The organism is Pseudoalteromonas sp. A601 (assembly GCF_002165575.1).
GTDB lineage: Bacteria > Pseudomonadota > Gammaproteobacteria > Enterobacterales > Alteromonadaceae > Pseudoalteromonas.
Genome location: NZ_MXQF01000003.1, coordinates 1 through 57,671, shown reverse-complemented (window position 1 = coordinate 57,671; position 57,671 = coordinate 1). Strand labels below are relative to the sequence as shown.

Sequence of the window (57,671 nt, the reverse complement as noted above, 5' to 3'; positions counted from 1 at the left end):
AACCATAAAGCAGCTAGCCATAACTTATCATTATTTTTGATTGTGTTTAAAGATGTGTCGTAAGCTTCGCCCCCAATAATTACATATAAGTAACCTTGCAACTTATCGTTATTAAATACAGGCGCTACGGAGAATATTTTTTGCTGCGCTTTATTTCTTGGGTTATCTCCATAAATTGGTGCTGCATCTGGGTTGTTAATCAGCTTTTTTAAAGGTGCTAAATTAATATTAGTGAGTTTAACTTTACCAGGCTCTGCTGAGTAAGTGAGGATTTTTCCGTTTTCATCTACAAAATAAAACTCAAATGCGGGGCCTAATAACATTAAGGTATGAAATAGGTTTTCTAGGGCTGCGTAATCGTATACACCTTCTTTTATTAATGGGTTATCTTGTACTAAATGCTCAGCAAGGGCTAAGTGCAGGTTTTGCTCGCCATGATGCTTTGAGGTGAGCTCCAGTTGTTTACTCCAGCTATAAACTAGTGCGCAAATAAAACAAAATATAACAACCAACGACACCGCTAATTTTTGATACAAAGATAGGTTCATAATAAGGCTCTTAAGTAAGTTGGCTTGGATTTAGTTTGTAGCCAACGCCCCAAACGGTTTCGATAATCGGCGCTTGATGGTGTAGCTCAAGCTTAGCGCGTAACCTATTTATGTGTGAGTTAACGGTATGCTCGTACCCGCTGTGTTGATACCCCCATACTTTGTCGAGCAATTGCTGGCGACTAAAAACATGGTTTGGATGGCGAGCAAAATAAACCAGTAAATCAAATTCAGTGGCGGTGAGGTTAAGTGCCTGTTCGTCTAAATAAACTTGGTGTGAGCTAAATTCAATATTGAGTGAGCCTATATTTAGCGTTTGTTCTTTGCATGGGCTGTCATTTTCGTTATTTTGAATAGCTAGAAGCTGTGAGCGATGGCGTAATTGTGTTTTAACGCGGGCTTGTAATTCGCGAGCAAAAAAGGGTTTGCAAATATAGTCATCAGCGCCCATTTCAAGTCCAATTACGCGGTCCATATCGCTACTGAGCGCGGTAAGTAAAATAACGGAGATGGTAGGGTAGTGCTCTTTAATTTTACGGCATAGGCTCAAGCCATCCATTTGTGGCAGGTTTATATCCAGTAAAATAAGCCCGTATGATTGTTTTGCTATTTTCTTAAGTGCGAGCTCAGCGCTTACAACATGATCAACATGCAAATTTAACGAAGCAAGTTGCGTTGTTATTAATTGTCCTATTTCTCTGTCGTCTTCTACTACCAGTATTTTTTCGTGCCGCATAGTTAACCTCGTAAAAAAGGGACATCCGTGTCGCCTCACTTCCCCATTACAAGCTGTTTTACTGTGTACGAGTGATCACGATTTTCGATACTGGGTTATCAAACTTTTGTTCGGCAGCTAGTGCAGAGGTTGATAAGCCATCTTGATTAGACACAATACCTGGGTGCATTGTGATTATATCTGCAATATCGTCGCGTATTTCATTAAACCCTTCGCCGCTAGCAGCGGGACCCGGCACAGTGTCAGCTGTTTCTGTATTCGCTTCCGTACCTGCATCGTAAGCTGGCGTTGTTCTTGATATTGAACTGCCTACTTCCAGTGTTGATATATCTACAGAACTAAGACCGGTAAAAGCGTCATTTGTATTCCCAAGCATTGCAGCAAAAGATAAATTAAGAACATCTTGTGCATCAACTAAGAGAGTTACAGAGGTTGTTTCGCCAGGGCCAATACCGCCTTCAGCCGAGACTGAAGCAAGTGCATTTTCGTCACTAAGGTACTCTTCATTAGCGCCGCTTTCAGCAATCATTTCTAAACCGACAGAAGCCGTCTCACCAAATTTCCATGGTGGGGTTTCATCAAATGCAATCACTGACAGGGGGGATAGCGGTTGGCCAGCCGTTAAGTTACTAAAAGTGATAGTAAACTCATAAACGACAGGTTCTGGTTCAACAACAACTACAGGTTCTTGATCTTCAATCGGGTCGCTATTGTCGTTGTCGCCACATGCGGCTAGTGAGCTGGCTAACATTAAAATAAGGGCACTTTTTTTAAAATTAGAAAGAGATGACATAATTAACTCTCCTATTTAACCGTCACAGTTAATTTTGCAACAGGGTTTAACCATCTGTGTACCGTGTTATTTAAATCACTATTACCACTTTCAAGGTCGTCATCGCCTAGGGCCCCCGGATGAATGTGAACCATAGTATTTGTGTCGCCAGTTGTAATACCGGTACCGTTAGTGCCTGCTTGGCCGCCCGGCGCTGCAGGGATACCTAATACACCTGGTGCACCTGAGCCGTCTACTACAAGCTCGTTATTTGCTTCGGTGCCTGCATCATAGCCATTTAGGTAAACAGTATAAGTGCCTGCTTCTGTTGGGACTTTCCAGCTATCGAGACCTACAAACCCATCATTTGTTGGAAGTAGCATAGCGGTTACAGATAGGTATTCGTTGCCATCGGTAGTTGTTAACCCTGCTGTTGCAGACGCCGCTGGTGCCAATAAACCAGCTGCTGGGTTTTCTGCAATATCGCTGCTCGACGCTGATGCTTGAGTAACAAGTGCTGAAATATCGCCGCCTTCTGCCATTGCTTGCAATGCAGAAGAGGCTTCGGTTGCTACTTCAAATAATTTGTCTTCGCTATCGTGGGCTGTTATTAGCACCGGAGTGAAGTAAAGGCCTTTGGTAAGGTTAGTAATTTCTACTTCTAGCTCTGCTGCCAGTGTTGATTGGCTAGCTACTACTAAAAGAGTTGCGACTGTAAATGCTGAAGCTTTCATTGTTATTTCCTGTAAGTGATGATTCAGGCTAAGTATTGAATAACCACCTCAAGAAACTTTCACAAAGTTATCACTTTTTTATCACAGCGCTACCAGAGCACATTTTGTAATATAAATTGTTGCAGTTGTTTGATTATTCGTTGTGAGTCTGAGCTAACAAGTAGCAAAAAGAATTGCTAGCTCTTTACTATTAATGACTTTTACCGTTCTTGTTTTCGATAGTTGTAAATGCATTCTGTTTAAAGTTTCGTAACCTGAGTATTCGTCAATGTTTTAATTAAATTTTTATTGTTGGTTGTTTTATAGACATCAAGCCTTAAAACCGTCAATATAGATAAAAAAGGAGGTTGTAATGGAAGAAAATCAACAGGTTGAACCAGTTGAAGTAGATAAAGAGCAGCGTACATGGGCAATGCTATGTCATTTAAGCGCATTGGCAGGGTTTATTGTGCCAATGGGCAGTATTATTGGCCCATTAATCGTTTGGTTAATCAAAAAAGATGAAATGCCGATTGTGAATGAGCATGGTAAAAAATCGTTAAACTTTCAAATCACTATGCTGATAGCTTACATTATCTGTTTTATTTTAATGTTTGTTGTGATTGGCGTTATTTTACTTCCTATCGTAGCTGTATTTTCATTCGTTATGGTGGTGATTGGAGCTATAAAAGCTAATGATGGTAAAGAGTTTAACTACCCAATTACGTTAAATTTGATAAAATAATTTATCAAATTAATTATAAAAACCCAGCAACATTGCTGGGTTTTTATTTGCTTAACCAATAGAGAAATATGGCGTATTTAAGCTTATTTTTAACGGCATTCATCTCGGCAACCTTATTACCCAGCTCTTCAGAGGTTGTGTTAATGGCCATGATAACGCAGGGAGACTACCTGCTTTGGCTATTGTGGTTGGCAGCCACTGTGGGTAATGTTTTAGGTAGTTGTATTAATTACTGGCTGGGTACACAAGTAATGCGGTTTAAAGATCGTAAATGGTTTCCGGTTTCGCAAACAAATATAGACAAAGCCCAAGTGCGTTTTGAAAAATACGGTGTGTATAGTTTATTGTTTGCGTGGCTACCCATAGTAGGTGATCCGCTCACTGTTGTTGGGGGGATTTTTAAGGTGCACTGGTGGACATTTATATGCTTGGTCGCACTTGGCAAAGGGACACGCTATTTGATGGTGCTGGCCTTTGCCGTAGGCTTAGATAAAGTGATTTAAGGCTTCACCCAATCAAGTGTGAGGGATACTGAATCAGCGAAGCGTAACGCATGTGGTTTATCTACACGTGCTTTTGCATAATGTACACTGTTGTGACTATGGCAAGCAGCTAAAATCTCTGCTACGAGTTTTTCTAAAAGCAAAAAATGCCCGTTTTCTACTATGTTTATCACCTTTTTGGTGATCACTTTGTAGTTTAAAGCTTGATCAACCTCATCGGTTTCACACGCTTGCTCAGCAGGGTAATGGATTTCTAGATTAATCACTACATCTTGCTTTTTTTCACGTTCTTCAGGGTTAAAGCCGATAAAGGTGCGCAGCCGCAAGTTAGTAACATTAATTATCGCATTGGCCATAGGTTAACCTTTTATCAATTGTAAAAACTCATTGCGGGTTTTAGGATCAGCCCTAAAGTTACCTAGCATAACCGATGTACGCATGCTTGAGTTTTGCTTTTCAACACCGCGCATCATCATACACATGTGTTTTGCTTCCACTATAACGCCAACACCTTTCGCGCCCGTAACTTCTTCAACGGCTTTGGCTATTTGATGGGTTAATTGTTCTTGAATTTGAAAACGTCGTGCGTACATATCTACAATACGTGCAAACTTAGATAAGCCTAATACTTTACCATTTGGAATGTAGGCAATGTGGCAACGTCCAACAAAAGGCAATAGGTGGTGCTCACACATTGAATAAAGCTCAATATCTTGTATTAATACCATATCATCGGCATCTGATGTGAATACTGCATTATTGGTAATTTCATCGAGTGTTTCGCGATAGCCTTTAGTTAAATACTCCATCGCTTTAGCTGCGCGCTTAGGTGTATCAAGCAAGCCTTCACGTTGTGGATCTTCACCCACAGCACTGATTATTTCTTGGTAGCTATTCTTTAATTCATTGTGCATAAAGTTCTCAATTTTTAAATACGTTATTTTAAATGTCTACCACCATCCACTGGAATTGAACGCCCAGTGATGTAATGGCTATTTAGTAATAGTTCGACGCTGTTAATAATTTCTTGGCAACCAGGCTCAATACCCATCAGGGATTTTTTTAGCGTTTTTTTGCGATAAGCTTCGTCGTCGTCCTGATTAAATATAATCAACGAGGGAGCAACAGAGTTCACTTTAATTTGCGGTGCAAACTTAGCTGAAAAAGATCGTGTTAGGTTATCTAGTGCAGCTTTACTTGCTGCATAGGCGAGATGTTTTGGGCTACCTGTTTCAACAACATAGTCAGTTAGATGAATAATATCAGCTGGGGTATGTTCATTGTTTTGATGCGCTATTAAAAGATCAGCACAATTTAAATTAATTAAATAAGGTGCTTTGGCATGGATGCGCATCATATTATCAAATAAGTCAGCACTGTCTGGATTATTGGCTTCGCAATCCCAGCTTGAGGCATTGTGAATAATAGCTTTTAGTGACTGAGTGTGGCTTTTTAATGTTGCGATGAAATCAAATATTGTTTCATTACTTTTAAAATCAGCGGGCAAACATGTTATTCCCAATGATTCTAATTCATCGATTGAGCTGTGGCGTGTGCGGTAAGTAATAATTACTTTTTGCCCTGCGCTGCGCAGGTGTTTTGCGAGCGCTAAACCTATACGTTGGCCTGCGCCAGTTATCAAAATCGGCGATGTCATAAATGTGGCAGCTCTCTACTAAACGCGATGTTTTAATTCTAGTCACTATAAACTAAATTACAGTAGCATTTCACCTATAGTCTCATTGGCTTATTAAACTTTTTACGAATTAACGAGTTTATTCGATCAATGTGTTGAGTATTATCACTATAACCATACTTTATTATGCTCGATATTTATGTGCCAAAATGAAAAGTGGGCAATTAATTGCATTTTTGTTGCTATTAATTGCCCTTGAGGTGGTGTTTACTTTGTACGAATTAACTCACAACTACTCTTCGTCATAAACAGTTGGAATAGCTTGGCGTTTGTGCTGAGTACGTAGGTATATAGCAATAAGCTTATCACTTACTTCATCGGTCACTGGCTTGCCTTCTAAAAAATCATCTATTTGCTCATAGCTAAGACCTAGCGCTTCTTCATCAGTTAAGCCTGGGCGGTCGCATTCTAAGTCAGCAGTTGGCGCTTTAGTTACCAGTAGCTCTGGAGCACCTAGCTCCTTCGCTAGCGCTCTAACTTGACGTTTTGATAAACCAAATAGTGGCGCCAAATCGCATGCTCCATCACCAAACTTGGTATAAAAACCCGTAATGTTTTCAGCGCTGTGATCAGTGCCAACCACTAAGCCTTGAGTAAAACCGGCGATCTCATATTGCGCTATCATACGCTGGCGCGCTTTAACATTACCTTTAATAAAGTCGACTTGGGCTTGTTCTGGCACGGTTTCACCACAGCCTACAATCGCCGCGAGAGCCTGTTCATGCATCCCATCCGCCGCGGGTTTGATATTGACGGTTAAGCGCTTACTCGGTTGAATAAAATCAACGGCTAGTTGGGCTTCGTCTTCATCTGCTTGTATTCCATAAGGTAAGCGTACAGCGATAAATTGGTATTTATCAGTATTTTGCTCTTCATTTAACTGGTTAACAGCAAGTTGGCACAAACGGCCACAGGTTGACGAGTCAACGCCGCCGCTAATCCCTAATACCAATGAGCGAGAATATGCCGCAACAAGGCGATTTTTGATAAAACTAACACGGCGGTTAATTTCATTACTTATATCTATATTTGGCTGAACTTTCATTTCCGCCACTATGTCGGCACGCATTAATAGCTCCTGATTATTTAAGGGGGTTGAGTATATTATGTTATTCATAGCGCTTAATTTAAAGCCCTAAATGTTGCTTAATTTTTTGTAATTCAGTTTTCAACGCATCTATTTCAGCAAGTAATTCGTCCATTTCTTGCGTTTTTAATTGTGTTGGCTCTGGCTCGTCTGACACCGCATACTCAACGTTTGGTGAATCAGTGAATAAATGACTGTAACGGCTTTCTCTTTTACCTGCTTCGCACGGGTGTTTGATTACATATTCTTGCGAGATAAGTGCATTAAGAGCAGCTTCAACTTCAGCTACATTAGAAAAATCGGCAAGGCGATTACTCCGGGTTCTCAATTCTCCCGGTGTTTGTGCTCCACGTAGTAACATTAAACATATAATTGCACGCTCATGCTCAGTAAACTTGAGGCTACCAAATTCAGTATTACAAAACCTGTGTGCATATTTAGTCACACGGCCTGATAAGCCCTCATCTTTGGTAACGAGACGTCGCGCTTCAAGTTCGTCTAAGGTGTTCTGCACTTGGTTTTGTGTTAAACAAAGCACAGGTTCTCTGCTAGATTTTTGGTTGCACGCATTTACAAGGCTGTTTAAAGACAGCGGGTAGTGTTCAGGGGTTGTACTTTGTTTTTCTAATAGGCAGCCGATTACACGCTGCTGAGTGGCTGTTAATTCCATTATCTTTCCTTATTGTTTTTATTGGCTAAGCCAATGCTCTAACTTGGGGTTTAAAGCATTAAAGTCGAGCGGCTTTGTAAGGTAGTCACTCATGCCTGCTGCTATGCATTTTTCTCTATCCCCCTGCATAGCGTTTGCAGTAAGCGCTATTATGGTAACATTTCTGTATTCTTCACCGGCTTCACCCATGCGTATGGCTTGAGTTGCTTGGTAGCCATCCATTTCGGGCATTTGGCAATCCATTAATAACAATTTATAGGGCGATGTAGTGTTATTTTTTAATGTCTCAATTGCTTCTAAACCATTTTCAGCGATATCAAAATTGATACCTGCTTGCTTTAAAAGTGCAGAGGCAACCACTTGGTTAACCTTGTTATCTTCAACTAGTAGAATTTTTATTTCACTTGAAGAACTAGGGCTTGGTGAATTGATTGCTGCTAGCGGGAGAATATTATTTTGTTGTTGTTCTACAAACTTATCATTCGCCAGTGAATCGAATAAATCAGAAGGGGTCAAAGGTTTGAAAATAATGCAGTCAGCTTCTATTGGTAAGTTCGCATTTTCTTGGGAAAAGCTCATCGGTGCCATTAATATTAGTTTTACTTTGTGGATTTTTAAGTAATTCTTAAGTTGATTTAAGTCGTCGTTACCGACGCTTGATAGGTAGCTATAGTCAACTATCATCGCGTCTATCACATCTGAAGCTGTGCCTAGGTGCTGGCTTAGTGCGTTATAATCACTAATTACAGTCGGCTGCGCCCCCCATACAGTGAGTTGTTTATATGCAATCGAACTGTTTAGTGGGCAGCTATCTATAATTAATATATGTTTGTCATTAATCAGATGGCTAGGCAAACTATTTTCTTGATTTAGAAGTGACTTCACTTTGATTGAGAAAGTAAACGTGCTGCCTTGTTCTGGCACACTAGTGACGTTGACCTCACCATTCATTAAATGACATAGCTGTTTAACAATCGCTAAGCCTAGTCCTGTGCCACCATATTGACGCGTAGTTGAGGTATCTGCTTGAGTAAATGAGTCAAATAAATGAGCTTGTTTATCTGCGTTAATGCCAATCCCCGTATCAACGATTGAACAATGTAAGAAGGTGCCATCAGTGGTGTCTTTTAAGTCAGCAATAACAATTATTTCGCCATTTTCAGTAAATTTTACGGCATTACCTAGTAAATTATTGATAATCTGACGTAATCTATTTGGATCACTGATAATTTCACTTACGTTGATTCTAGTTGCATCTAAAATGAGCTTTGTATTGTTTTGCTCAACCTTAAGCGCAAAAGATTCCACAACTTCCCCTAATAATTTAGGTAAATTAAAAGCAACATATTCAATATCTAGTTTGCCAGCTTCAATTTTGGAGAAGTCTAAAATATCGTTAATGATATTTAGTAATGAGTGACCAGAGGATTGCGCTAGTTGAATATGGTGTAATTGTTGTGGATCGAGTTGTGTTTGTTGCACAATATTAAGCATGCCTAATACACCGTTCATTGGTGTGCGAATCTCATGGCTCATACTCGCTAAAAACTCACCTTTTGCAGCTACTGCATACTCAGCGGCTTCTTTTGCTGCAACCAACTGTTGCTCGGTTTCAATGCGTTGTTCACTTGAGTGTAAGCTGCCAATGAGGGCTGCAACGGCAATTAAAAAGCTTTCTTCATTACGAGACCAATCTCGAGAGTTGTAACATTGCTCAGCACACACAATACCTATGGCTCCACTTCCTCCTACTATAGTAACAATTAACATGGATTCAATTTCTAATAAAGAAAGATAAGAGTCGCAAAGTGGGGCCGTCAGTTCATTTGAGCATGCATTCGACACTCTGATCACAGCCTGATTATCAATCGCAGTAAAGAAGGTGCTAATTTTATCCTTTTTCCACGCCTTAAAAGTTATTCCATCTGGTAAAGAATTGCCGTAATTAGCATATGGCTGCAAGATATCTCGATCGTCATTAAATAGCCAAATACTTGCTCGCTCAACCTTTAAAGCTTGGCATATAGCTTGAGTAATTACGTCTTTGGATTGCTTTAGATAACCTGTTAAAATTGCTTTATGTGATGTTAACGAAGCTAATGTCTCGTTGTGTAGAGCAATTTTATTATTCTCAAGCTCACTGCATTTACGAGAGTGTATATTTTGTAAAGAACCAAAAATACGTACGCAGTGACCATTACGCATTTCTGCTTCACCATGTACTAAAGCCCATATTGCCTGGCCATCCGAGTCGACTATTTCAATTTCAGCTTCATAATTTTCGCCAAATTTAATTGCTCGTTCTACCAGCTCTTTGATTGTGTCTCGGCTCTCTCCCTCTTTAAAATAATTTAAATTAGTTGGCCAATCAGGCTGCTGTTCAAGAGGGTATTTAAATATCTTTTTAGTTGTGTCTGACCAATAGACTTGTTTGCTATCAAGACTAAAAGACCAAGCGCCAATTTTGGCTAAGCTACTCATGGTGGTAAGCATTTTTTCACTTTGCTGCTGACGGCTGAGCATTTTTAAAAAGAATAAAAATGCCCAAATCAGTAGTCCAAGAATAGTAATAATCGCAAACCTAAGAGGCCAAATAGTTGATGCTGGAGGTGCCCAACCAGCTTTGGGGGCCACATATATTTCCCACTCACCGCCTTGAAACGTTAAATTTAACTGTAGTGGTGAACGTGTCAGGATATCAGCATTACCAAAGAAGAAGTCGCCATTACTTCCCAATCCATTTTGTCCTTGAATAGCTACATCAAAATCGTTTTTTAATTGGTTAAAGCCTGAGTTTTCGTAAATTTTCTCTATATCTAGCACAACTGATAGGAGCCCCCAAAATGAGTTGTCTTTGGTAAGATAAACGGGCACTCTGGCGATAAGAGCTTCTTCCCCTTGAATTAGTTTGAGAGGTCCTGCCATGACTATTTCATTACTATCTCGCGCACGAATTGCGTCAGCACGCTGGTTGTCATTTTCTAAAAAATTCAGACCAATAGCCTTTTCATTACCTTTTAATGGATATGTCATACGAATAACCATGTTGGGTGCTGCACCAATGTTACGTAATTCAGAAGATGTAGCGAATAAAGGTTTTGCAATTTGCGTAAAACGTTGTTGGTCTAAGTTTGGCTCTGCAGCTACTGCTACACCAAGGCCACGAACAAGTTGAATATTTGATACCAAGGTTGACTCAAGCTGCGCTCTATAATTACTCACTTCAGACAAAATAAGTAAGCGATGAGCTTCTTTAGCCCGATTATAGTTAATTCTATCGAGTACTACGCAGGTGATTAATATAAATAAAAGAGATAACCAAAACGCCAGCTTAAATTTTGATATTTGCATGTGGTCTTTAGTTGGTGACAATGGCATTGGCGTACGTACTTTTAAGATAAGGCACTTCAACTATAGCTAATTATTAGCGGAAATAAAAATCTCTACGAGAAATACCAACATCAATATCATCGAATTTTATTAGTGTTTTCAATAATATTGAAAATACGAATAAACATTTTTGGTTATATGGAAAGATTCATTCAAAATAACATTAATTTTTCATAAATCTGTGAGTATTATGGAGAAACTAAATAATTAAGGAATTTAGTTATGCTAAGGCTCATCAAGTGGTTGGTTTTAATTGTACTCATTTTAGGTTTGGCGGCAACAGCTATTGTTTATGGTATTTTGTCACTGAGCTTACCAGCTATTGATGGTAAAGGGCGCAGCCAAGCAATAACCAACGAGGTACGGCTTGGGCGAGATAACCTAGGGCAAGCTGTTATAAATGCAAGTAATCGTAACGATGCTGCTTATGGGCTAGGCTTTGCTCATGGCCAAGATCGTTTTTTCCAAATGGATTTATTACGTCGTAATGCTGCGGGTGAGCTGAGTGAATTATTCGGGGAGGCAGCGTTAGAGCTTGATAAAAAAATGCGTTTTCATCAACTACGTAAGCGCAGTGCGTCGATTGTTGAGCAATTACCATTAAAAGATCAAGCCTTATTGCAAAGTTATGCCGCTGGAGTAAATGAGGGCCTAGCACAAGTTGGGTTTGTAAGCTTTGAATACTTATTAACAGGGGCAAAGCAAAAGCCTTGGCGTAGCGAAGATAGCTTATTAGTTATATACAGTATGTACTTGGACTTACAAACGGCTACCTTTGAGCGAGATCAAGCGCTCATTCAAATTGCTGATATTTATGGTATTGATATGGTGAAGTTTATAACACAACCCAGCCCATATCAGGCTCCACTGGATGGCAGTCAACTACCAGCGTATGAGCAGGGTATACCAGAGCTACCTACTCAACATAGTTATGTTTATCATCGTATTGAGGCCAACCAAGAGCGAGGAAGTAATAACTGGGCAGTCACTAATCAGTTAACCGCTAATAATGCTGCATTACTATCAGATGATATGCACTTGTCGATGGGAGTACCCGTTATTTGGTATCGTGCGCAGCTTAATTATCAGTATGCCGATCATGCTTATCAGGTAACCGGGGTATCTCTTCCTGGCGCGCCAGCCATAGTTGTTGGAACTAATAATAATATTGCTTGGGGGTTCACTAATGGTTACTTAGATACCGCTGATTGGGTTGCTTTAACTAGCAGCAGTGAAACGTGGCAAGTAACTGAGCAAATAGCCCTACCTGATGGGCGCTTTGAGCCATATTTACTGACCATGAGTGAATATGGCCCTGTGCGGGACATAAATGGTAAGCAGTTTGCTCTTAGCTGGGTTGCTCATATGCCTTATGCAGTGGATATGAACTTGCTGCAATTAGAGCAAGCTAAAACGGTAGATGATGCCCTTGAACTTGCCAATGACGTCGGTATTCCTGTGCAAAACCTAATGGTTGTTGATAGCCAAGGGAATGCTGCCTGGAAGCATATGGGAGCTATTCCTGCGCGTAAAACACCGAGTGAGTTGGCTGTTAGTGAAGCTGATTATTCCTCATTATGGCAGCAAAATGAGTCAGCTAGACCAAGTGTCAAAAATCCAACTGATGCGCGCTTATGGACTGGGAATTCACGTGTTGTATCGGCTACGGATGATCTACGATTTGGTAACGGTGGTTATGCAATGGGAGCGCGTTCGGCGCAAATACGAGATAGGTTATTTGCACAAAATCACTTTGATGAAGCTGATTTTAATACACTTCAACATGACAACGAAGCGCGCTTTTTAAAATCTTGGCACACTTTGTTATTAAGCCAATTAAATAAACAAGTAGATACTAATCAGCAATACATAACGGTTCTTAATGATTGGCAAGCTTGTGCATGCTCAGATTCAATTGGCTATACTTTGGTAAGGGGCTTTCGTGATGAAATCATTAATATAGTATTTAGCCCATTGCAAACTCGGCTTAAGCAAGAAGCTGGCTCACTTAGGTATATAAAACGAGATTTAGAACCGGCTGTTTGGCAGTTAATTAAGCAACAACCAACAAGCTGGTTGAGTCCTGATTATACTAGTTGGGATGAGCAATTAGCAGGTGCGTTTACAAAAACGATAGCAAATTTAACCAATAAATTTGGTAGTAATATGCAAAACTGGCGCTGGGGAGTAGTTAATGAGCTTGCCATTGAACATCCTTTTGCCCAGCAGATCCCTCAATTAAGTAAGTTATTAAATATGCCTAAAGCTCCAGGTTTTGGTGATAGTTTTATGCCAGCAGTACAAGGCCCTAGTTTTGGTGCTTCACAGCGCTTTATTGCTCAACCAGGTCACTTAGAGAATGCAGTAATGGCTATACCAGGTGGGCAATCAGGCCATCCGCTTTCACCGTTTTATAGAGCTGGCTTTAATGATTACATTGAAGCGAAGTTAACACCTTTGTTACCACAAGCTGTTAATCACCAAATTGTTATTCAGCCTCAGTTGCGTGAGTTCTGAGGTTATTAAATTGATTAGCAGTGCTTATATAATGACGGCCATTGTTTTGTGTTCCACAGGGGCAGTGGCTGTGTTTTTATAAGCGGCTATTCAGGACCTTTCAATTACACTATTGTATCAATAAGAAAACAAATAATTATACCTTGTAGGTATAAGCTGTTTAAATGACAGGTAGGCAAAATAACTATGTATTGCACCTCAAGGAGTTGTGTATGTCGGCAGAAAAAACCCATTTAGAAATTTGTAACTTAACCAAAGAGCAGTACCCACAAATTAAGACCTTAATGGATCAAGCCTATCCCGATCTGGGGGGGGCATGGCCAACTCACACTATTTTTAGATTAATTGATCAATTTCCTGAAGGTCAATTAGGTATGGTTGACGACGGAGTCTTGGTCGGTATTGCGTTGAGTGTGCAAGTAGATTACGGGCGGTTTTCAAATCCACATACTTATGAAGATATTGTTGATGGCCATGATCGCGTATTTAGTGATCCAGAAGGGGATGCATTATACGGCCTAGACGTGGTTATTTCATCCACCCACCGGGGAATGCGTTTAGGGCGTAGGCTTTATGATGCTCGTAAAGAGCTATGTCGTCAGTATAATTTACGTGCCATTTTAGCTGGGGGGCGTATTCCGTGTTATTACAATTATAGCAGTGAGATGACGCCGACGCAGTACATCGAAAAGGTTGATCATAAAGAATTATACGACCCTATTTTGAGCTTCCAATTATCGAATGACTTTCAAGTAAAACGGTTACTCAAAAAGTATCTGCCTGAGGATCAAGAGTCAGTAGGCTATGCCACCTTGCTTGAGTGGAATAACATCATGTTCGAACCCACTGATACAGTACTTGAATCGACTAAGTCAATTGTGCGAGTTGGAGCGGTACAGTGGCAAATGCGGTGTGTGGAGTCAGTTGATGAGCTGCTAAAGCAGGTCGAATACTTTGTTGATACGGTTTCTGATTATAAAAGTGATTTTATTCTATTCCCTGAATTTTTTAATGCGCCTCTAATGGGGTTGACTGAACAAAGCAATCAAACCGAAGCAATTCGTTACTTAGCCGAATATACAGAGACATTCCGTGACGCGATGTCACGTATGGCGATTGAATATAATGCAAATATTATAACTGGCTCTATGCCCCTGGCTGAAGGCGATAAAATTTATAATGTGAGTTACTTGTGTCACCGCAGTGGTAAAATTGATGAGCAGCGTAAAATTCATATAACACCGCATGAGCAAAATGACTGGGTGATTCAAGGGGGTGATAAAATTGCCGTATTTGATACTGACGCAGGGCGCGTTGGTATTCAAATTTGTTATGATGTTGAGTTCCCTGAGTTATCGCGAATTTTAGCTAAGCAAGGATTAGACATTCTATTTGTACCATTTTGGACAGATACCAAAAATAGCTATTTACGGGTGCGTCACTGTGCGCAAGCGCGTGCGATTGAAAATGAGTGTTATGTGGTAATAGCAGGCTCTGTTGGTAACTTACCTGAGGTAGAAAGTTTAGATGTACAATATTCGCAATCAGCGGTATTAACCCCGTCTGATTTCTCATTCCCGCATGATGCCACTTTAAACGAAGCCACACCAAACACTGAAATGTTGTTGTTTAGTGATTTGGATATGGATAAGCTGAAAATTCTTCATAGCGAAGGTACGGTGCGTAACTTAAAAGATCGTCGTGAAGATCTGTATGATGTAATATTGAAAAAGAGAGAAAATTAATGGCGTGGATTTATTTGATTATCGCGGGTTTGCTTGAAATAGGTTGGCCAGTTGGTTTGAAAATGTCACAAGAGGGCGAGAATCGCTGGTTGGGGATTGGTATTGCGGTTGCTTTTATGGTCGCTAGCGGCTTTATGTTATGGCTCGCCCAGCGTGATATATCTATGGGCACTTCATATGCCGTATGGACAGGGATTGGTGCCGCAGGTACATTCCTAGTAGGTATTTTATTTTATAACGATGCCGCGACATTCGGCCGTATTGCGGGTGTACTCATGATTATAAGTGGTGTGATCACTTTGAAAATTAGTCATTAATACTTAATAAGCGGTTATTTTGATAACCGCCTATTTATGCTGGCAGCATCACTAAAATTGCCGCAATGGCAATTAATAAAAGCCCTGCGCTGTCTTGGCGTTTAAGAGGTTGTTTTAGCCAAAGTACAGCAATTAGCATAGTAAAAAATACCTCTACCTGACCAAGCGTTTTAACATACGCCACATGCTGTAAACTCATTGCGCTAAACCAACCAATTGAACCTATGCAGCTAAAAAAGCTGACTAAACAAACCATTTTTTTGTAGTGCCACATCTGTTTAATTGTTTGCGGCTCTTTAATTAGTAGGTAAACGAGTAATATCAAGCTTTGCAGACCAATGACAAACAGTAATACCCATGCTGCCGAATGTGGAAACAGTAAGCCTGAATTTAAGCTGGCTTCACGCACCCATAAAGATGTCAAAGCAAAGCAGCTACCGCACGCTAAACCGATTAATGCCGTAGTTAAGTTAAACTGTTTAACCTTGGCAATGCCACTAAGTAATAGCACCGCTATTGCACCGATAAATACACCAAGCCAACCAAGTAAACTCAGTGTTGAGCCGAAAAATAATACGCCTAAGATAGCTGCAACGAGCGCCTCGCTTTTAGCAAGACCTGCACCGACAGCGTAATTATTCATTTTAAAGAGTTTAACCATTAACCCTGTAGCTAAAATTTGCATAAAGCTAGCGCCAAGAATGAAAAGCCAAAATTTATGATTAAAACTAGGAAAGGAAGCCGGTTGATATTGATACAAAGAATAAAGGTAAATTGCAGCTATGGGGCTGGCTACAATAAATCGAGAGAGGGTAACACCCGCCAAACTCATATCAGTACTGAGCTTACTTTGCAGAGCATTTCGCCATGCCTGCATAAAGGCGGCTAAAAAAGTAAAAAATATCCAAGTCATAATGAATACAGTGTATTTAAGAGAAAGCTAAATTATCAGGAGAGTAGATAGATTGCGAACTAATAATGGGTAAGATGAAAATATATCAGCTGCGACAATTTGTCACAGTTTCAAAGTGGTGATACTGAGCTATAGTGAAACTGATGTTATTGTTAGTCGCCATTGCTTGATAAGTAATGGCGGCTTTTTTATTTAATTTTTTATGAATTGAAAAACGCCAAAGCAAGCGGCTTAAATAAGGCGCTTGCTTTAGGGTCTTCTGGTTCGAATGCCTACTTAGCAGCAACAGTCACTTTTTCAATGAGATCTTCTGATTTATAATGCTTATCTATCGCGAAGTCTAATTGCACTAACACATCTTTGAAGCCTGTGTTTGAAGACTTATACTGCCATTCCATTAATGCTTTTTTTGCCTCGCGGTTAAATACACCTGCGGGTTTTGCATTAACAACGGATACGTTCTCAGTCTTTCCTGTTGGGCTGATATCGTATTTCAAAACCACTGAGCCACTAATACCTTGCTTTGCTGCCTCGATAGGGTAAACAGGTTCAATTCTCATAATAGGCGAAATTGAATGTTTGTCTGTTTTGGCTTCTGGTTGTTTTGCGCTGGCAAAACTACTGAGCATGCCTGCGGCAAAAATCAGTAATGCCCCCTTGGCAACGAATGAACTATTACCGTTGTGTTTAATTTGCTTGAGTCGTTGTAACATGGTGTTTTTATCTCCATAGTGTGAATAGGCCATCAAACCTGTGCGGGTATTAGCCGCGCAATTAATGAGGGCTTTGCTGTATAAAATCCGTTGGCGTGTATTCTTTGTCGCAAGTACGGTTTCATCGCATGAGAGCTCTTGTAAGCGACGAAAGCTCATGTAACCAAGCCATGCAATTGGGTTAAACCAAAATATGAGGGTGGCTAATAAGCACACCATATTAAGTAAGTTGTCTCTGCGTTTTATGTGGACTTGTTCGTGTTCGATTATCAATGCAAGAGATGCAGGGTCCGTTTTTTGTAAATATCCCGTTGGCAGTACAAGTTGTGTGTTTAATAGGCCGATTACCATCGGTGTATTTACCGTGTCACTTTGCAATAGCGCAATATTAGGGGTTTGCTCAGCTAATTGCCTATTATGCAAAGGAGCCAGTTTTAGCTGTTTTATAAATTGCTTGTGTGTCATAACCGCGATTACCGCTAAAAAGCAAAATACCATGGTATACAGTAATACCCAGCTAATGCTGAAGTGACTGTTTATATGTTGATTCGGTGTAATCAACATCGTACTCATTGCCGTATTTTGAATTGGCTTATAATGTTCTGGTAAGTTAACCAGTAGCAGTGAAAGCGGCACCAATAACCATAATTTATAAACAAAATTTGCACTAAGCCATTTCAATGAATAGCGCTCTAGAATGAGTAAACTCAGAATTAAAGTGGTTACTAATAGCTGCTGCTCAATAAGCCAGTTAAACGCGCTTTCTAACATGGTTGGGCCCTTACTTTTGTTGTTTTTCCCAGTCATCAATCACTTTTTTAAGTTCGTTGATGTCTTGTTGAGAAAGCTGTTCGGACTTAGCAAAGCCACTAACCAGCGGTGCTATACGGCCACTAAAAAAACGTTCTATAAAGTTTTGGCTTTCTTTTAACGTGTATTCAGCGCGCTCCATGCAAGGACTATAAATATACTGGCGGCCTTCTTTTTCAAAGCTCAGTGCACCTTTTTTAACTAAACGGCCTAGTAATGTTTTGATGGTTTTTTCATGCCATTGCTTTTCATCGCTTAAGCGTGCAATGATTTGACTTGCTGTTGCTGGGTAGTCTTGCCAAAGTGCATCAAGCACTTCAAATTCTGCTTTTGATAATTCGATCATGAAGGTGTTGCCTACAAGTGTAATCTTTTATTTAGGATTACACTTGTAATCAGTTTTTGCAACTGCTTTTGTATAAAAAGTGATTAATTTTTTAAAATGTCGGATTTGCTAATTTTAAGGTAGCTATTTTCAGCAAGGTTGAGAGTCGCTAAATTAAGCTCACTAATTTGTTCACGGTATAAATCAATAACCCGATAACCACAGTAATGTGCCATTTTACGAATTTGCCTGTTTAGCCCTTGTTTTAAGATGATAGTGAACTGATCATCTGCGGTCTTTTCTACAATACAAGGTAAGGTGATTTGTTTATCAACAGGGACTCCACTTGCCATCTTGTGGCAAAAGTTATCATCCAGTGGTTTATCTACTTTAACAATATAGCGTTTGGGCTGGTGGAAGTCAGGGTGAATGAGTTGATTACAAAATTCACCATCGTTGGTCAAAATAAGTAAGCCTCTTGAGTCTTTATCTAATCGCCCGATAGGGTAAACACGTGTTGTTTTAGGTAAGTGGTGGATTAAACTGCTGGGGTCGGTTTTATTTAGTTTGCAGTCGATACCTATGGGTTTATGGTAAGCAAAATAGACGTGTTTTGCTTTGCCTTGTACTCGGCAATCATTAACCAGAATCAAATCATTATCATCAACATGATCGATATGGTTTGCCGCACGGTTATTTACTGTGACTACGCCTTGATCAATGAGTCTCGATGCTTGTTTGCGAGAGCATAAGCCCGCGTGGGCGAGGTATTTGGCAAGACGGATTTTGTCAGTCATAAGTGTTATTAAGAATTTTAATTGATCAAAGTATAACAAAGCCACGTATTGAGCCTAACGATACTATGCAAAAGAGTAAGACTATGGCGATTAAATTATCAGAGTTGGCTAATCACCAGCCTATCCAAAAAGTGATCGTTCACTCACTTGAAATGGCGCTTTATCAGGTTTCTGTAATGATCAATAATGTGGAATATTATGTCACAGATGAGCACGGTGAGTTTATTCGTGGCCTGAGCCCATTACATATTCAAAAGCGATTAGAGCATTTAAGCTACGTGCAAATGGTGTTACGCCATACCAGTGCATATGATGAAATGTGCGGTCAACCTGAAAAAGCTGAAAGTAATATGCTCGAGGTTCCTTATGGGAAAAACCATTTGTACTGAGATTAAGATTTTATAGGTTTAAATGTATACCTTAGTTAAAGACGATTCCATTGAGCTAAGTGCTCAGCTACGCTCAGAAATAGTCGCATTCAACAGCACACATTTTAATGCAGAGCGCATTCCTTTGGGCTTTAAGATAATTGAAAAAACGGACTTGGTGGCAGGAATTTCAGGGCACGTTTTTGGTAATTGGTTATTAATCAGTTGGCTCTGGTGTGATGAGAGATTTAGAGGTTGTGGTTTTGCCAAGCAGCTACTGAATGAAATGGAATTAGCCGCTGTAGAGCACGGTGCAATTGTTGCGCAGCTTGATACGCTAGATTTTCAAGCGAAGCCGTTTTACGAAAAAACGGCTATCGTGTTAAATACCAAATGGATGACTACCCACTCGATGGTGCTCGTTACTTTATGGAGAAAGTACTTTAATTTTTGCTCGCAAGGACCTGCTTTTCATCAAAAGTGATCCCTAAAAATGGAGTAGCTTCTGGCGCAAGCATAAAAGTGCGAATATTCATGTGGTCTTCGCCATCTGGATTGCCTAAGACCTCATCGCGATAAAAAGCGCCAAAGCAATCTAAGGTATTTTGTTTGCTAAGCTGATTTAGTTTCGCGAAGGCAAAGATTTTACATGAACCATTATTTTCATTAGCACCACTGACCAACCCATGATTATTAAAACCTGATGGCGTAAATGTGTAGTTGTTATCAATCGCAGCCATTGTGTCGGTAAATGCAATACTTTGCGGGTCATTGGCTAAATTGCTGAGAAAATCGTTGAGGTTCATAGCTATCCTTAATTTATTGTTTGTCTAACTCTAGCTGATTTGTTTGTTGATTAATATTAAATTTAAAATACTGCAAAAAGTTCATCCCTAGTAAGCCGTGCCCTGAATGTTGGCTAATTGCTAAAATATCAAAATTAGTTAGTACTTGTTGACCAATTTTAATTGATTCAATGCGGTAGCGCTGTGCAGTGGCTTTTCCGTTAGCTGTGTTTACCATCATGGTGCCTAAATATTCAGGCGTTGGGTAAAGAGCATCAATCACTGTTTGCGGTAAAACGGTGAGGCTGGCGCCGGTATCAATCATTAATTGCGTATTTAGTGCGTCATTCACGGTAATATCAAGTAAATAATGTGCTCCGTGTTTAGTCAGTGGTACTAAGTCGACTTCTGAATAAGCATTGTTAATTAAAGCTTGTAGTTCACTTGCTTGGGATTTGAGCGGGTGCTCTTCATCTAGCCTATCTAGGTTACTCTGCGCGCTGACTAAATCACCCAGTTGATAAAATGCATTTGCTTGTGCCATTAAGTGATAGGGATTTTCACTGCTGTAATCTAGCCACACAGCTGTTTGATTAACTATTTCTTGCCATGCCTCTCGCTTACTTAGGGTTTTTATTTGGGTTTGAGTTAATTGCGTTAAACGCATCGAGATAGCGGCTTGCTCTGCTTCATTCGCCATAGGTTGTAGAGTAAAAAGTGCCACGATAGCTTGATGAGGCTGCTGGTTTTTAACTAAGCGCTCAACCTCTAATTGCAGCATTTTTATATCATAGGGAAAACTGCTTAAAAATGCGTATAAAAAGGCTTCACTGATTGTTAGTTCATTATTAAGCAGCCAGCTATCAAGTGTGTCTAACCAACTAAAATAAAGCTGTTCAGCTTCTAGAGGGTGTGAGTTGTTCAGTTGTTGATAGCTTGCTACAGCTGCAGTAAATTGTCGTTTTTGGAACTGGTTAATGGCCTGTTGGTACTCTGGGCTAGTTGATTCTACACTGCGTTTTAGTATCGGTTTTGTTTTAGTTGATGTAACAGTTTGCGCCTGCGTTTTAGTTGGTTTAGGCCAAAGTAAATAGGCATTGAGTGCAACTGAGAGTAATAATAAAAAACTAATTAATTTAGTGTAATAACCCCTGCCCATGTTTAGCTCCTTTAGCGTAAAAAATATTTAAGCGCGTGAATATTTGTTATTTCTACATCAGGTAAACCACGGTACGCATATTGTGTAGGTTGATCGCTTAGCCACAGTGATTGACAGCCAGCGTTATGAGCGCCGTGCACATCAGTATCTAAACTATCACCAATATGTAAAATTTGCTCAGGTACTACGCTTAAATGCGAACAAGCTTGTTCAAACATGGTTGGGTGGGGTTTTGCTTTGCCATGCATTCCGGCTTGTAGTACCAGCTCAAAGACGCCGTTTAGATTAAAGCGCTCTATTTCAACATTGCCATTTGTAATAGCAATTAAACGATAATGCTTACTAAGTTGTGAGAGTAGTTCTAAAACATCATTACTTACGGTTATTTGGCTGCGAGCGTCAGCAAACGCTTGATACGCAGCAGTGGTATGTAGCTTAAGTTGTTCGCCTTGGTAACCCAGTTTTGCTAACCCTAATTGTAGGGTATCTTTGCGCCATTGGGTCACGTTATCAACGAGCGCTGGGTTTTGCTTTACAGCTTGCTCTCTACATTGTTGCCAATATTGCTTACCTTGAGCTTGCCAGTCAGGTAACGCGTTTAAGTAATCAATTTGTGCTTGCACCGCGGCTTTAATAATGGGGTGATTGTTATAAAGCGTGTCGTCTAAATCAAAACTCAATACTTTTATGGGTGATATAGCACGGTTAAAACGGATCATACGTTTCCTTTTAATCGGTATTCTGGCGTTTTTTAGCGCGGGGGTGAGTGTTATCGTACACCTTAGCTAAATGTTGAAAATCTAAATGGGTATACACTTGTGTCGCAGACAAACTGCTATGCCCTAAAAGTTCTTGTACGGCTCTTAAGTCGCCTGAAGATTCAAGAATATGTGAGGCGAATGAGTGACGCAGTTTATGCGGGTGCACTTGGCTGCTAATACCTTGCTTAATACCCCATTGTTGCATCCGTAATCGTACTTGGCGCACTGATATTCGGCATTTTTTACTGCTGACGAACACGGCTGGCTCATCAGGGCCTGCAAATTGCGGGCGTAACTTTAACCAGTAATTTAATGCATCAAGGGCTTTGCCGCCCACAGGTAATAAGCGTTCTTTATTGCCTTTACCGCGCACCAGTATTTCACCTTCGCTGCGGTTAATATCATGCATGTTAGCGCCAACTAACTCGCTAATGCGTAACCCTGATGAATACATTAATTCCATCATTGCTTTATCGCGGATAGCGAGGGGGTCATCATCATTAATTTCTAATAACCGGGCCATTTGATCAACATCGAGATTTTTTGGTAAGGGTTTCGCGAATTTTGGGCCTTTTATCGCTTCTGCTGGGTTGTGATAATGGCTTTGCTGGGTAATGTTTTTAGACTTAAGGAATTTATACAAGCTACGTATGCAGCTGAGTTTTAGGCTAATTGTTCTACCGCTGAGTTGTTTGCTGCGCAGTGCCATGCTGTAGCGGCGAATATGTTCACCTTTTACGTCCTGCCAGTTATCACATAGCTTGCTAAAATAGTGCGCGGCAAATTGCAGCTGGCTGGTATATTGGGTAATGGTGTGCGCAGAGTACTGCTTTTCAAACCGTAAGTAATCACTAAACAGTTGGATAGGAGTGAGCCATTGCTCGCTCAATTGCGCTGTTAATTGCTCTAAACCAGGAGGTTGCTCCTCGCTCATGCTAGTTCCAGTTGTAATTCCAATAATCTAAGCTGTAAAGAGCGTACAAATTCAAGCACAAAAAAGCTGTCTTTGGCGGGTTCAAAATGATTCGCATCAAGGCTACCAAAGGCAAGTATTGCAACGGGATGTTGGTTGTTGCAAATCAGGTACAAAGCAGTTGATTGAGTTTGCTCAGCAAATAATAAGTCTCGCTCTTGCTGGCTAACTCGACCAAGGTAAGTACCAGTGTCTTTTAGGCGATGTTCGATTAGTGCATCATATTTAGCTTCGTAGCGTACTAAATGACACTCGCTGATTGCAGGGTTGGTGCAAATAATGTTACGCAGGTTTATCGCGAGTGTTTTAAAATCGTAATTAGTCCAAAGCTGACGGTGACATTGGCTAAATAGACGATAAATAGACTCGTTTTCAGTTGCTTGCTCAATTAACTGCTCAATTTGCGCTTTTAGCTTGGTATTGTGTTCACGCAACTGGCGTTGTTGAATATGCACTAAAGACGTTGCGCCTTGAGCATGTTGCTGTAATTCAAGCTGTGTTAAAAGATCAGGGTTTTGCAGTAAAAAATCCGGATTATCAGCTAGAAAGTCGCTAACTTGTTGTTTGGTTATTTTACTCATAGGGCAACTTGTCCATCAAATACGTGCTCTGCAGGGCCTGTCATTCTTACTGGGTGACCTTCACCTTGCCAGCGCACTTGTAAACTGCCACCAGGTAAATCAACCTGTACCGTCGTGGCTAGCTTGCTTTGTACCTGACCAATAACCATGGCAGCACAAGCACCAGTACCACAGGCGAGGGTTTCGCTGACACCGCGCTCCCATACTCTTAGTTTAATATGTTCTTGCGAAATCACCTGCATAAAGCCCACGTTTACACGCTGCGGAAAACGTTCATGATTTTCAAGTAATGGGCCTAATGTATTTACATCAGCGGTTTCTATATCATCGACTTCTAATACACAGTGCGGGTTACCCATAGAAACTGCACCACTAAATACGGTGTGTTCTTCAGCACGAATAATATAGGTGAGCTCTCGTTTGCTGGCTTTGAGTGGAATTTTATTCGGCTCAAAATTAGGGTGGCCCATATTAACCGTGACTTGCCCATCTTTTTCAATATAAAGAGTAAGGTTACCTGATTTGGTAGAAACCGTTACCTTGTGTTTATTGGTTAAGCCTTTCATGCGTACAAAGCGTGCAAAACAGCGAGCTCCGTTACCGCATTGTTCCACTTCGTTGCCGTCAGCATTAAAAATACGATAATGAAAATCGAGATCAGGAGAATAGGGCGCTTCGACCATTAACAGTTGGTCAAAGCCAATGCCAAAATGGCGATCTGCCAATTTTTTGATTTGATCTCGTGATAAGAAAACGTTTTGTGTAATGTTATCAATTACAACAAAATCGTTGCCTAGGCCGTGCATTTTAGAAAAATTAACTAACATAGCGCTCTAATTCGGATTTGCTCTGCGCTAATCATGCCACAGAGCAGCCGGGTTACAAAAAGTTTATGGTAAAATTTTCTCGCCTTGCCATAAGCTTTCTACGGTTTCACGCGCGCGGATCAAATGGCTTTGTTCGCCATCTACCATTATCTCGGCAACGCGGGGGCGTGAATTGTAATTTGAACTCATGGTAAAGCCATAAGCACCAGCACTAAGCTGTGCTAATAAGTCGCCTTGTTTTAAGGCTAACATACGATCTTTACCTAAAAAATCACCGGTTTCACACACTGGCCCAACAATGTCGAAATTATTAGTTGGCGTATTATCACTGTGTGGGCAAACAGGCACAATATTTTGCCACGCTTGGTAAAGTGATGGGCGCAGCATATCGTTCATGCCAGCATCCACAATGGCAAAATACTTATCTTGGTTTTGCTTTATAAACTCAACTTTAGTGACCAAAATACCAGCATTTGCAGCAATAGCGCGGCCGGGTTCAAATATAAGCTCTAAATCTTGGTAGTTTGCTAAACGTTCAGTGATATGCGCTACATATTCGCTAGGGTGAGGTGGTGTTTCTCCATTGTAAGGCACGCCTAGACCGCCGCCAATATCAATATGACTCAGTACGATACCGTTTACTTTTAGCTCATCAATCAGTGCTAATACTTTATTTAAAGCTTCTAAGAATGGTTTAATCTCGGTAAGTTGTGAGCCTATATGGCAATCCACGCCGGTAATTTTTAGGCCTGGTAATGAGGCTGCATATTGATACACACTCACAGCAGTAAGAATATCTATGCCAAATTTATTTTCTTTTAACCCTGTTGAAATATAAGGGTGCGTTTTAGCGTCGATATCTGGGTTTACACGAATTGAAATAGGTGCAATTAGATCAAGTTCTGTCGCAACCTGTGAAATACGGTCAAGCTCCGATACAGACTCAACGTTGAAGCACTTTATGCCAAGCTTAAGTGCATACGCTATTTCATCTGCGGTTTTTGCTACCCCAGAAAAAACCACTTTTTTGGCATCGCCACCGGCTTCAATTACACGAGCTAGTTCACCTTTAGATACAATATCAAAGCCTGAGCCTAAACGCGCTAATACATTTAATACGGCTATATTAGAATTTGCTTTAACGGCATAACACACTAAGTTTTTATGATTTTTAGCAGCTTCGGCAAAGGCAAGATAATGGCGTTCAAATGTTTTACGTGAATACACGTAACATGGTGTACCGTATTGTGTTGCCAATTCATTGACAGCGATGTCTTCAGCATGCAGCTGATTATTTTTATAGTCAAAAAAATCCATCTATTGGTCCTGTTTCGATTCGGTTGTTGATGATGGTTTAACTGCTTCAGTTGAAGCTTGCTTTTGTTGTTGATTTGGTTCTACTTTTTCATCGGGTAAATACAATGGGCCGCTTTGCCCACAACCAGCGAGTGTGATAAGTAGTACAGCAATTGGGGAAAGTTGTTTTAATTGTTTAAGATGCATCTCTTTCATTAGATTAATCGCGTTGCTGGCTTTATAATCGCAGATTAACAGAATATCTAAAAAATGCAGCTATTCGCGGATGATTTTATTCCTGTTACACTATCTGCATGTAAATTGTACCTAATGCCGTTAAGGAAATAACAATGACAGACCATGAATATCACCAATTAGCCGAAGCACTTATGTTCACAATCGAAGAGCAGGTTGATGATTGCGAAGCGGATCTAGATTACGAATCAGCAGAAGGTATTTTAGAAATTATTTTTGCTGATCGCTCTAAGATAGTGATCAACAAGCAGGCACCTTTACATCAAGTTTGGGTAGCAACTAAATTTAATGGTCATCACTTTGAATTACAAGGTGATAAGTGGATTGATAACCGCTCCGGTGCAGAGTTTTGGCAGTTTATGAATGACGCAGCAACGCGCCAAGCAGGTCAAACAGTTGAGTGGCAATCAGAACTATGAGTTTAGAGTTTGTAGAATACCCAGCAAAAGGTGAACATAAAGCCACGGTGATTTGGCTGCATGGTTTAGGTGATTCAGGAGAGGGCTTTTTGCCTGTTGCGTCACAGCTTGCACTACCTGAAGAACTTGGTATCAGGTTCGTTTTTCCGCATGCCCCTGTACAGCCTGTTACAATTAATGGTGGCATGGCAATGCGCTCTTGGTACGATATTAAATCAATGGATTTAGACAAGCGTGCTGATGAGGCCGGTGTACGTGAATCTGCTGCTAAAGTAGAGCAACTTATTAAGCAAGAGCTTAATAATGGCATTGCTGCTGATAAAATTATTTTGGCAGGCTTTTCACAAGGTGGTGTAATTTCACTACACTTAGCACCGCGATTGCCGCAAAAGCTTGCTGGTGTGATGGCACTCTCTACTTATATGTGTGTACCAGAGAAGCTGACCGAAGAAGCACTGCAAACGGGTTTATCTGTATTTATGGCTCATGGTCGCCAAGATGATGTAGTGCCACATAGTGCGGGCCGAAGTGCGTTTGATGTTTTATCAGCGCATAACATGGATGTAAGTTGGCAAGATTACCCTATGGCTCATCAGGTCTGTGGGGAAGAACTTATGGCGATTCGCCAATGGTTAATTGCTCGCTTAAATTAATTATTTTAAAGCATTGAGGCTATTATGAGTCAAAAGATCGTGATCACTGCAAATATGAATAGAAGCGCAGGCACTGCGGTGCCCGAGGTAACTTATCAATGGCATTGGCGACGAATTGTAACTGTTGCGTTACTAGTTGGTCTGGCGTTGATCGTTTTTGCATATAGTCTTATGGGTTCTGTTAATGCTGAACAAAACGATTCGGCCACTGATGAACCAGCCCAGTTTATTTCAGCATTTGAAGTAATTGAGGAAGAGGATGATGAGCCACTCATTGCTCAGCATGATGCACAGGCCTCAGAGCCTCTAGATTCGCCTCAAGCCCCAGTAACTGTAATTGATAACGATACTACGGTTGAAGCTGTGCCTGAAATTTCACTGCAAGCCAACTCTTCACAAGATGAAGCTGTCATTGAAGAACCCGAACCCATTGAGCAAAATATTGAGGTTGCGCAAGCAAATGTAAGCCAAGATAACTTTGCCGCAACAGCTCATATTGCCAGCGTTGCTTTAGGTGCTAAAATAGATACTGACAAAGTAAGCCGCGCAGTTTTAACTCGAGATGTGGTTGAGCGTGAACCTGTAAATGTATTTAAAGCGGATATTCGCTTCTCTGAATTTACCGAGAGTTTGGCTTTTTTTAGTGAGTTGAAAAACTTACAAGGTCAACAAATTAGGCATATTTGGCGTTATGAAAACCAAGTAATGGCAAGTATTGAGCTTAATGTTACCTCGCCGCGTTATCGTACTTATTCAAATAAACATATTTTACCTGAGCAAACCGGACAATGGCGTGTTGACGTGGTTGACGAACAAGACCATTTACTTGCTCAAAAAGAATTTCGCATTTTAGCTGATTAAACGATTTTTTGATTAGCAAAGAACATTGGACCTTTTCATGACTAAACAAGCAACAGAAAACAAAAATATCGTTCGCATCGCCACACGTAAGAGTGCTTTAGCACTTTGGCAAGCGGAGTTTGTTAAAGCGCAACTTGAGCATTTTCATAGTGATATCCAAGTTGAGCTCGTTCCTATGTCAACCCAAGGTGACATCATTTTAGATACTCCTCTGGCCAAAATAGGCGGTAAAGGCCTCTTTGTTAAAGAGCTTGAACAAGCAATGCTTGATGGCCGTGCGGATATTGCCGTACATTCAATGAAAGATGTACCGGTTGAATTTCCTGAAGGGTTAGCACTACACACTATTTGCCAACGTGAAGATCCGCGTGATGCCTTTGTGTCAAATAATCATGCGAATATTGAGCAGTTGCCACAAGGTGCGATTGTTGGTACCTCTAGTTTACGCCGTCAGTGCCAGATACGTGCGCTGCGCCCAGATTTAGTCATTCGTGATCTACGTGGCAATGTAAATACTCGCTTAGCTAAATTAGATGACGGTCAATATGATGCAATTATTTTAGCTGCTGCAGGCTTAATTCGTCTTGAAATGCATGACCGTATTAAAGCATTTATTGAGCCAGAGGTGTCTCTTCCGGCAAATGGTCAAGGTGCTGTGGGTATTGAATGTCGTATTGATGATGAAGTGACAAAAGCATTGCTTGCGCCATTAGAGCACAACGAAACACGTATTCGCGTTAATGCAGAGCGTGCTATGAATCGTCGTTTAGAAGGCGGTTGCCAAGTGCCAATTGGTGCTTATGCATTAGTTGATGGCGATCAAGTTCATTTACGTGGTTTAGTAGGCGCTGTTGATGGAAGTGAAATATTGCGTGCAGAAATCAGCGGTAAAGCAGTTGATGCACAAACGCTTGGCACTCAATTAGCTGAGCAACTACTTGAAATGGGCGCAGATAAAATTTTAGCTGACGTATACAGAGACGCATAAATGCCACATATCCTGATAACTCGCCCACAAGGAAAAGGTGCCAGTCTTGCGCAGCAACTTGAGCAAGAGGGTTATCAGGCGACTTTATTTCCAGTGCTAGAAATAAACGCCCTTGAACCTAACAGCGCCCAATTAACCCCCTTATTAAATGCCGATAAAATTATTTTTATTTCACAAGATGCTGTTACTGCATTATTAGCACTTAAACCTGATATCAATACTAAAGCACAGTTTTACGCGGTAGGCGAACAAACAGCAGAAGCTGTTTGGCAAGCTTTTGGCGTACGAGCAGCTGTGCCAAAACAACATGATTCAGAAGGGTTGCTAGCACTAACGTCGTTGCAGCAAGTGGCAGGGCAAAATATTGTTTTGGTCAAAGGTAAAGATGGCCGGCCGACTATAGCGCAAGCATTAAAGCAGCGTGAGGCATTTTTAAATAGTTTAGTTGTTTATCAACGCGGTCCTGTTAAAGGAAATGCCACAGACTGGATAGACCACTGGCAAAGCATTGATGTTGAAGGTATAGTCATAACAAGTAATGCGGCTGTTGATGCTATTTTCCGTCAACTTTCGTCAAAACAACTACAATGGTTAAGACACTGTCAGTTCTATGTTGCGAGCAATCGAATTGGTGAATACCTTAAGCAACAGTTAGACTCGGCAAAGATACACATTGCTGCAGGCGCGAGCGATAGCGCTATGTATTCCTGCATCAGCCAAGGTAATACTATGAGTGAAAATGTAAAGCCAACTACCTCTGCAGAGGTAAAACCAGCAGCGGCGAAGCCAACAACAAAGGCGTCGTCTGCGTCTGCTGCAACAAAAGAATCAACAATGCAGCCAAATAACAAACAAAGCATAAGCAAAACAGGCAGCCTTGCGCTACTTATTTCTCTCATTGTGGCATCGGGAGCGGGTTATCAGTTCTATCAGAAGCTCAATTCTGAGCAGCAAGCCACCCAGTTAGTGAATCAATTGACGACTGATAACCAGCAGTTAAATAAAGAATTAAATGCAGTTAAAAAAGCGCAGCAAACACTACAGCAGGCATTGTTTAATAGTGAGAAAAAAGTAGCAGCGGCGCTGGTAGAAAACAGTGAAAAAACACAGCAGCAACTAGACAGTGCATTGCAACGCGCAGAGCAACAAGCCTATAGCTTAAACCCACAAGAGGTTACAAGCTTACAGCGCATGGCTGAATTTAAACTCTGGGCTGAAAAAGATTACCAAGGTGCAAGTGCGGTATTATCACGCTTAGATTCACTACTTGCAGAGCACCCTGGAACAGGCGCTATTCGCCAAGCAATCCATCAAGACTTACAAGCACTTAGTAGTGTGCAAAGTGTGCCAGTTGAAGCTATTTATTTAAAGCTGCATGGTATAGTTGAGCAAATTGAAAAACTTGAATTCAACGCTGTGGCTTTACCACAAGAAGTGGCGCAAGACGAGCAACATGCATTGAGTGAAAACGTGAGTGATTGGCAGCAAAACTTACTTAATTCATGGCACCAATTTACCGACAATTTCATAAAAATTCGCCAACGCGAAGATATGTCTATCGAGCCTTTATTAACAGAACAAGAGCGTCATTTAATTCACCAGCGTTTGAGTTTGTACTTATCGCAAGCGCAAGATGCATTGTTAACCAAACAGGCGAGTATTTATTTTACTGCTGTTAGTCAGGCACACATCATTGTGAAAGAGTATTTTAAACAGGATGAGCCACTTACTCAGAGTACTCTCAAAGCGTTGAGTGAATTAAGCAAAGAGCAAATGCACTTTAGTCCTGAGGTGAAACTGCAAAGCACCGAGCAGGTCAAGGAGTGGGCACAATGATCCGCCTGATATTGCTAATTTTAGCCATTGCAGTGTTACTTGCTTTATCACCTATGTTAATTGGTGAAGTGGGCTATGTATTAATTTCGTTTAATCAAACGACAATTGAAGGCTCAATAGTTGCCTTTTGTGCGACCTTTTTAGTTGTCGCACTGGGTTTATATTTAACTTATAAACTTATTCGTTATGTTTGGTCTTTATACAGCAATACTCGCCATCGTTTTTTTGCCCGCAGCGAAGAGCGTAAGCAAGCAGCGATTGAGCAAGGGATTTGGAGTTTAGTTAATGGTGATTACGACCAGCTAGAGCTGGCATTAGCAAACAACCGTGTGACGGATTCATGGCAAGATCTACGCCATGCTATGCTCGCTAAAGCCGCTTTACATAATAATGATTCTAGCAAAGCAATAGAGCAACTAGATAATATCAGCCCTGATAATCAACTCAAAGCTGCTAAGCTCTGGCTTGCCAGTGGTGATAGCAGTACTGTTACGGGTGAATTAAAAGCATTAGCGGAGGCTAAAAAAGCCAGCGCGCTGGAGCTTAAGTTATATGCTGAAGTGCTGGTACAGCAGAAAAAATGGTCTGCACTTGAGCAGTTTATGCCGCGTTTATTAAGCAAAAAAGCACTGACTGATAGCCAATGGAATGTATTATTCGCAGCTTATTTTAATGCTCAGACTGAACTCACTGAAAAGTACCAATCGTTAAGTAAGCACTTAAAAGCAAAAGCAGACTCGGCATATTTAGCTGCTATGGCAAAAAGCGGGCGCTTAAGCGAAATAGAGCTGATTTTACTAAAAATGCTGAAAAAGCCTGATGATCAGCATCAACTTGCGCAAATACTTAAAGTATCTGCCCCGGGTGATGCATTAAAACTGCAAGCCAACTTACAAGATGCCCTGAAAAAGCAACCGGACAACCAAGACTTATTATTGGCATTGGCGTGTCTGGCAAATGCACATGGTGAGTATGACCTTGCTGCGCGAGTGTTTGATAAAGCATTGACGCCAAGTAATAAACGCGAGTATTTAGCGCAAGCGCAACTTAGTTATAGTAAAAGTGCACAACCACAAAAAGCGCTCGACCTTTATTTGTAATCATATAACTACTTAATTAGGCATAGGAGCGCCAAGATATTGAAGAATACTTTTACATTAAGCTTCAGTCTTGCGTTTGCTTACTTATGCACAGGTTACTTTAGCAATCTCTTATTAGCTATTGATGGCTATGCCGTTGCCTCTTGGCCTCCCTCTGGTATTGCGCTTGCGAGCTTTTTGCTTGTTGGCCGCCGTGCTACATTTGGTGTTCTGCTTGGTGCACTGTTAACCAATTTAATTCACCTCAATGGCGTTGCTGATGTTCTTTATTGGCAAGTATTCCTCCAAGCGTTATGTGTATCTTTAGCTGCGACCTTGCAAGCTTGGGTAGGTTGTTTACTTATCACAAAAGTGATCAAAGCCCCTTTAGACTTATCATCGTTAAAGCACAGTGTACAAAGTTTAATTGTGGCAGGGCCAGTATGCTGTACTATCGCGGCAAGTATAGGCACTGGTTTACTTGTGATCAATGAGGTGCTCCCCACTCAGTTGGCTCTTGATAACTTCATTGCTTGGTGGATTGGAGATAGCATAGGGGTGTTAATTTTTACACCACTGATACTTGCCGCTTTTAACTATGCGCAAATACGTCACCGGTTACAGGTTATCGTTCCTTCCTTGCTTATTTATCTCGTGATTAGCGTTTGTTTCTATGCTGCAGCAAGCGTGAAAAAAGAAAAAGACGTACAAAAGCAAAATGCGAAAGTCGCCGAAATTCAATCTGAAATTAATCATAAAATAGATGAAATTTCTGGGCATTTGGCATTACTCGCTACCTTTTTTGCCAGTGGTGATGAAGTTAGCTATAGCGAGTTTAAACGTTTCACTTCTCAACAGCTTGAATATAAAAAAGAGATCATTGCTTTTGAATGGGTGCCTGTTGTTCCATTTTCTGGTGTTGAGCAATTTCAACAGCAGATGAGGCAGCAAAATGCCGAAGCTCAGTTTATAAAAGAAAAGTCTCCTCAAATGTATTGGCAAAAAGCAGCTAAACGTGAGCAATATTTCCCCGTTAGGTATGTACACCCCTTAGCTGGCAATGAGGACATTATTGGTTTTGACTTAGCATCGAGTGCGCAGCGCCGAAAAGCTCTGCTGATGTCTAAAGCACTGAATGAGTTGGTTCTCAGTGAGCCAATTAAGCTAATGCAGAATGTGCCAGATAAAAAAGCGGTATTGTTCTTCGTTCCTGTGTTTGGTGATTTAGATACTTTAGGTGATTTTAGAGGGTTAGTTGTGGGTGTTGTGAGCCTTTCTCGGCTAATAGATAGCTTACAGTTTGATCTCCATAGTGAAGTAAGTGCAAACTTTTATGACGTCACTGATGAACAAGCCAAACAAGCTATTTTTATGAGTCCTCGTAAAGAGCTTGAGCTACTTAAGGAGTATCAACTATTAATTGGTAAGCGTATTTGGCAGGTTGAACTACTTGGGCCTAAGGGGCCAAAGTCATGGCTTGTATACTGGCTTGCGCAAATTGTAGGTATGCTATTTGTTTGGTTGCTGATTACTTTTTTAATTTCTGTCACGGGGACTAATATCCAAGTGAGGGAACAAGTGGCCTTGCAAACGCGTACGTTACGTGAAGAAAAGCGCAAAGCTGATGAAGCGAGCCAAATTAAAAGCCAATTTTTAGCTAATATGAGCCATGAGGTTCGCACCCCAATCAATGGTATTAAAGGGCTGCATTATTTAGCATTACAGCAACAAGATTGGCAGCAAGCTAAACGTTATATTGAACAAGCTGATGGTGCTCTTAGTGTTTTACTAAGAGTGCTCAACGATGTGTTAGATTTTTCCAAAATGGAAGCTGGTAAACTTGAACTTGTGCAAGAGCCGGTTGCTTTAAATCAACTGACAGATGAGTTGATGAATTTAGTGCAATTTGACGTTGGTGTGAAATCATTGGCTTTAGAACTTGAAATAGATAAAAGCGCTGAACTTATACTTAATACGGATCCCATTCGGTTAAAACAAATACTGCTTAATCTATTGAATAATGCGATTAAGTTTACTTCATCAGGCTCTATCACAGTAAAAGTATGGCAACAGGATAGCAGTACCATATTTAACGTTACCGATACCGGAATTGGGATTAGCCCTAGTGCTCAAAAGCAACTCTTTCAGCCTTTTTCACAGGCCGATAGTTCAACATCGCGACAGTTTGGTGGCACAGGTTTAGGTTTGAGTATCTGTAAAAAGTTGGTGGAGTTGATGGGGGGCAGTATTTCGTTGCAAAGTGCGCAGGGTCAAGGCTCCACTTTTAGTTTTTCATTACCTAATAATTCACCTTTGCCACAAGCACAGCATTTGGCTCCTTTGCACAATGAGGTTGATGTTAAGGCTTTATCATTTGCAGGAATAAAGCTGTTATTAGTCGAGGATAATCCTCTGAATCAACATGTTGCCTCTGCTATTTTAAAAACAAAAGATTGCATAGCTGATATTGCTAATGATGGTTTTGAGGCAATAGAAAAAGTTTCAGAAACGAAATATGACCTAGTTCTTATGGATATTCAAATGCCGAATATGGATGGTTTGCAAGCGACAAAAGTAATTCGCAATGAATTATGTATGAGTGAGCTGCCTATTATTGCGCTATCGGCAAATGCCCATGATGAGGATATTAAAAAGGCTATTAATATTGGTATGGATGGTTACTTAACTAAACCAATTGATGCTGAAAAACTATTTAAAACAATTTGGCACTACATTAACCATGACAAATGACCTCTGTATTGCAAACAAAATCAACTAAACTTGAATTACCGATTTAAGTGCGTATTATGCGCGAAAATTAAATAGACTGAGTGCTAACTATGATCAATAAAAAACTCCCGCTGCTAGATATCCATCGTCACCTTGATGGCAATGTGCGAGCGCAAACAATATTGGAATTAGGGCGTCAGTTTAATATCCAATTGCCCGCCGATAACGTCGAAGCATTAACCCCTCATGTTCAGGTAATTGACCCTGAACCAAATCTCATGGCATTTTTACAAAAGCTAGATTGGGGCGTCACAGTATTAGGTGATTATGATGCATGTCGCCGGATAGCCATTGAGAACATTGAAGATGCACAGGCTCAAGGTTTGGATTATGTAGAGCTACGCTTTAGCCCGTACTATATGGCGCAGAGCCAAGGTTTACATCCTCAAGGTGTGGTTGAAGCCGTGGTAGATGGCATTAAAAGCGCCACTCAAATCAGTACTGTGAAAGCAAACCTGATTGGCATTATGTCGCGTACTTATGGCAGCAAAATTTGTCAGCAAGAGCTTGATGCCTTACTCGCGTTTAAAAATGATTTAGTAGCCGTTGATTTAGCTGGGGATGAAATTGGTTTCCCTGGTGAGTTGTTTGTCGATCACTTTAAGCAAGTGGGTGATGCGTATCTGGCGGCAACAATTCATGCTGGCGAAGCGTTGGGCGCTGCTAGTATTTGGCAAGCAATTAATGACCTAGGCGCTAATCGCATCGGTCATGGTGTAAAAGCAATTGAAGATGCTACATTGATGGATTACTTACGCGATAAACGTATTGGTATTGAATCATGTTTAACCAGTAATATTCAAACCAGCACCGTCACTAGCTTAGACGTGCACCCGTTAAAACGTTTCTTAGATCATGGTATTTTAGCCTGTATTAATACAGACGACCCTGCCGTTGAAGGCATTGAAATTGAGCATGAGTACAAAGTGGCTGCACCGGCAGCGGGCTTAACTCAAGCCGATATGGAAAAAGCGCAAGTTAATGCTTTGGAAATTGCTTATCTCAGTGAAGCTGATAAACAGCAATTAAAGTACGTTGCCGCTGCTCGATAACAGCGACGACAAGGCGCATTTAAGAAGTGCGCCAATGCTATTGTTGACAACTTAGGTAATTATCATAGAGCGCTTTTAAAATATCGCTACGACCAATCATACCTATAACAGTAGTCCCATCGACCACTGGGTAGTTTTTTGGTTTACCGGTTTTCATTTGCTCAGCCAGTTCAATAATATTGCTGTCGCCGTTAACAGTAACTACCTCAGTTTGCATCAATTGAGATACCTTCACTACACCATCGCAGAAGTAACTATTTTGCATTAATGGCTTTAATAGCTCTTGCTCTGAAATAAAGCCAACTAAGCGTTTGTTGTCATCAAATACTGGCGCACCTAGTAGTTTAAACTTTTGTAGCTCAGCAATAGCCGTTGTCATTTCAGTTGCAGGAGTAATGTACGGTAACTTGTGTTGCATGAAATCTTTTACTTTTGTATTTAACATTTTGGGTCTCTCCCAATGAATTAGTTATACAAAGTATGGTTAAGGAATAGGTTTTTGTGAAATTGTTTATGTTGATTAAGTTGATAGGTTTCAGCTATCAAAGTTAAATTTTTATTATGTTATTTGAATTATGGCTAGGCTGAAGAAAGGGAGTATTGGGGAAAATGTAAAAGCACCTAGCAGTGCTTTTACATTAATCGGGTCTTATTACTTGATAAACGCGAATGCGTCGGCATACATATTTTCGCGGATTGCGCCATGGGCTAGGAAGTCATCACGAACGATACCTATCATGTCAAAGCGTCCAGCCATATAGATATCGTATGGCGCTAGCGAGACAATGTCATTCATTACAGCTTTATGTACGTAACCGGTGTGGCCAGTCCAGCTATCAGTTGGGTTTTCAACCACGGGAATAAACTTAAAGTTTTCACGGCTGTCGGCCCAAGCTTGCATTTCCTGGTGGGCATATAAAGCCGATTCGTCACGTACACCCCAGTAAAATAACACTGGGCGATCGCAGCCAATCTCACTTAAATGATCTGCCATTGATTTTACATAAGAAAAGCCTGTACCACCAGCTAGCAAAATAATTGGTCGCTCACACTGTAAACGAAGTTGAGAAATACCTAGGCCTGTTTCAATCGTTACTTTGCTATTATCTTGGTGTGCAGCACGCAAGTGTTCTAATGTTTGCATTGCATATGAATCAGCAGCAGAGGCACCAATGTGTAACTCAAGCTGATCAGATTGTGAAGGACGACTAGCAATAGAAAATGCGCGTTTATCTTTTTCACCTAAAACAACTTGCAGGTACTGACCTGCTTCAAATGTCACGCTTTCTACTGGTTTTAAAACGACTTTATGAACAAATTCAGTTAATGGGCTGATAGCAACAACTTCAGCATGTAATGTTTGCATGTTTTACCTTAAATTAGCGGAGATGCAGTTTATTTGAGCAATAGTAGCATATCCGCACAGTGAGTTTACAGTCTCTTGCTAGTGAGTTAGAGAATATCTAGGCTATCCCAAAGTTCATCGACACGATCTTTGGTTTCTTGATTCATTACAATAGGTTCACCCCATTCACGCGTGGTTTCACCTGGCCACTTATTTGTCGCATCCATACCCATTTTTGAGCCTAGGCCAGAGACAGGTGAGGCAAAGTCGAGATAGTCAATTGGTGTGTTTTCAATCAAAGTAGTATCGCGAGCGGGATCCATACGTGTTGTAATAGCCCAAATCACATCATTCCAATCGCGAGCGTTGACGTCATCATCGCAAACAATCACAAACTTGGTATACATAAACTGACGTAAAAATGACCAAACTCCCATCATGACTCGTTTAGCATGCCCTGGATATTGCTTTTTCATAGTGACCACTGCCATACGATAAGAGCACCCTTCTGGCGGCAAGTAAAAATCAACAATTTCAGGAAATTGCTTTTGTAAAATTGGCACAAATACTTCGTTTAATGCAACGCCTAAAATCGCTGGTTCATCAGGTGGGCGGCCTGTAAATGTACTATGATAAATAGGGTCTTTACGGTGGGTCATATGGGTGATTGTCATCACTGGAAAGTCATCTACTTCGTTGTAATAGCCAGTATGATCGCCATATGGGCCTTCGGGGGCTGTTTCGTCTGGCATAATATAGCCTTCAAGCACGATTTCTGCGCTAGCAGGTACTTGTAAGTCATTAGAAATTGATTTTACAACTTCGGTTTTACTACCTCGTAATAAGCCTGCGAAAGCGTACTCGCTTAGGGTATCCGGTACTGGTGTTACGGCACCTAAAATTGTGGCGGGATCAGCGCCTAATGCCACCGACACAGGGTAAGGTTGCCCAGGGTTTTCTTTACACCACTCTTGAAAATCCAGCGCGCCACCGCGGTGTGATAACCAACGCATAATGATCTTGTTTTTACCCAGTAACTGTTGGCGATAAATACCTAAATTTTGTCGTTTTTTATAAGGCCCTTTGGTGACGGTTAAGCCCCAAGTGATAAGCGGGGCAGCATCACCAGGCCAACAATGTTGAATGGGTAATTTAGTTAAATCAACGTCATCGCCTTCGATGATTACTTGCTGACAAACCGCTTTTTTTATTTCTTTAGCAGGCATGTTAAGTACTTGCTTGAATACTGGAATTTGGCCAAGGGCTTCTTTAATGCCTTTTGGTGGCTCGGGCTCTTTTAAAAAGGCTAATAACTTGCCTACTTCCCGAAGCTCACTGACATCATCTTGCCCCATGCCCATTGCTACACGTTTAGGCGTACCAAATAAATTAGCTAAAACTGGGATATCATGACCTTTTGGATTTTCAAACAGTAAAGCAGGGCCTTTAGCACGCAAGGTGCGATCAGCAATTTCAGTCATTTCTAAATAGGGATCAATTTCTTGATGAATACGTTTTAACTCGCCTTGCTTCTCTAATAATTCAATAAAATCGCGAAGATCTTTGTATTTCATAGTGGGCCGCTTTAAAGCTTAAATTTAGCCCATTATACCCAGTTCAGAGTGAGCAAGTCACCTAAAGTACATAGTTAGAATTTAAAGCGTTCAACGGCACTGGCCAGTGAATGTGCAAGTTGATTTACATCCTCACTTTGCGTAGCAAGCATTCCTGCATGCTCAGCATTGCTATGTGCTTGTTCGGTTACGGTCGCCATTATTTGTTTAATTTCATTACTGTTATCGAGCTGATGATGCGATGAATCGGCAATTTGTTGACTCATTTGGTTTATGGTGACTAAAGTGCTTTTTATTTTATCGACTGCTTGGTTTAGCTCACTGCTATTTGCCACGCAATCAGCGGCTTGTTGTTGGCCGTCGTTAATTTCTTGCTGCGCAGCTTGGGCTTGTTGTTGCAGAGTTTGGATCATTGTGTGGATCTCGTTGGTGGAGCTTTGCGTTCGTGCTGCCAACGAGCGTACTTCATCGGCAACCACGGCGAAGCCTCTGCCATTTTCACCTGCTCTTGCAGCTTCAATTGCTGCATTGAGTGCGAGTAAATTAGTTTGCTCTGCAATACTGCTAATAGTATCAACAATGGCACCAATGAGCTGAGTGTGTTGCGCTAGTTCTTCAGTACTTTGTACAGCTTGCTCTAAGCGTGTTAGCAGAGCTTTAATACGTTGGCTGTTTCTATCTGCAATTTGATTTACATCGTTGGCAAACTGCGAGGCATTAGCTATTTCACTTGATGTACTATCTGCTTGTTGATAAACCGTTTGCGAATTGTTTAGCATATTCTGCGCAAGTGAAGTCGCCTCAGCAATACGCTCAAGTTGCTGCGCAGCAGCCACGGTCATACGTTGCCCTTGTTCAGATGTTTGAATCGCGGATTGATCTAAGGTGTGGGCGTTATCACTTATATCGACTAGTAATTTGCTTAAATCATCAATCAAGTGATTTATATTTGTTAATAATACGCCAAACTCATCATCGCTTCGTGGCTGTGTACGCTTGGATAAATCACCCGAAGCTATGCGAGAAAGCGCTTTATTCACTGCATATTACAGTGGTGCTTGTTGCCATCGATGATTAGCATGGCTTCATTGCCTTTAGTCCAAAATAGTATGTCATCATTAGTGTATTTAACACCTGAGGCACTTTGTTGTCTAACTAATTGGTATTGTTGTTGATTGTATAAAAGCTTAGCATTTTCATCATCTTCACTTGTTATTGTTGCTGTTAGTTTATTATCGCAAGAGTAAACATCGCTTTGTGCTTGTTCAGAGCAGGCAGTTAATGCTAGTAAGCTGGTTGTTAAGAAAATTGTTTTATACATAAAACAGCCCTTGGTTGATTTCATTTTATAGTTAGGATAACAAACGAAAATTAACCGTTGGTGAAAGTAACAGTTTAGGCTATGTTGAGGCTTAATTATTTTGCCGCTAGAGGAATGAAAATGGCAGGAACTAACCTTTTAACGTTACTGGACGACATAACAACGTTACTAGACGATATAGCAACCATGAGTAAAGTGGCAACCAAAAAAACAGCCGGTGTATTAGGGGATGATCTAGCGCTTAATGCGCAACAAGTTACGGGTGTTAGTGCTGAGCGTGAGTTACCTGTGGTGTGGGCTGTTGCAAAAGGCTCATTTTTAAATAAAGCGATATTGGTTCCGGCAGCTTTACTGATTAGTGTTTGGCTCCCATGGTTAATAACGCCTCTATTAATGTTGGGTGGATTATTCTTATGCTTTGAAGGTGCAGAAAAGTTAGTAGAAAAAATGCTACCTAGCTCAAACGTGATTCAACAAGATCTGGCTCCCGTAGATTTAGTCGAGTATGAAAAGCAAAAAGTGAAAGGGGCTATACGCACTGACTTCATTTTGTCAGCTGAAATAATCGTGATTACTTTAGGCACGGTTGCTGGTGCGACGTTACTTAATCAAGCATTAGTTTTAAGTGTTATAGCGATTATTATGACTATCGGAGTCTATGGCTTGGTTGCCGGTATAGTGAAACTTGATGATGCCGGTTTATATTTATTGAATCAGTCAAAAGTCTCTGGCAGTAAATTTAAACAACTAATTGGCCAAGGGCTACTGGCTATGGCTCCTAGGCTGATGGCTTTTTTAGCGCTTGCAGGCACTGTGGCTATGTTTTTAGTCGGCGGTAGCATTCTCGTCCATGGCGTAAGCTTGTTCCATCATTGGCGAGTGGCAGTAACAGAATTTGCTTTGTTAAATCTAGGCTCAATAGGTGAGGTTATTGCCCCTTTAGTATTCGATGGAGTATTTGGTGTGCTAGCGGGTGCGATTGTGGTGTTAATTCATCATGCAGCAGTAGCTGTTATGGCTAAAAAGGCAGTGAAGTAATTTTACTGTGTAAATGAGTTTTAATGAATATTTTTTTACTATTAATTTACATTTTTACCTGAAATAACTAGGATAGGGCTGATACTAACAAAATGGATGTTTAAATGAAAAAAAATTTAATTATGTGTTTGTTCTTTTTAACTATTACAAGTGCTTACACAGCTGCAGCGCAAACAATCTTACCTATTGAGTCTTTTAGTAAAAGCACAGATTATAGTCAAGTTAAGTTATCGCCAACTGGTAAATATCTGTCTGTGATCACTAAACCTGAAGGCAAAAGCGTATTGGTTATTTTAGATGCTAAAACATTTAAAATTCAGCATGCAGCTAAGTTTGATAGTAATGCACAAGTAGGTAGTTACTCATGGGTGAGTGATGAACGTGTTGTACTTAGCAAAGAATACCTAAGGGGCTGGCAAGATCATCCTCAATATCATGGTGAACTATTTGGAGTTAATGCTGACGGAAGCCGCGGAAAATACCTAGTTGGCTATCAAGGTGAAATGCAAACCGGTAGCCGAATTAAAAAAGCAACACCTTTAAAAGGTACTTCTTATGTATTAGACCCTTTGGTAAATGATGATAGAAAAATGCTCATTGTTACCTATCCTTGGAATGGTGGGAGTGAGCCACATACTATCGTTTATGATGTTGATATTTTCTCTGGCAAACGAAGAAAGGTAACGATCTCTCCATCACGTATGGCTCAGTTTCTTACCGATCATGAGGGTAATGTGCGGGTTGCAGTATCCAGTGATGACTATATAAACCCAACAATTTATACGCGAGAAAAATCAGGAGGGGACTGGCAATTACTTGATTTAGGTACAGTCAATTATAGCGATGTTAGCTTGCATGCCTTTGATGAATCTGGCGACAATATATATGTTACAGCTTCACTAGAGGGAGAGCCTAAAGGACTTTATAAACTGAATTTAAAAACAAAGTCTGCAACCCTAGTACATAAAGAAAAAAATGTTTCACCAAAGAAAATTTGGATTGATGAAGTATCAAAAGAGTTGTTTGCGATAGAAACTGAACTTGGTTATCCTACTTATACGTTTGTAGATAGTCAGTCAGATAAAAGCATGCGTTTAAAGTCGTTACTGCATTCTCTCGAAGGTAATCAGGCGCAATTGGTCAGCACTACTCGAGATGGTGACACGAGTATTATTTTTGCATCAAGTGATCGCAACCCTGGGCAATACTATTTATACGACGCTGGAGAGAATAAACTACGTTTTTTATTTTCTACTCGTGGTTGGTTGAAGCCTGAGCAAATGGCAGCGACCAAACCAATCAATTATACGGCTCGAGATGGATTAACCATCTATGGGTATCTAACACTACCAAATAATGTTAAACATGAAAACTTACCTTTAGTGGTTATGCCCCATGGTGGGCCTCATGGCCCTCGCGATTGGTGGGCATTTGATCCTGATGCACAGTTATTGGCAAACCGCGGTATAGCCGTACTAAAAGTTAACTTTAGAGGATCTGGTGGTTTTGGCCGTAACTTTGAACATGCTGGGCATCAAAACTGGGGAGCTGAAATTCAATTTGATATTATTGATGGTGTCAAGCACTTAGTTGAGCAAGGCACAGTAGATCAAAATAATATGTGTATCATGGGCGCAAGCTTTGGTGGCTACTCAGCGTTACAAAGTGCGATTCTAGAACCTGATATGTTTCAATGCGCAATTGGTGTTGTAGGTGTATACGATTTACCTTTGATGTTCAAAGAGGGGGATGTTGCGGGGCGCGACAGTGGTCAGCGTTATTTACAAAAAGTATTGGGGACTAATGAAGCGAAATTAAAGGCATTTTCACCTAGCTATAATATTGATAAGTTAAAGGCGTCAGTTCTGATAGTGCATGGTGGTGAAGATCAGCGTGCGCCGATTGAGCAAGCTGAATCACTTATTGAGGCCCTTAAAAAAGCGAAACATCCTTATATATATGAGCTATTGGAAGATGAAGGCCATGGTTTTTATAAACAAGAGCACCGTACTCGCTATTATCAGCAAGTAATTGCTTTTTTAAATCAAAATCTAAAACTGTGAACGTAGTTTAGAAACTGAAGTGGCGAGTAAACACTTGCCACTTTATTTGCATTTATAACTGCTACATAAATCTTTTAATTCGATTTTTGCTTTTCGGTTGCCTTGAGCTGCTGCTTTTTGGTACCAATAAATCGCTTGCTGCGTATCTTTGTCGGTTCCTTGTCCGTCTTGAAACATTTGCGCTAAGTTTAACTGTCCCCATTGAGAGCCTTCTTTAGCGGCAAGTAAAAAGCTGTCGAGCGCCTCTGTATAGAGCTTATCTTTATAATAGGTGATGCCTTGCTGATTATTTTGGTTAAGTTTAACACCTTCATATAAAGGTTTCGGTCTAGGTGGAAACATCACGAAGCCACCATATAAACTGTAGGCATAGGGACGCAGTACATCATAAATTGTGCCCTCGTCATACAGGCGCTGTACTTCAGTGCGTGGTAACGTCAGTGTGTTAGCTGAAAAGAAATCTCTTTGTACTAACAAACTGGTTCGCATAGCCATAGTGATAGATCGATCGCGTTTGTAACGGTAGTTACTAATTTGAAAGGTGATAAATTTATCATTAAATTCCAAAACTTGCGCTACTTTAAGGTTTTCAGGTCGCAGTGGCTCTTGGGCAAATTTATCCGCTTTGACTAAGTATGTATCATAGGCTTGTGGGTTGTTAATGATGCTTTGCTGCAATTTAATTTTTGCATGGTATTGCTGATAAAAATAAAGCAGCATACAAATTAACAGCAATGAACCAATAAAGTACTTTATTAATGATAATAACTCAATAAGAGGCAGCTTATGCAAAGAGACAGCCTCAGTATGTTGGCAATCATCACATTGATATTGGTATTGCCACGCTAGTGGTATAATAGGAATAATGGTAAAGCGTAAGAAGCGACTGTGATTTTTTAATTGGTAATTTTTGCTTTTACAGTGAGGGCAAGTTGTTGTTTGGCTAAATGACGATAATGAGTCACAGGTATTAAAAAGTAGCATAAACGCCCTCCTAGCTTTTTTTAATAAATTAAAACATAGAAGGGCGAAAGCAAAGCAATAAACTGTAAGAAAGTATGTTTACTTAGTTTATTTTTTTACAGGCTTTGGTTTAATTGTGGTTTTGGCATCAGCGGCCATAAATGCAAATACAGCATAAGCCGCGGTATTTTGCTTGAGCTTTTCTGGGTCTACCTTATCTAATGTGTCATCAGCAGTGTGATGGTAATCAAAGTAGTCAGTACCGTCTTGATGAAGGTCAAAAATAGCTGCGCCTTCGGTATTTCTAAGAGGGATTAAATCTGGGCCGCCGCGAGCACCATTCTTTGCAATATACTCTACATTTAACGCTGAGAGTTCTTTTGCAATAGCACGTACTACAGGCAGTGACTCCGCCGATACATTTGACTCAAACCCATATACTACATCAGCACCAAAATCAGACTCAGCGGCAGCAACAATATTATTAAGCTCTTTCGCATGTTGCTTAAAGTAAGCTTTCGCACCCCATAAGCCAAGTTCTTCGGCGGCAAACAACACCACGCGAACACTGCGTTTTGGGCGTTTAATTTCGCTAATGTGTTTGGCTGCCGCCATTGTTAATGCAACTCCTGCACCATCATCAAGCGCACCCGTGCCCAAATCCCATGAGTCTAAATGGCCACCAATCAACACATATTGCTCTGGGTTTTGTGTGCCGTTGAACTGACCAATTACGTTATAACCCCTACCTTGACCACGATCTTCTGTTTGCACATTGATATTAACGGTCACTTTTTTATCAAGTGCAATAAGGCGAGCAATTTGATCGGCATCTGGGTTAGCGATAGTGACATTTGGAATTTTGGTAACACCGTCTTTGTAATGGCTACCGCCAGTATGTGCAAAGCGGTGATGAGCCGTGCTGACAGAGCGCATCATATAACCAGTCGCGCCTTTTTTAGCGGCTTCTACAGAGCCTGTAGAGCGAGCACGAACGGCAGGTCCGTAGCCGTTACCATCAATATGACGATTCATACGGTAATTAATGTAGGCAATCTTACCTTTTAGGCTATTTTTAGGTGCTGCAATGAGTTCATCAAGGGTTTCAAATAATACCACTTCACCGGTAATGCCCTCTTTAGGTGTACTGACACTGTGGCCCAGTGCAGTTAAATGTAGAGGTTGCTCACTAGGGGTTAAGATTTTGCCATTTTCGCTAAAACGACGCCATTCAGGAAACGTAGCTTCTTCAAGCCACACCTTATCAAAGCCTAGTTCTTTAAATTTAGCTTGCGCCCAAGCTACGGCTTTTTTATCGTTTTCAGTGCCTGGTAAGCGTGGGCCTACTTCTGTAGTAAGTGACTCTAATAATTGATAGCTTAAATCACTATTGCTGGCGCTTTGTCTTAATTGTTCGACTTGTTGCAGTTGCTTGCTGGTAAATTCAGGCTCTGCGGCAGAGGCTAAAAAGCTACTGGCAAGTAGCATTCCGGTGATGAGTTTGTTCATTATTGACCTTGGCTTGTTAGAAACGTTAGCGGTATTTAATCATTAAATAGCTGAATTCAAAAATACAATGAGATAAAAAGTAAAAAGCCCACACTTTGTGCAAAGTGCGGGCTTGTTTTAAGGTGTATTAACCTTAGAAGTTAAACTGTGCAGCTAAGCGCAAGCTAGTGCCTTCGCCGACCGTTACATTGTTTGTACCACCACCGCCAAGGTAGTTGGTATCAAATAAGTTTTCAACGTTAAGGCGTAAGTTAATATCGGTGTTACTCATAACAAATTTATAAGTTGCACCCACATCTACACGCGTATAAGCGTCTTTGGTAATTAAATTGTCGCTGTCTGCAAAACGCTCACCTTCATAGAATGCGCCGGCATTGAATGCAAATGCATCGTTTAGTTCATAACGAGTCCATAGTGATGCAGACCACTTAGGCACATCTGTTGGGCGGGCGCCTCCTTGAATATACTCTGCATCAACATACATGGTTGACGCCATGACGAATAAACGGTCTGTTGCTGCGCCTTGTGCAGCAAGTTCAAAACCTTTGTGGCGTTGCTCACCAGCTTGTGTTGTGATTGTTTCAATATCCCCAACAGGGTTATCTAGTTGCTCAGTGATTAATGTTCCTGTTTTGCTAATATCAAATAATGCACTGCTTAACATTAAACGGTCATCAAACAGCTGCCACTTGATGCCAATTTCTTTTTGCTCAGAAGTCACAGCGTCTAACTTCATACCATTATTGATATCACTTTCATTGATTAACGTATCACTGCTTTGGGGTTCAAAACCTTCAGAATAACTACCATATACAGTTGCGGATGCATTTGGATGATATAAAACACCAAATTTAGGCACAAATGATTCGTTATCAGCACCTTCTTTATTTTGCTTATCAAAACGACCACCGACAGATAGTTGCCATTCTGGTGAAAAAGTGACTAAGTCTTGGAAATAAACACCGTAAAAATCATATTCAGATTCACTCTTAGTGGTATCTGACTTGTAGCTTATATCTGGTCTTGTCGGTTCAGCTTGACCTGCTGAATAAAAAACTGAATCACTAGAGGTACGTAATTGTCCATAGTAGTAATCAAGAGAATTTGCACCAATTAATAGCTGGTGTTGGACGCCAGCAGTTTCAAATTCACCAATAAAATCAATAAACGCGGTGGTAAATTGCCAATCATCAAAACGGTCGTATGGGCGTGACTCATAACTATCACCTTCCATAAAGCTACTTGGTTTACGAGGAGATGACTCAAAACGCTGACGTTCAAAAGTTTGCTCGTTATAACCTAGGTTTACCTGCCAGTTATCAGATAAAAATATATTAAAATCAATACCTAGGTTTTCAACTGTAATATCAGTAAATGCCCAAGACATATCGCGAATCGTTTTATCATCACCAATCACGTTAGCTTTGTCATCAATCCATGCGCCAGTATCTAAGCCTGCTTTGTCATCGGTACGGTCATAATGAACACGAACAAGTGCATTATCGCTAATATCGTAATCAACAACTAAGGCACCTAAAAAACGGTCACGCTCACGGTTTTCGTCATTTTGATATTCACGCCAATATTCAACGTCTTGTTTTACTAATATACCACGAGCTCGTAAATCTTCAGCTTCAGTTAAAGCGCCGCCAGCATCAACCATGAAGCGTGTTGAGCCATGTTGGTCAACATCAGCGCTGGCATTAAATAATGTTTGTGCTGTTGGCTTTTTAGTTACCATGTTAACTAAACCACCAGGGCCTGATTGGCCATATAAAATACTTGATGGACCTTTGATAACTTCTACTTGTTGTAGTATTTCGATTGGTTGTTGGTAGTGTGACCAGTGTTGGTGACCATCACGTAAATAACCAGTGCCTGAACTTAGCTCAAAGCCACGAAGGTTAAATACTTCACGGTTACGTTGCTGTGAGCCTGCAGTTAAGCTGGCATCGTTGGTTAATACTTCACCTAATGTGGTGGCAAGTTGTTCGTTTACAATTGTATCTGTAATTACTGTGACAGATTGTGCTGTTTCAAGCAATGATGCTGATGTGCGCATTGCCCCGTTTGCATTGTCTACTTTATAGTCATTAAAGTAAGTGCCTTTAACTTCTATTTTTTCTATATTTTCGTTATTTCCTGCGGCGTTTGCAATGCCTGCAGTTGTGATAAGGGCAAGATAAAGTGGACTTAATTTCATTCAATGCTTCCGGCTGAGTTGTGTAAAAACGATACGGATCTTAATGAAAACAAATTTTATTTACAATAGCTTTATTGAATAATTTATAACAAACGTTGTTAATGGTCGATATTAGCTATTTCTGCTATTATTAGCGCAATAATCACAAGGTAAATTTTTATCCTTGTTAGTTAACTTTTTTGTTTGGAAATAATTGTGACTGCAACTGCATTTTCTTCTCTCGCTTTACCTTCTGGTTTGGTCGATAATTTATCTACTCTAGGCTATAGCCAAATGACGGCTGTGCAGGCGCAGAGTCTTCCGCCTGTGCTTGAAGGGAAAGATATCATTGCACAAGCTAAAACAGGCTCAGGTAAAACGGCTGCGTTTAGTTTAGGTGTATTATCGAAACTTAATGCTAAGCGTTTTCGTATTCAGTCTTTAGTGTTGTGTCCAACGAGAGAGTTGGCCGAACAAGTTGCCGTGGAAATGCGTAAACTTGCTCGCGGCATACACAATATTAAAATATTGACTTTGTGTGGTGGTGTTTCAATCGGCCCCCAAATAGGATCGCTTGAACATGGTGCGCACATTATCGTTGGCACACCAGGGCGTGTTGATGATCATATTCGTAAGGGGACTTTACGGTTAGATGATGTTGAAACGCTAGTTCTTGATGAGGCTGATCAAATGCTTGATATGGGCTTTCAAGATACCCTAGATGCCATTATTGATTGCATTCCACAACAGCGCCAAACATTACTATTTAGTGCAACTTTTCCACGTGCGATAGAAGCGGTTGCTAAACGTGTTTTGACTAATCCTGTTATGGTCAAAGTGGAAGAAGAACAAGAAAAAAGTACTATTAAACAGTATTTTTATAAGATGGATAATAACAAGCAACGTTTTAATACGTTAAAGTTATTACTGTTGAAGTTCCAGCCAACCAGCTGTGTAGTGTTTTGTAATACCAAAGTAGAAACACAACAAGTATGTGATGATTTAGCTGCAGAAGGCTTTAGTGCAGTGGCATTACATGGTGATTTAGAGCAGCGAGAACGCGAGCGAACACTTATCCACTTTGCTAATAAAAGCGCCTCTATTTTGGTCGCTACCGATGTGGCTGCTCGTGGTTTAGATATTGATGATATGGATATGGTTATTAACTATCACTTAGCACATGACCCACAAACGCACGTTCACCGTATTGGTCGTACTGGCCGTGCGGGTAAAAAAGGTATTGCATGTTCAATTTACGGCGATGCTGAGCAGTTTAAGGTCGCGCAAATTGGCGATCATTACGAGTGTGATTTTTTACCTGAGCAGTTACCACCGTTTAGCTTATTAGAAAAGCCACCATATAAGCCGCAAATGGCTACATTAATGATTGATGCAGGTAAAAAGCAAAAGGTGCGTGCCGGAGACATTTTAGGCGCACTAACGGGCAAAGAGGGTGTTGCCGGGCGTCAAGTTGGTAAAATCAATGTACTTGATAACGTCGCATTTGTTGCGGTTGAGCGCAATTGTGCCAAACCGGCATTACGCAAATTAACTGAAGGTAATATTAAAGGGCGTAAAATCCGTGCCCGTCGATTAACTCGCTAATTACTTTGAACGACTGAGCAGCTGGCTTTAAGCTGCTCGTATTCTTCCCTAATACGTTTAAATTTCTCTTCATCTTCTGCTGATTTATCTGGATGATATCGACATGCTAATTGTCGCCAGCGTTTCTGTATCATTTTTAATGTCGCATCTTCTGCTAACTGCCATTGTTTGAGTAAAACATTGCGTTTATAGGGAGCAAGTTGCTGTTTACTTTCGTTTTTCGTGTTAAATTTTTTCCAAAACCCATCTAGTAAAGCTTCAATTTCTGTTATTGAAGTATCATAATTTTGCCAGTTTAAGTAGTAATCTCTAAGAGGGTCTATTTGGCTTAAGGGATTGCTCTGTGGTGTCTCAAAAAGTTCTATATGCAAACTGGCAATTTGTAGATATTGAGCGGGCGCCAATTGTTTTTGTAACTGAAACAGGGCATTCATAATTAAAAAATTACGTTTAAACAAATCACGATGAGGGTCTTCATCTAGCGTCGTTATTGTGCCGTTATTAGTTAATTCCAGCGCTAAAGTATGAACCTTCCAAACCCGCTTTGTCAGAATTCGTTCAAAAATCTCATCTATCAGTGGGTTAAGCATTGTTTGCACTCTAGTTAATAGTGTATCTTGAGTACATTATTATATTTAAATGCGCAATGGAATGTTTTACAACTTTCTAGCGGTGCGATTATTGTTTTAACGGTTAAAACCAAGGACACAATTATGCTAGGTCAGTTTAAGCATCTACTCTTTATTGCTGCTATTGCTGTGCTTGGTATTTATTCTAAAGGTAGTTTTGCTCAGCCCCCAATATCTTTGTTAGAGCAATTCGAACAAACTGATGATTGGTCTAAAAAACAATCAATAGCAAACAAGTTACTTAGTACTAAACAACTCACAAATCAGCAAAAAATCGTAATCTATGCAGCTATGGCGAAACGTGCTTTTTCTGAAAATGATTACTCAGAAGCCATTTCTTTTTATAAATTACTTGAACAAAACACCAGTTTAAAAAATCAACCTGAACAGCACTTCAGGGCAATAAAAATGCAAGGTGTGGCTTATTATTATCAGGGCTTAGTTCAGCAAGCAGTCATTGAGTATACTCGAGCACTTAATATAGTCACACAACTTAATAGCCGTATAAAACAAGCAAACTTATTGAGTAATATAGGGCTTGCGTATTTTGATATGTATAACATGGAACTTGCACTAGAGTATTATCAAAAAGCAAAAGAAATTTATGAAACAGAGGGGAGTGCCCAAGATAAAGCCGATATACTGCACAATATTGCTGGAGTGTATATTCCGCTTGCACGTTATGATTCGGCTCTTGAAATTTACCGAGAAGTTTTAGAAGTCTTTCAGCAGCTGGATGATAAAGATGGTATTGCGCAAGCCTATGGCAATATGGGAGTTGCTTATGATGAATCAGGGCGTAATCAACTTGCATTACATTATTATCAACTTGCTTTACGCTATTATGAAAGTGTTAATGATGCCTATCAGCTATCTAGCCGACATAACAATTTAGCGAATTTAAATCTTAAAATAGATGAGTTAGATACGGCACTTTATCATGCAATGTCAGCTCAGCGCTTTGCAATCGAAGCTGATAATAAATCACTGTTACTCGCGGCTTTACATGTACTTGCTAAGATACAGCTAGTGCAAGGAAACTTAGTAGAAGCCAAAAAAAATCTAGAGCAGTCTATTACTTTAGCAAAAGAATACAAAAGTGAAATGCGAGTAAAAGATGGTTTAGGGATCGAAGCATTACTAAGTGCTGGCTTTGGGGATTTTAAAAAAGCAATAGACTTACATCAGCAGTTTATTGATTATCAAAGAAGTATGACTAGCGAAGAAATTGTAAAAGCATTAAATGTATTTCAATCACAGTCTGAAGCTAATCGACTAAACCAAGAGATACAGCAATTAAAACAAGAGCGTAGCTTACAACAGTTGCAAATAGCCAAACGTTCTCAATTTACTATTTTACTGGCAATAGTTGTGGTACTGATATTAATTTGTGGGATCGCAATTTATCGTCGTGCTATTGAGAAAAGGGCAAAAATACAGTTGTCAGAGCAGGTTGAACAACGTACTCAAGAATTGCAGTTTGCCGCCCAAGAATTAAGAGCCGCTAACGAAGTTAAAAGCCAGTTTCTTGCTAATATAAGCCATGAAATTCGCACACCTTTAACAGCGATTTTAGGTCAAACAGATGATTTAATTAATGGCTTATATGAGCCACAGCAGCTACAAGACGAGTTGTTTGTGATCAAAAAACACAGTGATCACTTAAAAGACCTCATTAATGATGTACTCGACCTTAGTAAGATTGAAGCGAATCGTCTTGAGTTGAACTTAACAAAGTTTGACTTAATTCAATTGCTTAATGATGTTTATACAATGAGCCAAGCGCAAGCATCGCAAAAAGGTTTGTTTTTAGTGTTTGATAACCAATTGGATGATAGCTACTGGGTTAAGCTTGATTTAATGCGAGTAAAACAAATACTGATTAACTTGCTCACCAATGCAATTAAATTTACTCAGCAAGGCAAAGTAACTCTTAAGGTAGTTAACACTGAAAATGGCGTGCAATTTACCGTTGTTGATACGGGGATTGGCATGAGAGAAGAACAATTAAAAATGGTCTTCGAATGTTTTCAACAAGGTGACAATACAATTAGCCGACGTTTTGGTGGTTCAGGTCTTGGGCTATCGCTTTCTCAACAATTAGCAATGATGATGGGCGGTTATATAAGCGTATTGAGTGAACAACACAAAGGCAGTGAGTTTACATTTAACCTACCTTGTAAGCAGTACGCTGCTGAAGACTTTAAAGAAAGTAATCAACAAGCTAATAAGCCCAGGCCTTTGCAGGGGAAAGTATTGCTTGCAGAAGATCATCCAGATAACCGTCGTTTAATCACTCGCTATTTAGTATCTCTTGGTTTAGATGTGATTGCTGCAAGTAATGGTGAAGAAGCTGTAGAGAAGTGTTTAAGTGAGTTTCCAGACATTGTATTACTTGATATACAAATGCCTATAATGGATGGTTTGAGTGCTTTAGAATTATTAAAGCAATGCGGTTTTAATAATCCTGTTTACGCATTGACCGCTAATGCTATGAGTCATGAAATAGAGAATTATATTGCACATGGTTTTACCGGTTATCTAGGCAAGCCTATAGATAAGTGTACTTTTTATCAGACTATTGCTAAGCACTTACAGCAGAGACATGACGCTAGTTCGGTAGTTAAAGATGTGGGTATAGCAGATTTACGTAGCAGTTTTATTGCCAGTTTTGATCAAGAGTCGCAATTACTTGCAACACATTTACAGCTGCGAGACTTTAACGAATTACAGCAAGATAGCCATCGAATTCTTGGTGCTGCGAAAGTCTTTGCAGTGGATAATGTTGCTGAACAAGCGCTAAAACTAGATAAAGCACTGTTGCACAAAGGTGGTACGCTAGCTTTTGAGCAAATAGAAGTGCTGGTAACTCAACTAATCATTGAATTAGAAAAATCAGCAACAAAAAAGCCCGCGTAAACGGGCTTTCTTAAACATCGTAAGATCTATTGACGTTTCATTGAATCAAAAAATTCATCATTGGTTTTACTCATCGATAACTTATCGATTAGGAATTCCATCGCATCAATTTCAGACATCTCATGAACAATTTTACGCAGAATCCACATTTTTTGTAGTTCAACTGGCTTAGTAAGAAGTTCTTCGCGACGAGTACCAGAGCGGTTAAAGTCAATGGCAGGGAAAACACGTTTTTCAGCAATCTTGCGATTCAAGTGTAATTCCATATTACCAGTACCTTTAAACTCTTCGTAGATAACTTCATCCATCTTAGAGCCGGTATCGATAAGTGCAGTTGCGATAATGGTTAAACTACCACCTTCTTCAACGTTACGTGCAGCACCAAAGAAACGTTTTGGTTTGTGCAATGCGTTAGCATCAACACCACCGGTAAGTACTTTACCTGACGAAGGAATAACAGTGTTATAAGCACGGGCTAAACGAGTAATTGAATCGAGTAAAATGATTACATCTTTCTTGTGTTCAACTAAACGTTTTGCTTTTTCGATGACCATTTCAGCTACCTGAACGTGACGACTCGCTGGTTCATCAAATGTTGATGCAATAACTTCGCCTTTTACAAGACGTTGCATCTCAGTAACTTCTTCCGGGCGTTCATCGATAAGTAAAACCATCAATGTAGCGTCAGGGTGGTTATGGGTAATTGATTGAGCAATGTTTTGCAGTAGCATTGTTTTACCCGCTTTTGGCGGTGCTACTAATAAACCACGTTGGCCACGGCCAATAGGAGATGCTAAATCAAGAACTCGCGCAGTAATATCTTCGGTGCTACCGTTACCACGTTCCATACGTAAACGTTCGTTAGCATGTAGTGGGGTGAGGTTTTCAAAAAGGATTTTAGTACGAGAGTTTTCTGGTCTATCAAAGTTTACTTCGTTTACTTTAAGTAAAGCGAAGTAACGTTCACCGTCTTTAGGCGGACGAATAAGACCCATTATTGAGTCACCAGTACGCATGCTAAAACGACGAATTTGGCTAGGTGATACATAAATGTCATCAGGACCGGCTAAGTAAGAGGCTTCTGATGATCTTAAGAAACCAAAACCATCCTGTAAGATTTCTAATACACCGCCGCCAAAAATATTCTCACCACTTTTGGCGTGGGCCTTAAGGATAGCAAAAATGATATCTTGCTTTCTTAAGCGGGCTACGTTTTCGAGCCCCATGGACTCAGCTAAGTCTACAAGTTCTTTGATCGACTTGTCTTTTAATTCGCGTAAATGCATATTGGTGGGTTCTTTATTACAGTTATCATACTCATATAATCGACATTGATTAGTGAGAGAGGTTTGTTGGTAAACTAAGGATTAGTTGGCTTTATAAACTAGCAGTTCACTGGCCCAGCGTCCAGTCTTTATACAAAATAAAAGTAAAAAAAGGGCAAAATGCCCTTTTTTCAATATGTATTAGATATTGTTTTCTAAAAATTCAACTAATTGAGTTTTAGAAAGTGCACCAACTTTAGTTGCTGCAACTTGGCCATCTTTAAAAAGAAGTAACGTTGGAATACCACGAATACCAAACTTTGGTGGAGTGCCAGCATTTTGGTCAATGTTTAGTTTACCGATAACAACGCGGCCATCAAACTCATCTGCTACTTCATTAAGAATAGGGGCGATCATTTTACAAGGTCCGCACCATTCTGCCCAAAAATCAACTAGTACAGGCTTGTCTGATTGTAATACGTCAGCTTCAAAGCCATCGTCAGTTAATTGAATAATTTTCTCGCTCATTGCGCTCTCCGATAAGTTAGGCGAATTATTTAATGCGTATTTAAACACTCTTGTTTCTTATTGCAAGTTTAAACGTTATGCTTAAACGCTATGACTAAGACACATTTGACCGATAAAAAGTTTTCAGACTTTGCTATCGCACCGGAAGTGGTTACCGGTTTAACCGAAAATGGGTTTGAATACTGCACTCCCATTCAAGCTAAATGCCTACCTTTTATTTGTGATGGCCGCGATATTGCGGGTCAAGCACAAACAGGTACAGGTAAAACGTTGGCGTTTTTAACTGCCACATGCCATCGGTTATTACAATCTAGCAAAGCACCTAGTAAACATCCAAGAGCCCTGATCATGGCCCCAACTCGGGAGCTTGCGATTCAGATCCACAAAGATGCCAAAATTTTAGCGCCACACTGTAATCTTAACTTAGGTTTAGTATATGGTGGCGAAGATTACGAAAAACAACGTGCGCAACTAGAAAAAGGCGTAGATATTTTAATTGGTACTACAGGTCGCCTTATCGATTTGTATAAGCAAGGTTGTTATACCCTCAATGAAATTGAAGTTGTAGTGCTTGATGAAGCCGATCGTATGTTTGATCTAGGTTTTATAAAAGATATTCGTTATATGTTCCGTCGTATGCCTGATACTTCTGAGCGCCTCAACTTGCTTTTCTCTGCAACACTATCGTACCGAGTGCAAGAATTAGCCTTCGAACATATGACTAATCCAGAGCACGTTCAAGTTGAGCCAGATGTAAAAACTGGCAAACGCATTCAAGAAGAGCTTTTTCATCCGTCACAAGATGATAAAATTAAACTTTTACTGACTTTAATTGAAGAAGAGTGGCCAGATAAAGCCATTGTTTTTGCGAATACTAAACATAGTTGTGAAACAGTTTATGCATGGTTAAAAGCCGATGGTCATCGAGTTGGTATGCTAACCGGTGATGTAAATCAGAAAAAACGTCAATCAATTCTAGCGCAATTTACTAAAGGTGATTTAGACTTCTTAGTTGCGACAGATGTTGCCGCTCGTGGTTTACATATCCCTGAAGTAAGTCATGTATTTAATTTTGATTTACCAGATGATTGTGAAGACTACGTTCATCGTATTGGTCGAACAGGCCGTGCAGGTGCTTCAGGTCATGCAATAAGCTTTGCCTGTGAGCAATATGCTTATAATCTTCATGAAATAGAAGAATACATCGAACACAGCATACCTTTATCACATTATGATAAAAGTGCATTGCTTGATGATGTAACTAAGCCTACTATTCATAGAAAGCGCAACTATTCGACAGGCCCTCGTAATCGTAGTAATAACAACGGACGTAGACCAAACAATAGCTACCAAAAAGCACGGTCGTAATTTACGACTGTTGTATAGTCGTATTAGTAACTAGAGGTTTTTGAACGGTGGGGCAACTTAAACCGCAAAAAAATGTTTATGCAGTAATTGATTTGGGCTCAAATAGCTTTCATATGTTAATTGCCAAATCAATTGCTGGCGGCTTACAAACCATAGGCCGCGTTAAACGCAAAGTAAGATTAGCAGCAGGGCTTGATGAAAATAACGAATTAAGTGCTGAAGCAATGCAAAGAGGATGGGAGTGCCTAGCACTTTTTGCTGAACGCTTACAAGATATTCCTAAAGCCAATATTACCATTGTGGCAACCGCTACATTAAGATTGGCAACCAATGCTGATGTATTTAAACAAAAAGCAGAACAAATTCTTGCTCACAAGGTAAATGTTATCAGTGGTGAGCTCGAAGCGCGTACTATATATAAAGGGGTAGCACACACTTCGTCTTGTAGTGGCCGCCAATTAGTTATTGATATAGGAGGTGCAAGTACTGAAGTTGTAATAGGAAAAGGGTTTGATGCCCTTCACTATAAAAGCCTTAATATGGGTTGCGTAACTTATCTCGAGCGTTATTTCAAAGATGGCAAATTAAGCGAGACCAACTTTGATGCAGCGATAAAAGCTGCCAGAGTCGTAATTGATGAAATAGCCCCAAGTTATAAAATAGCTGGTTGGGAAGTAGCTTCTGGTGCGTCAGGTACTGTTCAAGCAATCCAAGAAATTATGGTTGCGCAATCACTAGATGAAACACTAAGTCTTGATAAGTTACTTGAAATAAAAAATCAATCAACTTCCTTTAGCACGATTGCTGAGTTGGACTTACCAGGATTAAGTGAAGAGAGAAGATTAGTTTTTGTTTCAGGGCTTGCAATTTTAATAGCATTATTTGAATCACTTGAAATTGAAAAAATGGGTCTAGCTGGTGGAGCACTGCGAGAAGGTGTTTTATATAGCATGATCCCTGAGTTCCATAACCACGATATTCGTAAGCGCACAATCGATGCATTTATGAGTCGTTATCATGTGGATCAAAAACAAGCGAATCGTGTTGCTGAGTTAAGTTATCAGTTAGCACTTCAAGTGAGTCAGCCATGGCCTGAGCTAGCGCCAAACGGTTTTGCATTATTGAAAGCGATTGCTCATTTACATGAGATAGGCTTACTCATTGAATATAAGCAGTACCAAAACCATACCGCTTATATTTTAGAAAACACCGATATGCCGGGTTTTTCACAATCAGAGCATAAATTAATTGTTGCTGCAGCAAATGCCCATCGCGCTGATTTGCAAAAAGGTATGTTTCAACATTTAGGTTGTCATCAAAAGCTCGCACAGTATTTAACAAGGTTGATCAGGATCTCTGTGATTTTATCAATGCGCCGTCAAGATGATGTATTACCAAAATTACAGTTATCTGTTAATAATGAAGTGTTAGTACTTTCATTAGAAGGTGACTGGCTAAATGCACATCCATTAATGGCAAGTGAGCTTCAGCTTGAGTCTAAACAACAAGCAAAAGCAGGATGGAAATTTTTAGTTAGGTGAAAAAGGCTCGTTAGAGCCTTTTTTTGTAGCAAAATACCGCACTTTGTTTTAAAAGTGTTCAAACAGTCCTTTTTTTTATAAAGATCGAAAAAAATGCTTGATCTGTTTTTGGATCTCCCTATAATGCGACCCCACTGAGAC

At 40.3% G+C, this 57,671-nt stretch carries 52 protein-coding genes and 2 pseudogenes (1 of these 54 running past the window's edge); 21 read left to right on the top strand and 33 right to left on the bottom strand.

Translation table 11 applies throughout. From position 1 onward, the window contains the following. The 4 genes in view from B5G52_RS03130 to B5G52_RS03115 are tightly spaced (at most 58 nt apart) and all read right to left on the bottom strand, a layout consistent with a single transcriptional unit that may run on beyond the window. On the bottom strand, positions 1–548 hold the beginning of the coding sequence (locus tag B5G52_RS03130; protein ID WP_087531242.1) for an ATP-binding protein. The gene continues 937 nt to the left of window position 1, outside the view; 548 of the gene's 1,485 nt are visible here — the first part of the coding sequence; its start codon is at positions 546–548; the stop codon falls past the left edge of the window. A 10-nt stretch (positions 549–558) separates the two neighbouring features. Further along, on the bottom strand, positions 559–1,284 hold the full coding sequence (locus tag B5G52_RS03125) for a response regulator transcription factor (RefSeq protein WP_087531241.1): 726 nt from the start codon (positions 1,282–1,284) through the stop codon (positions 559–561). A gap of 58 nt (positions 1,285–1,342) precedes the next feature. Beyond that, positions 1,343–2,077 carry a spondin domain-containing protein gene (locus B5G52_RS03120; protein WP_087531240.1) on the bottom strand — a complete coding sequence of 245 codons (735 nt, stop codon included), beginning with the start codon at positions 2,075–2,077 and terminating at the stop codon, positions 1,343–1,345. A gap of 11 nt (positions 2,078–2,088) precedes the next feature. Next, entirely contained in the window at positions 2,089–2,790 is a 702-nt protein-coding gene (locus tag B5G52_RS03115; RefSeq protein ID WP_087531239.1) for a spondin domain-containing protein, read from the bottom strand. A gap of 352 nt (positions 2,791–3,142) precedes the next feature. On the opposite strand from B5G52_RS03115, the gene B5G52_RS03110 reads away from it, so the two are divergent. Together B5G52_RS03110 and B5G52_RS03105 are read left to right on the top strand one after the other, a co-directional pair. After that, a complete protein-coding gene (locus tag B5G52_RS03110; RefSeq protein ID WP_087531238.1) occupies positions 3,143–3,514 on the top strand; it encodes a DUF4870 domain-containing protein in 372 nt (123 codons plus the stop codon). Positions 3,515–3,582: 68 nt separating this feature from the next. Next, a complete protein-coding gene (locus B5G52_RS03105; protein ID WP_087531237.1) occupies positions 3,583–4,017 on the top strand; it encodes a YqaA family protein in 435 nt (144 codons plus the stop codon). Here the strand turns inward: B5G52_RS03105 and folX are convergent. From folX to B5G52_RS03075, 6 genes are all read right to left on the bottom strand, one after another. Then, positions 4,014–4,373 (bottom strand): dihydroneopterin triphosphate 2'-epimerase, encoded by a 360-nt coding sequence (folX, locus tag B5G52_RS03100; RefSeq protein ID WP_087531236.1) that lies wholly within the window; start codon positions 4,371–4,373, stop codon positions 4,014–4,016. The genes B5G52_RS03105 and folX overlap by 4 nt on opposite strands. Before the next feature lie 3 nt (positions 4,374–4,376). After that, on the bottom strand, positions 4,377–4,931 hold the full coding sequence (gene folE, locus B5G52_RS03095) for a GTP cyclohydrolase I FolE (protein ID WP_087531235.1): 555 nt from the start codon (positions 4,929–4,931) through the stop codon (positions 4,377–4,379). 23 nt (positions 4,932–4,954) lie between these two features. After that, on the bottom strand, positions 4,955–5,674 hold the full coding sequence (gene folM / locus B5G52_RS03090; protein WP_087531234.1) for a dihydromonapterin reductase: 720 nt from the start codon (positions 5,672–5,674) through the stop codon (positions 4,955–4,957). A 271-nt stretch (positions 5,675–5,945) separates the two neighbouring features. Then, the gene (nadE, locus tag B5G52_RS03085; RefSeq protein WP_087531233.1) at positions 5,946–6,782 is read right to left on the bottom strand and encodes an ammonia-dependent NAD(+) synthetase; all 837 of its coding nucleotides are present in this window, start codon (positions 6,780–6,782) and stop codon (positions 5,946–5,948) included. A 58-nt stretch (positions 6,783–6,840) separates the two neighbouring features. Next, a complete protein-coding gene (locus B5G52_RS03080; RefSeq protein WP_087531232.1) occupies positions 6,841–7,470 on the bottom strand; it encodes a YceH family protein in 630 nt (209 codons plus the stop codon). Positions 7,471–7,488: 18 nt separating this feature from the next. Further along, entirely contained in the window at positions 7,489–10,821 is a 3,333-nt protein-coding gene (locus B5G52_RS03075) for an ATP-binding protein (RefSeq protein WP_254911133.1), read from the bottom strand. A 261-nt stretch (positions 10,822–11,082) separates the two neighbouring features. Between B5G52_RS03075 and B5G52_RS03070 the strand changes: the two genes are divergently transcribed. The 3 genes from B5G52_RS03070 to B5G52_RS03060 all read left to right on the top strand — a co-directional run bounded on the left by B5G52_RS03070 (position 11,083) and on the right by B5G52_RS03060 (position 15,439). After that, positions 11,083–13,377 (top strand): penicillin acylase family protein, encoded by a 2,295-nt coding sequence (locus tag B5G52_RS03070; RefSeq protein WP_087531230.1) that lies wholly within the window; start codon positions 11,083–11,085, stop codon positions 13,375–13,377. Between the two features lie 212 nt (positions 13,378–13,589). Continuing rightward, positions 13,590–15,122 (top strand): carbon-nitrogen hydrolase family protein, encoded by a 1,533-nt coding sequence (locus B5G52_RS03065; RefSeq protein ID WP_087531229.1) that lies wholly within the window; start codon positions 13,590–13,592, stop codon positions 15,120–15,122. Then, entirely contained in the window at positions 15,122–15,439 is a 318-nt protein-coding gene (locus B5G52_RS03060; protein WP_087531228.1) for a multidrug efflux SMR transporter, read from the top strand. Before B5G52_RS03065 ends, B5G52_RS03060 begins: the two co-directional genes overlap by 1 nt. Before the next feature lie 34 nt (positions 15,440–15,473). On the opposite strand, the gene B5G52_RS03055 is transcribed toward B5G52_RS03060, so the two are convergent. The 4 genes from B5G52_RS03055 to B5G52_RS03040 form a co-directional block, all read right to left on the bottom strand. Further along, on the bottom strand, positions 15,474–16,352 hold the full coding sequence (locus tag B5G52_RS03055) for a DMT family transporter (RefSeq protein ID WP_087531227.1): 879 nt from the start codon (positions 16,350–16,352) through the stop codon (positions 15,474–15,476). 272 nt (positions 16,353–16,624) lie between these two features. Further along, complete coding sequence (locus B5G52_RS03050; RefSeq protein ID WP_087531402.1) at positions 16,625–17,836, bottom strand: TonB family protein; 1,212 nt, start codon at positions 17,834–17,836, stop codon at positions 16,625–16,627. 10 nt (positions 17,837–17,846) lie between these two features. Further along, the gene (locus B5G52_RS03045) at positions 17,847–18,221 is read right to left on the bottom strand and encodes a BlaI/MecI/CopY family transcriptional regulator (RefSeq protein ID WP_087531226.1); all 375 of its coding nucleotides are present in this window, start codon (positions 18,219–18,221) and stop codon (positions 17,847–17,849) included. Positions 18,222–18,304: 83 nt separating this feature from the next. After that, positions 18,305–18,997 (bottom strand): pseudouridine synthase, encoded by a 693-nt coding sequence (locus B5G52_RS03040; protein WP_087531401.1) that lies wholly within the window; start codon positions 18,995–18,997, stop codon positions 18,305–18,307. An 83-nt stretch (positions 18,998–19,080) separates the two neighbouring features. Between B5G52_RS03040 and B5G52_RS03035 the strand changes: the two genes are divergently transcribed. Further along, positions 19,081–19,386 carry a DUF6482 family protein gene (locus B5G52_RS03035; protein ID WP_087531400.1) on the top strand — a complete coding sequence of 102 codons (306 nt, stop codon included), beginning with the start codon at positions 19,081–19,083 and terminating at the stop codon, positions 19,384–19,386. Positions 19,387–19,408: 22 nt separating this feature from the next. Next, positions 19,409–19,812: pseudogene (locus B5G52_RS03030) on the top strand (GNAT family N-acetyltransferase). Here B5G52_RS03030 and B5G52_RS03025 read toward each other — a convergent pair. From B5G52_RS03025 to B5G52_RS02990, 8 genes are all read right to left on the bottom strand, one after another. Further along, positions 19,809–20,171: a HopJ type III effector protein gene (locus B5G52_RS03025; RefSeq protein ID WP_087531225.1), complete on the bottom strand. Its 363-nt coding sequence runs from the start codon at positions 20,169–20,171 to the stop codon at positions 19,809–19,811. The pseudogene B5G52_RS03030 and the gene B5G52_RS03025 sit on opposite strands and share 4 nt — an antisense overlap. A 13-nt stretch (positions 20,172–20,184) precedes the next feature. After that, on the bottom strand, positions 20,185–21,309 hold the full coding sequence (locus tag B5G52_RS03020; RefSeq protein ID WP_087531224.1) for a TIGR02281 family clan AA aspartic protease: 1,125 nt from the start codon (positions 21,307–21,309) through the stop codon (positions 20,185–20,187). 11 nt (positions 21,310–21,320) lie between these two features. Next, the gene (locus B5G52_RS03015) at positions 21,321–22,028 is read right to left on the bottom strand and encodes an HAD-IA family hydrolase (RefSeq protein WP_087531223.1); all 708 of its coding nucleotides are present in this window, start codon (positions 22,026–22,028) and stop codon (positions 21,321–21,323) included. Between the two features lie 10 nt (positions 22,029–22,038). Then, positions 22,039–23,004, bottom strand: a complete 966-nt coding sequence (locus tag B5G52_RS03010) for a tyrosine recombinase XerC (RefSeq protein ID WP_087531222.1) — start codon at positions 23,002–23,004, stop codon at positions 22,039–22,041. Then, a complete protein-coding gene (locus tag B5G52_RS03005) occupies positions 23,001–23,624 on the bottom strand; it encodes a DUF484 family protein (protein WP_087531221.1) in 624 nt (207 codons plus the stop codon). Before B5G52_RS03005 ends, B5G52_RS03010 begins: the two co-directional genes overlap by 4 nt. Beyond that, positions 23,621–24,451, bottom strand: coding sequence for a diaminopimelate epimerase (dapF, locus tag B5G52_RS03000; RefSeq protein WP_087531220.1), 831 nt, complete (start codon positions 24,449–24,451; stop codon positions 23,621–23,623). Before dapF ends, B5G52_RS03005 begins: the two co-directional genes overlap by 4 nt. Before the next feature lie 63 nt (positions 24,452–24,514). Beyond that, positions 24,515–25,768, bottom strand: a complete 1,254-nt coding sequence (gene lysA, locus B5G52_RS02995) for a diaminopimelate decarboxylase (protein WP_087531219.1) — start codon at positions 25,766–25,768, stop codon at positions 24,515–24,517. After that, the gene (locus B5G52_RS02990; protein ID WP_087531218.1) at positions 25,769–25,963 is read right to left on the bottom strand and encodes a lipoprotein; all 195 of its coding nucleotides are present in this window, start codon (positions 25,961–25,963) and stop codon (positions 25,769–25,771) included. It lies immediately after the preceding gene. Positions 25,964–26,097: 134 nt separating this feature from the next. On the opposite strand from B5G52_RS02990, the gene cyaY reads away from it, so the two are divergent. The 8 genes from cyaY (at position 26,098) to add (ending at position 35,680) form a co-directional block, all read left to right on the top strand. Beyond that, on the top strand, positions 26,098–26,421 hold the full coding sequence (cyaY, locus tag B5G52_RS02985) for an iron donor protein CyaY (protein WP_087531217.1): 324 nt from the start codon (positions 26,098–26,100) through the stop codon (positions 26,419–26,421). Then, on the top strand, positions 26,418–27,074 hold the full coding sequence (locus B5G52_RS02980) for an alpha/beta hydrolase (RefSeq protein WP_087531216.1): 657 nt from the start codon (positions 26,418–26,420) through the stop codon (positions 27,072–27,074). Before cyaY ends, B5G52_RS02980 begins: the two co-directional genes overlap by 4 nt. 24 nt (positions 27,075–27,098) lie before the next feature. Next, complete coding sequence (locus B5G52_RS02975; RefSeq protein ID WP_087531215.1) at positions 27,099–27,935, top strand: DUF2914 domain-containing protein; 837 nt, start codon at positions 27,099–27,101, stop codon at positions 27,933–27,935. 37 nt (positions 27,936–27,972) lie between these two features. Continuing rightward, positions 27,973–28,923 carry a hydroxymethylbilane synthase gene (hemC, locus tag B5G52_RS02970; protein ID WP_087531214.1) on the top strand — a complete coding sequence of 317 codons (951 nt, stop codon included), beginning with the start codon at positions 27,973–27,975 and terminating at the stop codon, positions 28,921–28,923. Further along, positions 28,924–30,759 (top strand): uroporphyrinogen-III C-methyltransferase, encoded by a 1,836-nt coding sequence (locus tag B5G52_RS02965; protein WP_087531213.1) that lies wholly within the window; start codon positions 28,924–28,926, stop codon positions 30,757–30,759. After that, positions 30,756–31,859: a heme biosynthesis HemY N-terminal domain-containing protein gene (locus B5G52_RS02960; protein WP_087531212.1), complete on the top strand. Its 1,104-nt coding sequence runs from the start codon at positions 30,756–30,758 to the stop codon at positions 31,857–31,859. Before B5G52_RS02965 ends, B5G52_RS02960 begins: the two co-directional genes overlap by 4 nt. A 39-nt stretch (positions 31,860–31,898) precedes the next feature. Next, positions 31,899–34,589, top strand: a complete 2,691-nt coding sequence (locus B5G52_RS02955) for a CHASE domain-containing protein (RefSeq protein WP_087531211.1) — start codon at positions 31,899–31,901, stop codon at positions 34,587–34,589. 89 nt (positions 34,590–34,678) lie between these two features. Beyond that, positions 34,679–35,680: an adenosine deaminase gene (add, locus tag B5G52_RS02950; protein ID WP_087531210.1), complete on the top strand. Its 1,002-nt coding sequence runs from the start codon at positions 34,679–34,681 to the stop codon at positions 35,678–35,680. 37 nt (positions 35,681–35,717) lie between these two features. Here add and B5G52_RS02945 read toward each other — a convergent pair whose 3' ends face one another. The 5 genes and pseudogenes from B5G52_RS02945 to B5G52_RS02925 all read right to left on the bottom strand — a co-directional run bounded on the left by B5G52_RS02945 (position 35,718) and on the right by B5G52_RS02925 (position 39,920). Beyond that, the gene (locus B5G52_RS02945; protein WP_087531209.1) at positions 35,718–36,125 is read right to left on the bottom strand and encodes a CBS domain-containing protein; all 408 of its coding nucleotides are present in this window, start codon (positions 36,123–36,125) and stop codon (positions 35,718–35,720) included. A 207-nt stretch (positions 36,126–36,332) separates the two neighbouring features. Further along, positions 36,333–37,046 carry an NAD(P)H-flavin reductase gene (gene fre, locus B5G52_RS02940; RefSeq protein ID WP_087531208.1) on the bottom strand — a complete coding sequence of 238 codons (714 nt, stop codon included), beginning with the start codon at positions 37,044–37,046 and terminating at the stop codon, positions 36,333–36,335. 86 nt (positions 37,047–37,132) lie between these two features. After that, positions 37,133–38,599: a 4-hydroxy-3-polyprenylbenzoate decarboxylase gene (gene ubiD, locus B5G52_RS02935; protein WP_087531207.1), complete on the bottom strand. Its 1,467-nt coding sequence runs from the start codon at positions 38,597–38,599 to the stop codon at positions 37,133–37,135. 74 nt (positions 38,600–38,673) lie between these two features. Continuing rightward, positions 38,674–39,639, bottom strand: a pseudogene (locus B5G52_RS02930) (methyl-accepting chemotaxis protein); the annotation flags it as partial. Continuing rightward, the gene (locus tag B5G52_RS02925; RefSeq protein WP_176372488.1) at positions 39,636–39,920 is read right to left on the bottom strand and encodes an MliC family protein; all 285 of its coding nucleotides are present in this window, start codon (positions 39,918–39,920) and stop codon (positions 39,636–39,638) included. The gene B5G52_RS02925 and the pseudogene B5G52_RS02930, both read right to left, overlap by 4 nt. A gap of 120 nt (positions 39,921–40,040) precedes the next feature. Between B5G52_RS02925 and B5G52_RS02920 the strand changes: the two genes are divergently transcribed. Beyond that, complete coding sequence (locus B5G52_RS02920) at positions 40,041–40,958, top strand: DUF808 domain-containing protein (RefSeq protein WP_087531204.1); 918 nt, start codon at positions 40,041–40,043, stop codon at positions 40,956–40,958. 104 nt (positions 40,959–41,062) lie between these two features. After that, the gene (locus tag B5G52_RS02915) at positions 41,063–43,021 is read left to right on the top strand and encodes a S9 family peptidase (protein ID WP_087531203.1); all 1,959 of its coding nucleotides are present in this window, start codon (positions 41,063–41,065) and stop codon (positions 43,019–43,021) included. A gap of 42 nt (positions 43,022–43,063) precedes the next feature. Here the strand turns inward: B5G52_RS02915 and B5G52_RS02910 are convergent, their stop codons facing one another. The 3 genes from B5G52_RS02910 to B5G52_RS02900 form a co-directional block, all read right to left on the bottom strand. Then, positions 43,064–44,005, bottom strand: a complete 942-nt coding sequence (locus B5G52_RS02910) for a tetratricopeptide repeat protein (RefSeq protein WP_087531202.1) — start codon at positions 44,003–44,005, stop codon at positions 43,064–43,066. A gap of 87 nt (positions 44,006–44,092) precedes the next feature. Continuing rightward, positions 44,093–45,493 carry a M20/M25/M40 family metallo-hydrolase gene (locus B5G52_RS02905; protein ID WP_087531201.1) on the bottom strand — a complete coding sequence of 467 codons (1,401 nt, stop codon included), beginning with the start codon at positions 45,491–45,493 and terminating at the stop codon, positions 44,093–44,095. 133 nt (positions 45,494–45,626) lie between these two features. After that, positions 45,627–47,696, bottom strand: coding sequence for a TonB-dependent siderophore receptor (locus B5G52_RS02900; protein WP_087531200.1), 2,070 nt, complete (start codon positions 47,694–47,696; stop codon positions 45,627–45,629). Positions 47,697–47,891: 195 nt separating this feature from the next. Here B5G52_RS02900 and dbpA point away from each other — a divergent pair, with 195 nt between their 5' ends. After that, complete coding sequence (gene dbpA / locus B5G52_RS02895; RefSeq protein ID WP_087531199.1) at positions 47,892–49,280, top strand: ATP-dependent RNA helicase DbpA; 1,389 nt, start codon at positions 47,892–47,894, stop codon at positions 49,278–49,280. Here the strand turns inward: dbpA and B5G52_RS02890 are convergent. Then, the gene (locus B5G52_RS02890) at positions 49,277–49,870 is read right to left on the bottom strand and encodes a DNA-J related domain-containing protein (protein ID WP_087531198.1); all 594 of its coding nucleotides are present in this window, start codon (positions 49,868–49,870) and stop codon (positions 49,277–49,279) included. The two genes, dbpA and B5G52_RS02890, sit on opposite strands and share 4 nt — an antisense overlap. A 123-nt stretch (positions 49,871–49,993) precedes the next feature. Between B5G52_RS02890 and B5G52_RS02885 the strand changes: the two genes are divergently transcribed. Continuing rightward, complete coding sequence (locus tag B5G52_RS02885) at positions 49,994–52,828, top strand: ATP-binding protein (protein WP_087531399.1); 2,835 nt, start codon at positions 49,994–49,996, stop codon at positions 52,826–52,828. A gap of 26 nt (positions 52,829–52,854) precedes the next feature. Here B5G52_RS02885 and rho read toward each other — a convergent pair whose 3' ends face one another. Together rho and trxA are read right to left on the bottom strand one after the other, a co-directional pair. After that, positions 52,855–54,114: a transcription termination factor Rho gene (gene rho / locus B5G52_RS02880; protein ID WP_087531197.1), complete on the bottom strand. Its 1,260-nt coding sequence runs from the start codon at positions 54,112–54,114 to the stop codon at positions 52,855–52,857. Positions 54,115–54,294: 180 nt separating this feature from the next. Continuing rightward, entirely contained in the window at positions 54,295–54,621 is a 327-nt protein-coding gene (gene trxA / locus B5G52_RS02875; protein ID WP_058561197.1) for a thioredoxin TrxA, read from the bottom strand. Between the two features lie 90 nt (positions 54,622–54,711). Here trxA and rhlB point away from each other — a divergent pair, with 90 nt between their 5' ends. Both rhlB and gppA read left to right on the top strand, forming a co-directional pair. Continuing rightward, positions 54,712–55,989, top strand: coding sequence for an ATP-dependent RNA helicase RhlB (gene rhlB, locus B5G52_RS02870; RefSeq protein ID WP_087531196.1), 1,278 nt, complete (start codon positions 54,712–54,714; stop codon positions 55,987–55,989). A 47-nt stretch (positions 55,990–56,036) separates the two neighbouring features. Continuing rightward, entirely contained in the window at positions 56,037–57,530 is a 1,494-nt protein-coding gene (gene gppA / locus B5G52_RS02865; protein ID WP_087531195.1) for a guanosine-5'-triphosphate,3'-diphosphate diphosphatase, read from the top strand. Positions 57,531–57,671: the final 141 nt, after the last annotated feature.

Coding starts and splice junctions, on each gene's coding strand:
- B5G52_RS03070 (WP_087531230.1), top strand. CDS start 11,083: ATGCTAAGGCTCATCAAGTGGTTGGTTTTAATTGTACTCATTTTAGGT.
- B5G52_RS03045 (WP_087531226.1), bottom strand. CDS start 18,221: ATGATCGAATTATCAAAAGCAGAATTTGAAGTGCTTGATGCACTTTGG.
- B5G52_RS02915 (WP_087531203.1), top strand. CDS start 41,063: ATGAAAAAAAATTTAATTATGTGTTTGTTCTTTTTAACTATTACAAGT.
- B5G52_RS02990 (WP_087531218.1), bottom strand. CDS start 25,963: ATGAAAGAGATGCATCTTAAACAATTAAAACAACTTTCCCCAATTGCT.
- B5G52_RS02905 (WP_087531201.1), bottom strand. CDS start 45,493: ATGAACAAACTCATCACCGGAATGCTACTTGCCAGTAGCTTTTTAGCC.
- B5G52_RS02965 (WP_087531213.1), top strand. CDS start 28,924: ATGCCACATATCCTGATAACTCGCCCACAAGGAAAAGGTGCCAGTCTT.
- rhlB (WP_087531196.1), top strand. CDS start 54,712: ATGACTAAGACACATTTGACCGATAAAAAGTTTTCAGACTTTGCTATC.
- fre (WP_087531208.1), bottom strand. CDS start 37,046: ATGCAAACATTACATGCTGAAGTTGTTGCTATCAGCCCATTAACTGAA.
- B5G52_RS03005 (WP_087531221.1), bottom strand. CDS start 23,624: ATGAGTAAAATAACCAAACAACAAGTTAGCGACTTTCTAGCTGATAAT.
- B5G52_RS02885 (WP_087531399.1), top strand. CDS start 49,994: ATGCTAGGTCAGTTTAAGCATCTACTCTTTATTGCTGCTATTGCTGTG.
- folE (WP_087531235.1), bottom strand. CDS start 4,931: ATGCACAATGAATTAAAGAATAGCTACCAAGAAATAATCAGTGCTGTG.
- B5G52_RS03060 (WP_087531228.1), top strand. CDS start 15,122: ATGGCGTGGATTTATTTGATTATCGCGGGTTTGCTTGAAATAGGTTGG.
- B5G52_RS03120 (WP_087531240.1), bottom strand. CDS start 2,077: ATGTCATCTCTTTCTAATTTTAAAAAAAGTGCCCTTATTTTAATGTTA.
- cyaY (WP_087531217.1), top strand. CDS start 26,098: ATGACAGACCATGAATATCACCAATTAGCCGAAGCACTTATGTTCACA.
- B5G52_RS02890 (WP_087531198.1), bottom strand. CDS start 49,870: ATGCTTAACCCACTGATAGATGAGATTTTTGAACGAATTCTGACAAAG.
- B5G52_RS02980 (WP_087531216.1), top strand. CDS start 26,418: ATGAGTTTAGAGTTTGTAGAATACCCAGCAAAAGGTGAACATAAAGCC.
- dapF (WP_087531220.1), bottom strand. CDS start 24,451: ATGTTAGTTAATTTTTCTAAAATGCACGGCCTAGGCAACGATTTTGTT.
- B5G52_RS03080 (WP_087531232.1), bottom strand. CDS start 7,470: ATGGAATTAACAGCCACTCAGCAGCGTGTAATCGGCTGCCTATTAGAA.
- B5G52_RS03105 (WP_087531237.1), top strand. CDS start 3,583: ATGGCGTATTTAAGCTTATTTTTAACGGCATTCATCTCGGCAACCTTA.
- lysA (WP_087531219.1), bottom strand. CDS start 25,768: ATGGATTTTTTTGACTATAAAAATAATCAGCTGCATGCTGAAGACATC.
- B5G52_RS03010 (WP_087531222.1), bottom strand. CDS start 23,004: ATGAGCGAGGAGCAACCTCCTGGTTTAGAGCAATTAACAGCGCAATTG.
- B5G52_RS02910 (WP_087531202.1), bottom strand. CDS start 44,005: ATGCTACTTTTTAATACCTGTGACTCATTATCGTCATTTAGCCAAACA.
- B5G52_RS03115 (WP_087531239.1), bottom strand. CDS start 2,790: ATGAAAGCTTCAGCATTTACAGTCGCAACTCTTTTAGTAGTAGCTAGC.
- folM (WP_087531234.1), bottom strand. CDS start 5,674: ATGACATCGCCGATTTTGATAACTGGCGCAGGCCAACGTATAGGTTTA.
- B5G52_RS02975 (WP_087531215.1), top strand. CDS start 27,099: ATGAGTCAAAAGATCGTGATCACTGCAAATATGAATAGAAGCGCAGGC.
- B5G52_RS03015 (WP_087531223.1), bottom strand. CDS start 22,028: ATGATCCGTTTTAACCGTGCTATATCACCCATAAAAGTATTGAGTTTT.
- B5G52_RS03110 (WP_087531238.1), top strand. CDS start 3,143: ATGGAAGAAAATCAACAGGTTGAACCAGTTGAAGTAGATAAAGAGCAG.
- nadE (WP_087531233.1), bottom strand. CDS start 6,782: ATGCGTGCCGACATAGTGGCGGAAATGAAAGTTCAGCCAAATATAGAT.
- B5G52_RS03125 (WP_087531241.1), bottom strand. CDS start 1,284: ATGCGGCACGAAAAAATACTGGTAGTAGAAGACGACAGAGAAATAGGA.
- hemC (WP_087531214.1), top strand. CDS start 27,973: ATGACTAAACAAGCAACAGAAAACAAAAATATCGTTCGCATCGCCACA.
- trxA (WP_058561197.1), bottom strand. CDS start 54,621: ATGAGCGAGAAAATTATTCAATTAACTGACGATGGCTTTGAAGCTGAC.
- B5G52_RS03075 (WP_254911133.1), bottom strand. CDS start 10,821: ATGCAAATATCAAAATTTAAGCTGGCGTTTTGGTTATCTCTTTTATTT.
- B5G52_RS03025 (WP_087531225.1), bottom strand. CDS start 20,171: ATGAACCTCAACGATTTTCTCAGCAATTTAGCCAATGACCCGCAAAGT.
- B5G52_RS03035 (WP_087531400.1), top strand. CDS start 19,081: ATGGCGATTAAATTATCAGAGTTGGCTAATCACCAGCCTATCCAAAAA.
- B5G52_RS02960 (WP_087531212.1), top strand. CDS start 30,756: ATGATCCGCCTGATATTGCTAATTTTAGCCATTGCAGTGTTACTTGCT.
- B5G52_RS03020 (WP_087531224.1), bottom strand. CDS start 21,309: ATGGGCAGGGGTTATTACACTAAATTAATTAGTTTTTTATTATTACTC.
- B5G52_RS03055 (WP_087531227.1), bottom strand. CDS start 16,352: ATGACTTGGATATTTTTTACTTTTTTAGCCGCCTTTATGCAGGCATGG.
- B5G52_RS03040 (WP_087531401.1), bottom strand. CDS start 18,997: ATGACTGACAAAATCCGTCTTGCCAAATACCTCGCCCACGCGGGCTTA.
- B5G52_RS03065 (WP_087531229.1), top strand. CDS start 13,590: ATGTCGGCAGAAAAAACCCATTTAGAAATTTGTAACTTAACCAAAGAG.
- B5G52_RS02900 (WP_087531200.1), bottom strand. CDS start 47,696: ATGAAATTAAGTCCACTTTATCTTGCCCTTATCACAACTGCAGGCATT.
- B5G52_RS02920 (WP_087531204.1), top strand. CDS start 40,041: ATGGCAGGAACTAACCTTTTAACGTTACTGGACGACATAACAACGTTA.
- rho (WP_087531197.1), bottom strand. CDS start 54,114: ATGCATTTACGCGAATTAAAAGACAAGTCGATCAAAGAACTTGTAGAC.
- add (WP_087531210.1), top strand. CDS start 34,679: ATGATCAATAAAAAACTCCCGCTGCTAGATATCCATCGTCACCTTGAT.
- B5G52_RS03050 (WP_087531402.1), bottom strand. CDS start 17,836: ATGTTAGAAAGCGCGTTTAACTGGCTTATTGAGCAGCAGCTATTAGTA.
- B5G52_RS02925 (WP_176372488.1), bottom strand. CDS start 39,920: ATGTATAAAACAATTTTCTTAACAACCAGCTTACTAGCATTAACTGCC.
- B5G52_RS02945 (WP_087531209.1), bottom strand. CDS start 36,125: ATGTTAAATACAAAAGTAAAAGATTTCATGCAACACAAGTTACCGTAC.
- ubiD (WP_087531207.1), bottom strand. CDS start 38,599: ATGAAATACAAAGATCTTCGCGATTTTATTGAATTATTAGAGAAGCAA.
- folX (WP_087531236.1), bottom strand. CDS start 4,373: ATGGCCAATGCGATAATTAATGTTACTAACTTGCGGCTGCGCACCTTT.